At 42.6% G+C, this 57,671-nt stretch carries 44 protein-coding genes and 3 tRNA genes (1 of these 47 running past the window's edge); 29 read left to right on the top strand and 18 right to left on the bottom strand.

Going from position 1 to position 57,671, the window contains the following annotated elements; translation table 11 throughout:
• From L2748_RS04920 to L2748_RS04910, 3 genes are all read left to right on the top strand, one after another.
• Window positions 1-34 carry the 3' end of a YcgL domain-containing protein gene (locus tag L2748_RS04920; protein WP_220780838.1) on the top strand. It extends 248 nt beyond the left edge of the window, so 34 of the gene's 282 nt are visible here — the last part of the coding sequence; the start codon falls outside the window, past its left edge; its stop codon occupies window positions 32-34.
• A 40-nt stretch (window positions 35-74) separates the two neighbouring features.
• A complete protein-coding gene (locus L2748_RS04915; RefSeq protein WP_220780839.1) occupies window positions 75-1,067 on the top strand; it encodes a lytic murein transglycosylase in 993 nt (330 codons plus the stop codon).
• Between the two features lie 164 nt (window positions 1,068-1,231).
• Window positions 1,232-1,672 carry a YcgN family cysteine cluster protein gene (locus L2748_RS04910; protein ID WP_220780840.1) on the top strand — a complete coding sequence of 147 codons (441 nt, stop codon included), beginning with the start codon at window positions 1,232-1,234 and terminating at the stop codon, window positions 1,670-1,672.
• A gap of 87 nt (window positions 1,673-1,759) precedes the next feature.
• On the opposite strand, the gene dsbB is transcribed toward L2748_RS04910, so the two are convergent.
• Window positions 1,760-2,269 carry a disulfide bond formation protein DsbB gene (gene dsbB / locus L2748_RS04905; RefSeq protein ID WP_373317201.1) on the bottom strand — a complete coding sequence of 170 codons (510 nt, stop codon included), beginning with the start codon at window positions 2,267-2,269 and terminating at the stop codon, window positions 1,760-1,762.
• A gap of 92 nt (window positions 2,270-2,361) precedes the next feature.
• Window positions 2,362-3,948, bottom strand: a complete 1,587-nt coding sequence (nhaB, locus tag L2748_RS04900; protein ID WP_220780842.1) for a sodium/proton antiporter NhaB — start codon at window positions 3,946-3,948, stop codon at window positions 2,362-2,364.
• A 307-nt stretch (window positions 3,949-4,255) separates the two neighbouring features.
• Between nhaB and fadR the strand changes: the two genes are divergently transcribed.
• Window positions 4,256-4,975: a fatty acid metabolism transcriptional regulator FadR gene (gene fadR, locus L2748_RS04895; protein WP_220780843.1), complete on the top strand. Its 720-nt coding sequence runs from the start codon at window positions 4,256-4,258 to the stop codon at window positions 4,973-4,975.
• Between the two features lie 96 nt (window positions 4,976-5,071).
• Here the strand turns inward: fadR and tamB are convergent, their stop codons facing one another.
• Both tamB and L2748_RS04885 read right to left on the bottom strand, forming a co-directional pair.
• Window positions 5,072-9,004 carry an autotransporter assembly complex protein TamB gene (gene tamB / locus L2748_RS04890; RefSeq protein ID WP_220780844.1) on the bottom strand — a complete coding sequence of 1,311 codons (3,933 nt, stop codon included), beginning with the start codon at window positions 9,002-9,004 and terminating at the stop codon, window positions 5,072-5,074.
• Window positions 9,001-10,842 carry an autotransporter assembly complex protein TamA gene (locus tag L2748_RS04885; RefSeq protein WP_444544724.1) on the bottom strand — a complete coding sequence of 614 codons (1,842 nt, stop codon included), beginning with the start codon at window positions 10,840-10,842 and terminating at the stop codon, window positions 9,001-9,003. Before L2748_RS04885 ends, tamB begins: the two co-directional genes overlap by 4 nt.
• A 198-nt stretch (window positions 10,843-11,040) precedes the next feature.
• Between L2748_RS04885 and L2748_RS04880 the strand changes: the two genes are divergently transcribed.
• From L2748_RS04880 to L2748_RS04820, 13 genes are all read left to right on the top strand, one after another.
• Window positions 11,041-12,057 carry an isoaspartyl peptidase/L-asparaginase family protein gene (locus L2748_RS04880; protein ID WP_220780867.1) on the top strand — a complete coding sequence of 339 codons (1,017 nt, stop codon included), beginning with the start codon at window positions 11,041-11,043 and terminating at the stop codon, window positions 12,055-12,057.
• Between the two features lie 226 nt (window positions 12,058-12,283).
• Window positions 12,284-12,613, top strand: coding sequence for a hypothetical protein (locus tag L2748_RS04875; protein WP_220780845.1), 330 nt, complete (start codon window positions 12,284-12,286; stop codon window positions 12,611-12,613).
• A gap of 329 nt (window positions 12,614-12,942) precedes the next feature.
• Window positions 12,943-13,398, top strand: coding sequence for a xanthine phosphoribosyltransferase (gene gpt / locus L2748_RS04870; protein ID WP_220780846.1), 456 nt, complete (start codon window positions 12,943-12,945; stop codon window positions 13,396-13,398).
• Between the two features lie 405 nt (window positions 13,399-13,803).
• Window positions 13,804-14,268, top strand: a complete 465-nt coding sequence (locus L2748_RS04865; protein WP_246616139.1) for a GNAT family N-acetyltransferase — start codon at window positions 13,804-13,806, stop codon at window positions 14,266-14,268.
• Between the two features lie 174 nt (window positions 14,269-14,442).
• A complete protein-coding gene (locus L2748_RS04860; protein WP_220780848.1) occupies window positions 14,443-14,829 on the top strand; it encodes a DUF3592 domain-containing protein in 387 nt (128 codons plus the stop codon).
• Between the two features lie 116 nt (window positions 14,830-14,945).
• Complete coding sequence (locus L2748_RS04855) at window positions 14,946-15,362, top strand: CBS domain-containing protein (protein WP_220780849.1); 417 nt, start codon at window positions 14,946-14,948, stop codon at window positions 15,360-15,362.
• Window positions 15,363-15,566: 204 nt separating this feature from the next.
• Window positions 15,567-19,448 carry an ATP-dependent RNA helicase HrpA gene (hrpA, locus tag L2748_RS04850; RefSeq protein WP_220780850.1) on the top strand — a complete coding sequence of 1,294 codons (3,882 nt, stop codon included), beginning with the start codon at window positions 15,567-15,569 and terminating at the stop codon, window positions 19,446-19,448.
• Between the two features lie 342 nt (window positions 19,449-19,790).
• Window positions 19,791-20,378, top strand: coding sequence for a NapC/NirT family cytochrome c (locus L2748_RS04845; protein WP_220780851.1), 588 nt, complete (start codon window positions 19,791-19,793; stop codon window positions 20,376-20,378).
• Between the two features lie 451 nt (window positions 20,379-20,829).
• Entirely contained in the window at window positions 20,830-20,988 is a 159-nt protein-coding gene (locus tag L2748_RS04840; RefSeq protein WP_012155661.1) for a periplasmic nitrate reductase, NapE protein, read from the top strand.
• A gap of 40 nt (window positions 20,989-21,028) precedes the next feature.
• Window positions 21,029-21,286, top strand: coding sequence for a chaperone NapD (locus L2748_RS04835; RefSeq protein WP_220780852.1), 258 nt, complete (start codon window positions 21,029-21,031; stop codon window positions 21,284-21,286).
• 2 nt (window positions 21,287-21,288) lie between these two features.
• Complete coding sequence (napA, locus tag L2748_RS04830; protein WP_220780868.1) at window positions 21,289-23,778, top strand: nitrate reductase catalytic subunit NapA; 2,490 nt, start codon at window positions 21,289-21,291, stop codon at window positions 23,776-23,778.
• Between the two features lie 10 nt (window positions 23,779-23,788).
• On the top strand, window positions 23,789-24,277 hold the full coding sequence (locus L2748_RS04825) for a nitrate reductase cytochrome c-type subunit (RefSeq protein ID WP_220780853.1): 489 nt from the start codon (window positions 23,789-23,791) through the stop codon (window positions 24,275-24,277).
• Window positions 24,278-24,285: 8 nt separating this feature from the next.
• Window positions 24,286-24,885, top strand: coding sequence for a cytochrome c3 family protein (locus tag L2748_RS04820; protein WP_220780854.1), 600 nt, complete (start codon window positions 24,286-24,288; stop codon window positions 24,883-24,885).
• A gap of 101 nt (window positions 24,886-24,986) precedes the next feature.
• On the opposite strand, the gene L2748_RS04815 is transcribed toward L2748_RS04820, so the two are convergent.
• The 10 genes from L2748_RS04815 to rmuC all read right to left on the bottom strand — a co-directional run bounded on the left by L2748_RS04815 (window position 24,987) and on the right by rmuC (window position 43,989).
• Window positions 24,987-25,991 carry a D-alanine--D-alanine ligase gene (locus L2748_RS04815; RefSeq protein ID WP_220780855.1) on the bottom strand — a complete coding sequence of 335 codons (1,005 nt, stop codon included), beginning with the start codon at window positions 25,989-25,991 and terminating at the stop codon, window positions 24,987-24,989.
• Window positions 25,992-26,159: 168 nt separating this feature from the next.
• Window positions 26,160-28,145, bottom strand: coding sequence for an exodeoxyribonuclease V subunit alpha (recD, locus tag L2748_RS04810; protein ID WP_220780856.1), 1,986 nt, complete (start codon window positions 28,143-28,145; stop codon window positions 26,160-26,162).
• Entirely contained in the window at window positions 28,142-31,795 is a 3,654-nt protein-coding gene (recB, locus tag L2748_RS04805; RefSeq protein ID WP_373317202.1) for an exodeoxyribonuclease V subunit beta, read from the bottom strand. The genes recD and recB overlap by 4 nt, the downstream gene beginning before the upstream one ends.
• Window positions 31,796-31,809: 14 nt before the next feature.
• Window positions 31,810-35,442 carry an exodeoxyribonuclease V subunit gamma gene (gene recC / locus L2748_RS04800; RefSeq protein WP_220780857.1) on the bottom strand — a complete coding sequence of 1,211 codons (3,633 nt, stop codon included), beginning with the start codon at window positions 35,440-35,442 and terminating at the stop codon, window positions 31,810-31,812.
• A gap of 59 nt (window positions 35,443-35,501) precedes the next feature.
• Window positions 35,502-37,544 (bottom strand): transglutaminase TgpA family protein, encoded by a 2,043-nt coding sequence (locus tag L2748_RS04795; RefSeq protein WP_220780858.1) that lies wholly within the window; start codon window positions 37,542-37,544, stop codon window positions 35,502-35,504.
• The gene (locus L2748_RS04790) at window positions 37,537-38,541 is read right to left on the bottom strand and encodes a DUF58 domain-containing protein (protein WP_220780859.1); all 1,005 of its coding nucleotides are present in this window, start codon (window positions 38,539-38,541) and stop codon (window positions 37,537-37,539) included. Before L2748_RS04790 ends, L2748_RS04795 begins: the two co-directional genes overlap by 8 nt.
• Before the next feature lie 77 nt (window positions 38,542-38,618).
• Window positions 38,619-39,524, bottom strand: coding sequence for an AAA family ATPase (locus tag L2748_RS04785; RefSeq protein WP_220780860.1), 906 nt, complete (start codon window positions 39,522-39,524; stop codon window positions 38,619-38,621).
• A gap of 79 nt (window positions 39,525-39,603) precedes the next feature.
• Entirely contained in the window at window positions 39,604-40,326 is a 723-nt protein-coding gene (locus L2748_RS04780; RefSeq protein WP_220780861.1) for an EAL domain-containing protein, read from the bottom strand.
• Between the two features lie 183 nt (window positions 40,327-40,509).
• Window positions 40,510-42,441, bottom strand: a complete 1,932-nt coding sequence (locus L2748_RS04775; protein ID WP_220780862.1) for a transglycosylase SLT domain-containing protein — start codon at window positions 42,439-42,441, stop codon at window positions 40,510-40,512.
• Between the two features lie 54 nt (window positions 42,442-42,495).
• Window positions 42,496-43,989, bottom strand: coding sequence for a DNA recombination protein RmuC (gene rmuC, locus L2748_RS04770; RefSeq protein WP_220780863.1), 1,494 nt, complete (start codon window positions 43,987-43,989; stop codon window positions 42,496-42,498).
• Window positions 43,990-44,204: 215 nt separating this feature from the next.
• Here rmuC and msrP point away from each other — a divergent pair, with 215 nt between their 5' ends.
• Both msrP and msrQ read left to right on the top strand, forming a co-directional pair.
• On the top strand, window positions 44,205-45,227 hold the full coding sequence (gene msrP / locus L2748_RS04765) for a protein-methionine-sulfoxide reductase catalytic subunit MsrP (RefSeq protein ID WP_220780864.1): 1,023 nt from the start codon (window positions 44,205-44,207) through the stop codon (window positions 45,225-45,227).
• 165 nt (window positions 45,228-45,392) lie between these two features.
• On the top strand, window positions 45,393-46,061 hold the full coding sequence (msrQ, locus tag L2748_RS04760) for a protein-methionine-sulfoxide reductase heme-binding subunit MsrQ (protein WP_220780865.1): 669 nt from the start codon (window positions 45,393-45,395) through the stop codon (window positions 46,059-46,061).
• A 422-nt stretch (window positions 46,062-46,483) separates the two neighbouring features.
• Here the strand turns inward: msrQ and L2748_RS04755 are convergent, their stop codons facing one another.
• Window positions 46,484-46,801 carry a hypothetical protein gene (locus L2748_RS04755; protein ID WP_220780728.1) on the bottom strand — a complete coding sequence of 106 codons (318 nt, stop codon included), beginning with the start codon at window positions 46,799-46,801 and terminating at the stop codon, window positions 46,484-46,486.
• A 432-nt stretch (window positions 46,802-47,233) separates the two neighbouring features.
• Between L2748_RS04755 and L2748_RS04750 the strand changes: the two genes are divergently transcribed.
• From L2748_RS04750 to L2748_RS04740, 3 genes are read left to right on the top strand one after another with little or no spacing between them, the layout of a single operon-like run.
• Window positions 47,234-47,731: a putative 4-hydroxy-4-methyl-2-oxoglutarate aldolase gene (locus L2748_RS04750; protein WP_220780727.1), complete on the top strand. Its 498-nt coding sequence runs from the start codon at window positions 47,234-47,236 to the stop codon at window positions 47,729-47,731.
• Between the two features lie 46 nt (window positions 47,732-47,777).
• Window positions 47,778-49,610, top strand: a complete 1,833-nt coding sequence (locus L2748_RS04745) for an AsmA family protein (protein ID WP_220780726.1) — start codon at window positions 47,778-47,780, stop codon at window positions 49,608-49,610.
• The gene (locus L2748_RS04740) at window positions 49,611-50,195 is read left to right on the top strand and encodes a BsuPI-related putative proteinase inhibitor (protein ID WP_220780725.1); all 585 of its coding nucleotides are present in this window, start codon (window positions 49,611-49,613) and stop codon (window positions 50,193-50,195) included.
• A 73-nt stretch (window positions 50,196-50,268) separates the two neighbouring features.
• On the opposite strand, the gene L2748_RS04735 is transcribed toward L2748_RS04740, so the two are convergent.
• The gene (locus tag L2748_RS04735) at window positions 50,269-51,828 is read right to left on the bottom strand and encodes a lytic transglycosylase (RefSeq protein WP_220780724.1); all 1,560 of its coding nucleotides are present in this window, start codon (window positions 51,826-51,828) and stop codon (window positions 50,269-50,271) included.
• A gap of 90 nt (window positions 51,829-51,918) precedes the next feature.
• Entirely contained in the window at window positions 51,919-52,695 is a 777-nt protein-coding gene (gene gloB / locus L2748_RS04730) for a hydroxyacylglutathione hydrolase (protein WP_220780723.1), read from the bottom strand.
• A 138-nt stretch (window positions 52,696-52,833) separates the two neighbouring features.
• Here gloB and L2748_RS04725 point away from each other — a divergent pair, with 138 nt between their 5' ends.
• Both L2748_RS04725 and L2748_RS04720 read left to right on the top strand, forming a co-directional pair.
• Window positions 52,834-53,574 (top strand): class I SAM-dependent methyltransferase, encoded by a 741-nt coding sequence (locus tag L2748_RS04725; protein ID WP_246616132.1) that lies wholly within the window; start codon window positions 52,834-52,836, stop codon window positions 53,572-53,574.
• Between the two features lie 8 nt (window positions 53,575-53,582).
• Window positions 53,583-54,479 carry a LysR substrate-binding domain-containing protein gene (locus L2748_RS04720; RefSeq protein ID WP_220780721.1) on the top strand — a complete coding sequence of 299 codons (897 nt, stop codon included), beginning with the start codon at window positions 53,583-53,585 and terminating at the stop codon, window positions 54,477-54,479.
• A gap of 26 nt (window positions 54,480-54,505) precedes the next feature.
• Here the strand turns inward: L2748_RS04720 and rnhA are convergent, their stop codons facing one another.
• Window positions 54,506-54,991, bottom strand: coding sequence for a ribonuclease HI (gene rnhA, locus L2748_RS04715; RefSeq protein WP_220780720.1), 486 nt, complete (start codon window positions 54,989-54,991; stop codon window positions 54,506-54,508).
• A 73-nt stretch (window positions 54,992-55,064) separates the two neighbouring features.
• Between rnhA and dnaQ the strand changes: the two genes are divergently transcribed.
• The 5 genes from dnaQ (at window position 55,065) to L2748_RS04690 (ending at window position 57,670) form a co-directional block, all read left to right on the top strand.
• Entirely contained in the window at window positions 55,065-55,793 is a 729-nt protein-coding gene (gene dnaQ / locus L2748_RS04710; RefSeq protein WP_220780719.1) for a DNA polymerase III subunit epsilon, read from the top strand.
• 20 nt (window positions 55,794-55,813) lie between these two features.
• Window positions 55,814-57,139 (top strand): TIGR03503 family protein, encoded by a 1,326-nt coding sequence (locus L2748_RS04705; protein ID WP_220780718.1) that lies wholly within the window; start codon window positions 55,814-55,816, stop codon window positions 57,137-57,139.
• A gap of 123 nt (window positions 57,140-57,262) precedes the next feature.
• Window positions 57,263-57,339: transfer RNA gene (locus tag L2748_RS04700), tRNA-Asp, on the top strand.
• Window positions 57,340-57,419: 80 nt separating this feature from the next.
• A tRNA-Asp gene (locus L2748_RS04695) sits at window positions 57,420-57,496 on the top strand.
• 97 nt (window positions 57,497-57,593) lie between these two features.
• Window positions 57,594-57,670: transfer RNA gene (locus L2748_RS04690), tRNA-Asp, on the top strand.
• Window position 57,671 lies beyond the last annotated feature (1 nt).

Genomic DNA, 57,671 nt, shown 5'->3' with positions numbered 1-57,671 from the left:
ACATAAAAAAGACATCGGCTTTAATCCAGACTAACCTCAAGTTAAAGCGACAAAAGGTGTATTGAAGGGGATTTATGGTATTAGGAAAACACGCGCTACTACTTTTTTGCTGCTTGTATTGTCAGCAAGCATTTGGAATACAAGTCGAGCGAGAAGAAAGCTTCATTGAATACGTAGAGGCGTTGAAGCCAAAAGCGTTAGGTGAGGGTATTAGCGAGCAAACGGTTAGTGCTGTTTTCCCAAGAGTGAAGATGTTTAAAAAGGTACTTCCTACTGATAAACCTGATAGTGAGAGTGTAGTTACACTTGAATCGTACCTTCCCAATGCTGTTACAGAATCAACGGTAAAAGATGCTCGAACGTTATATAAGCAATATTTACCAGAGTTAAAAGAAATTGGTGCCCGTTATGGTGTTCAGCCTCGATTTATCGTTGCACTTTGGGGGGTAGAGTCCAATTTTGGTCAAAACAGTAACGACTATTCAGTCTTATCTGTTACGGCTTCTTTAGCTTATGAAGGACGTTTTGAGGCGCTATTTCAAAAAGAGTTTATTACGGCACTAAAGATTATAGAGAATGAGGAGCTGAGTTTTGAACAGCTCAAAGGTACCTGGGTAGGCGCGATGGGACAGATTAGTTTTATGCCCAGTGCTTATTATACTTATGCCCAAGATGGTGATGGAGATGGTAAAAAAGACATTTGGAAAAATCCTAAAGACGTCTTTGCCTCTGCTGCATTTTATCTACAGCAGTCCGGGTGGACTGAATCTGAAACGTGGGGAAGACAAGTTCGTTTACCGAGCACTTTTGATGAAAAGCTTTCAGGTATCAAAATAAAAAAATCTTTCGAAGAATGGCAAGCTCTGGGCGTCAGGCGTTTTGATGGTAGCGATTTGCCAAAGAGAACTGATATGCAGATATCGTTAATTATGCCTGATGGTGCTGACGGGCGTAAATACCTTGTTTATGGTAATTATCGCGGATTACTTAACTGGAAAAGTTCACATCACTTTGCGCTCTCTGTAGCTTACTTATCGGAGAGAATAAAATTCCCAGCAATTAATTAATTCTGATGTAAATGACATCAATAGTTCAAGAATGATTTTATGGGATAAGTCTAAATTTTAGAATTAAATGCAATATAAGGTTTTAATGACAATACGCAATGTGCCGTATAGCGTTAGAACAAGGTATAATACTTAGCTGTTCGGTTAATATAAATGAGTTAAATATGGCATTTTGGGATGACAAAACCTTAGCACAAATGAACACTGAAGAGTGGGAGTCACTATGCGATGGTTGTGGTAAGTGTTGCTTAAATAAGCTTATCGATGACGAAACCGAAGAGCTCTATTACACCAATGCCGCGTGTCAATTATTGGATAATAAAACTGGCCACTGTCAGAATTATGAGCAGCGTTTTAGCTTTGTACCAAGCTGCACTAAAGTAACGGTAGATAACGTTGAGTCCCTCACTTGGTTGCCTGATAGTTGCGCTTACCGCCGTCTGTTTATGGGGCGAGCACTGCCAACATGGCACCCGCTGCGTACAGGCTCAAAAGAGGCTATGATCCTTTCAGGTATGTCAGTTGCAGGAAAAGTGACCTGCGAGACCAAAATACGAGATATCGAAGATCATATTGTTTTGTGGCCAATGAAAGACGTGGAGTAGGCCAGCCAGCTAGGCTTGCGGTAAGAACATAAAAAAACGCCCGATATTATCGGGCGTTTTTTTATAGGATTAATTTAACGCTGCTGGCTAAACTGATTTTTTTAGAGCTGGAATAATGAACACGAGTAGGGCAAGTAGATAACCAGCGAAAGCGATAATCATATATTGCCCCATTGTGACTCCCATAAACTCCCATGGGATATCAGTGCACATGCCTGTAGGCATAAATACCGATGGTAGCCATTCGTGTAGCTGCAGCCAGCTTGGGAATTCAGGTAAATAAGAACAGGTTGCAAAAGGAGAAGGGTTAGTTTGCATATCGACGAGCTCAATTGCTAGCTTAAGCCCCCAAATTGCACTCAGTCCCCAAATCGCAACAGCTGCCCCACGTGCAATGCGCGAACGGTGACCAATAACGCCTATCAAACCAGCGAAAAGAAGTCCAAAAACAGCGACACGTTGATAGATGCACATGACACAAGGGCTTAAATGCATGACATATTGAAAAAACAGCGCGGCTAACTCAAGCGCGACGGCCGAGAACATCAATATCAGCCAAGCGGCTCGAGAGTGGGCAAATCCGATTAGTGCATTCAACGACAAAGTCTCCATTGCAAGTAAAAAAACGCCCTATTGAATAGGGCGTTTTATATGACTAACTATTTAAAAAATAGTTCAGATAAGGCTTATCAATGTGATGATACTACACCATCTGCAGCTGCTTGAGCAGAGTGATGGATTAACATTTGACTGTCATAGAAGTATTGAGTCATCTGTTCTAGTGCGCCTAACTGAATTGCAAGTACACCAACAATAGACAATACGATCGTGTAAGGCAGCGCCATCCACACCATTCTGCCGTAAGATAGGCGGATGAGCGGAGCGATTGCAGAAGTTAGCAAGAATAGGAATGCTGCTTGACCGTTAGGCGTAGCAACTGATGGTAGGTTAGTACCAGTGTTGATTGCTACTGCTAATAGGTCGAACTGATCACGAGTAATTTGGCCATTTAGAAGTGCAGCTTTCACTTCGTTAATGTAAACCGTACCCACGAATACGTTATCGCTCACCATTGAAAGTAGACCGTTAGCAATATAGAAAATAACTAACTGAGTGTTACCTTCATAGCTTAGTGCCCACTGGATCACTGGTGCAAACAATTGCTGGTCAATAATTACGGCAACGATAGCGAAGAATACTGCTAATAGCGCAGTAAACGGTAGCGCTTCTTCAAAAGCTTTACCTAGTGCGTGTTCGTTAGTGATACCGTTAAATGCAGTCGCTAGAATGATGACAGATAGACCGATTAAGCCTACAGACGCCAAATGCAGTGCAAGACCTGCGATTAACCACACACCAATAACCGCTTGAATTAGTAGCTTAACTTTATCATGCTTGGTGCGGTTAGCATCTTCATGAGCATCGTAGTCAGAAAGGATTTTATGAACCGCTTCTGGTAGTTGCTGGCCGTAACCGAATACTTTGAATTTCTCAACTAAGAAACACGTCGTAATACCAGCAAAGAATACTGGAACAGTTACTGGTGACATGCGAATAGCAAATTCAGCGAATTGCCAGTTTGCTTGCGCTGCAATAATTAGGTTTTGTGGTTCACCAACCATGGTACAAACACCACCTAATGCAGTACCAACACCGGCATGCATAAGTAGGTTACGTAAGAAACCACGGAAAGATTCTAATTCTTCTTCACATAGCTGATTTTGACCATCAGATGTATGGTCATGGCTTTCGCCAAAGCTCTTGCCTGATGCAACTTTGTGATAGATAGAGTAGAAACCTACTGCAACTGTGATGATAACGGCGATAACAGTTAACGCATCTAAGAATGCAGACAGGAATGCAGAAGCCATACAGAACAATAAAGAGACTGCTACTTTTGAGCGTACTTTAGTGATCATCTTAGTAAATACAAATAGAAGCAATTGCTTCATGAAGTAAATACCAGCAACCATGAAGACTAGTAGTAGAACTACTTCAAGGTTTGCTTCGATTTCATGCAGCACTTGGCTAGGCGATGTCATACCAATGGCGACAGCTTCAATCGCTAATAAACCACCTGGTTGTAGTGGGTAACATTTTAGGGCCATTGCTAAAGTGAAGATAAACTCAACAACTAACAGCCAGCCAGCCACAAACGGATTAAAGTAAAATACGATTGGGTTGATCACTAAAAACGATATGATCGCGAGTTTGAACCACTTCGGTGAATTACCCAAGAAGTTGTCAAGAAACGCCCGACTCATTGTCACAGGCATGGAATCCTCTCTATTTGATATCTATATAGTTGCTAATAACAAAATTTTAATGGAATTTGCTACCAGCTATAATTAAGCCGATGCTAAAGATAAAACCTTTTCGAAAACTTAAAAAGCCCATAATGACGAAACAGCTATCTATATCAAAAAAATGTCATTTAAAATGACCTGTTAGCGTAAAAAATGAGCGGTTCGGCTCGTTTCTATATTTAGTCACTGTCAATTCGCGCTGTTTTAGTTTTCATTTTTCATGGCTCTGGTATGATCAGTCGCTAGAACAACACTAATAATTAGATAGAGTAGGTTAATGATCATCAATGCCAAAGGTCCTGCAAGTTTCGCAGAGAAGTATATTGTACGATCCATCTGGGAAAATAAGTTTCCACCAGGCTCTATTCTGCCCGCTGAGCGTGAGCTGTCAGAATTAATCGGCGTAACTCGCACAACGTTACGTGAAGTTCTGCAGCGCTTAGCGCGAGATGGGTGGCTCACTATCCAGCATGGTAAGCCAACTCGAGTTAACAATTTTTGGGAAACTTCGGGTCTAAATATTCTTGAGACCATTGCTGAGCTTAACCCTGAAGGTTTTCCTGAATTAGTGGATCAATTGTTATCTGCGCGTAGCAGTGTCAGTGCTATCTATTTTAGAGGTGCAATTCGCAATAATCCAGATAAGGCCATTGCTGCTTTAGCTGAGCTTGATTTACTTGAAGATAATGCTGAAGCATACGCTGAATTCGATTATGAGTTACAGCACACGTTAGCGTTCAGCTCTGGAAATCCACTTTACGTATTGATATTAAATGGCTTTAAGGGCTTATACAGTAGAGTAGGGCGTTATTATTTCTCAAGTCCTGAAGCCCGAGCTTTGGCGATGGAGTTTTATAAGCAGCTTCAAACTTTAGCGATTGCTAAAAATTACGTAGATGTGCCAGCGTTAATGCGTACATACGGTATTAATAGTGGCATGATGTGGCAAAGTCTGCGTGATGACATGCCAGAGAATTTAGGTCACTCAGATACTTAAATTAGCTAACTTAATCTGTTATCACAGCCGCTTAAATAAAAAGCCATCGTTTAGATGGCTTTTTTGTGGCGATTCAAATGCAGTGTTATATAAGCGCTATAAATCAAAGCTGTAATAGATATCTAAAGACTGCTCAATCGTGCCTGACACCGTTTCTAGGTAAAGTTGAGATAATAAGTAATACCGTACGGTCATTTCATAGCCCGGGTTAAATACGCCAACGCCATATTTAACCATCAAGTCTTCACCAATAAAGCCGCTAATAGCAAAGCGGCCGTCATCATTGGCATCGAGTTGTACGTTAGAAAAGCCTATTTTTTCAATAATGCCGGTTGCGGTATTTCCGATGTTGCCAATAGCACCGCCGCCGATTTGGCTGCTTAAGGTTAATGCGGCTCCCATCATTAGACCGCTGTTTTGATCGACACTGGTATTACTCAATCCGGTTCCGCGGACGATATAGTTTAAAATCTCAGCCTGTTCTTTGGCTGGGTTAGAAAAGAGATCGACAACAGGCTTGAGTGGTGTACCTGTAATACGGACTCCGGCAACCACATCTTCGTCTTTAATTTCTCTTACGGCTTCAATGTTAAGGTTTGGCACATCAATGGGGCCAATAAACTGCATTTCACCGGCTTTTATTTCCAAGGTTTGCCCCATAAATTTATAGCTGCCATCAATGACTTTAATTTCGCCAAAGAGTAGAGGGGGCCTAAAGGGATCTTGTTTTAGCTCCAGTTTTCCTTGTAGTCGACCAGCTAGCCCCATGCCATCAACTTTGAGTTTGTCACCGATATTTAGGTTAACTTGGGCCGAAACGGCTAAAGGCGAGGCTTTTGCTTCTTTTGAAGATAAACTGTCCTCAAATACGACATCTTTAGAAACTGCGACGCCTCCTTCTGGTAGTTGAACGATAGTAATCTTGCCTGAGGGCACGTTTATATCACCACTGATATTAAATGACTCATCGGTGAATTTTACTTGTAAGTCAGTTCCTACATTTAAAATGGCGAGTGGGGGTTGAATAACCGCTAGATTATCGCCTTTTATATCGAAAGAACCATTCAGTTTTTTCTGTAGCCAATCGAGCTCACCATCAACGTAGGCTAAGCCTTTACCCATTTTTAGCTCACCGTCAATTTTTGCTTTTTTACCCGCAAAAATAAAATCAAGATCAATATCCTCAAGCAAGGTAGGATTGGCCGTTGCCATAATTGAGCCTTTGTTGAGGGCGATTTCGCCACTCACTTGTGGATCGTTTAGCGTTCCTGCGATTGTAAGCTCACTTGAGATAATGCCTTCTAGTACTTCAAGTTCAGGTAAGAGTACACCTAAGGCTTCTAAATTTATTTTGTGTAAAGATAGCTTGCCGTTCATTGCTCTATCTGGGGTGACATTAATTGCAAGGTTAGCGTCCATACTCGCAATTTTTTGCGATTCGAGCGATATAGAGGTCTGCAGTAGTTTTTCATTGAGTAAGCTTTGCAGGGTTAACGACTTATAGCCAACTGCGACTTTACTGTTATTGGTTGCTTGAAAGTCAATATTACCTTCGTCGAGTTGCAGGTTAAGCTCGCCAATTGGCTTTTTATCTTCAAACCATTTGATACTGGCAGCGAGGGTTGCAGGTCCATTCCAATCAATACTTTGTGGCAACCAAGGTTCAACAAGTCTACCGAGATCGCCATTAAATGTTAGTGCGGCTTGGCCACTTAGTCCTAATAAAATATCCTTTTTCGCACATAACTTTCCGCCACTATGTGATAAACAGAAGGGGGCTAGCGTTCCGGTTTGTGTTTTTAAGGAGTATTCGGCATTAACGGCTTGCTCAATGGATATGTCACCTAACTTGGAGGCTACAGATAGGCTGTCGACTTGAGCAATAATCACTTGCTTCTTATCATCGTAGCTACTTACCATTTCTGTACTTAATGCGAGATCGCCTACGGATGTGATGACCAAAGATTGATCATTTAGATCACCTGTGGTGGCTAGATCAATACTGCTAAGCTCAAGGTCTTGATAGCTAAAATTTTGTAAATTGACGTCAGCATTAAATGCTTGATTGTTAAAAGGCTTATAATGGCCGTTTAGTGATAGTTTCTCGAGTTCAAGGGCTTGAAATTGTAATTCTTCAGCCTTAAGTTTAACGCCAATATCCGGCTGTTCATTATCACCCGATACACTAATATCAGCATTAATCATACCCGCTGCATCTTGCTGCCATAAGCTAAGATCAGGTATATCTAACTTACCGGTAAGAGCCCATTGTTTTTCGACTTTTCCCTGAATAAATAAGCGACTTTGCAACGCGTTAACGTTTAATCCATTGGAGCTTAAATACAACTTATCATTAATTGAGAGTTCGCCGTCTATATTGAGCGGGTAATGCATGATATGCCCGCTTAATCGGGCGTTGTTGACATCGATAGACCATGCATTATCTGCGAGAGTATATTGACCACTGCTTGTTAATGGGCCGGTGATATCGCTAGCTGGTAACGCTTGTTCCGGTAACAGCTTAAGTAAACCAATATTGATATTTTGTGCGGCAATGGTCGCGTCCCATCGTAATTGTTCGCCAAAACCAAAGGTGCCCTGTAGTGTCAACTCACCGAGTTCACTATTGTGGACATGCAACTTTTCGAATTTTAGGCTTTGATTTTCATGGCTAAATCGACTGTCTATGCTTATTTGAGGCTGATAAGGCGAGGTAAATAAACTCTTTAGTTTTATCGCTTGCTGTTGCAGATCTCCTTTTGCTGACAGTTCAACACGTTTGGCGACATAATCGGGTTTTTGTAATGGCCACTGTAAGCTTTCTGCGTTAAGCGCAAGCCTAAAAGGGAGCTGCGGATTAGCAAGTTTGATGTTTGAATTAACATCAAATTTGAATTGGCCTGTCCCGACTATATGGCTATTAAGATCGTTAAACCCTTGCTTAACCGTAAGTTCTAAATTTTGTCCTTTAAGTCCCGGTAACTCGGTAACTTTGGCAAGCTTAATAGAGGACTGTATATCCATTGGATAGTCGTCGATTAATGACATTTGACCAATCAGTCTAACGTCGCCATAGCTATGACTCGCCTTAAAGTCATCGATATTGATAAGAAATTGCTGGTAACTACCACTGAGGTGCAGGCTGTCAAAATGATCTTTGCGTGGACCGAGAATTAAGTCGCCATTGTCGATGTCTAACGTATTAACAAATACCGGTATAGGCATAAAAACAGCTGGTAAGTTTGCCATAGCCCAGCTTTCAGTTGCTTGCTCTGTAGCAGCGTTTTTCGAGGGGGCTCCTGACTGTGTTGGCTCACCTTCTGTGACGCTATCTGGCGTAGTCTCTGTTTCAAAAGGGATTGAGACTAAAAGGCCTTCTGAATAAATTTTACTGGCACGGATCCCTGTAGCAAGCCACTCAGCACTTAGGTCAAGCTGGTTTGCATTAAAGTCCATATCGTTAACGCGCACAGTCACATTTTTAAGCGCACCGTTGCTAAGCGTGATACCAAATGGCAGCGTTATTTCTTGATTTTCATCAGCTTCTGGCTCTGTATTATCTTGAGCATTACCCGAAGAGATATCTGTTGTTTCTGCTTTACTATAAGCCCCTATTAAATGGGTATCGATTTCGACATTAACTTTAGAGCTGGCCAATTGCTCAACACATAACTGCTTTTGCATTAAACACATCGGGTTCCAAGCAAGTACTAGATCGGTTATTTGAACCTTTACCCCCGCCATTTGCCATGCGCCGTAGTTAAGCTCTAACTGACGGTTTATTTGTCCTGATTTGTAGTCAAGCTCTAGATCTGGCACTAACATATCTGCGAGTTTTACGGTGATATGGCTGCCAAACTCAGTACCTATTAACACCGCTAAGCTAATCAATAACAATAAAGGTGTGTAGAATATGATTCGGCTACAGAGTTTAAATCGGCGCGAAAGCCTTGTTCCCAAACCCAGCTTTACCTGAGTTGTGTTTTCATTTGCCGCTGTGATATCGGCTTCCTCTTTAGGAGTTATCATAATTCAGCTCCCATGGTGATGTGTATTCGCCAAGGACGACTTATCGTGTCAGTTTCTTTTAGGCCAACACCCACATCTAGTTTTACGGGGCCAATGGGGGAGATCCAGTGAATCCCCGCGCCTACCGAGGTAACAAGTTCGATTTGATTAACATCAAAAGCGTTACCGGCATCAATAAAAGTGGCCACACGCCAACTTGGTGTGACGTAGTATTGATATTCAAGGCTTCCCACCATTAAGTAGCGCCCGCCCACAACTTCGCGAACGGTTTCACCATTTTCATTTATCGAATCAATCGATGGCCCTAACTCATTGTAACTATAACCACGAATACTTTGGTCACCACCGGCAAAATAACGTAAAGATGGCGGAATGTTTTCGAGTGAGTTTTCATTGGTTAGATTCGCCGCCATATCAAGACGAGATACAATGCGGTGCTTATCGAAAAAGGTATTGATCCACTTGAACTTAGTTTGTAAGCGCGTGAGTCTGACCTCTGAACCTAAGCTAGGGTCGGCATACTCAAGGCTGTAAAATTGAAAAAAGCCAGATTTAGGATCGAGCGAGTTATCGCCACGGGTTGTTTTAGACAAGCTAGTGCCAAACAAAACGTAACGAGGGTCATAGTCAACCCCTGACTGTTGATAGGTTTCTTTCATGACTTCAGCTGAGTAATTGAATAACCATTTACTTTGTAAGCGTTGTTGCCGAATAACGGCAAATAGCATTTTAGAGGCTTCGAGTTGGCCTGTATTGTTAAAGTTGCGATCTTCACTATTGTAAACCTGTGTTACCCCGTATTTGTCTCTGAGCATGCCTGTGCGGATTTTAAGCTGGTCATCGAGGGGGTGAGTTAACGGAATGGTATAGGTAGTTAAGAACTTAGGTTTGTCCGGTGACCACTCGGCGGTGGTTTCCTGTGAATGGCCATATTTGTTAATTTGTGGCGTGCGCCAAGTGACGCGCAGTCTAGGCTCAAGGTTGTTATCAACGGTATTACCGATGTCTGCACCGAGACCTAACTCAATAGAGTGGTTAGGCTTAGGACTTAATTCTACGCGCACAGGCACAAGCAGACCATCAACATGGTCGACTAAAGGCAGGACCTTGATATTTGAAAAATAGCCGGTATCAAGTAATTGTCGATTTAATTGACCCAAATTCCCGGTACTATAGGGTGCATCGAGTTTAAAGGGGACTAACTCTTCTAAAATCTGTGGCTCTAGGGTTGAGCCTGTAAAGCTCACCTGACCTATGTGGTATCGCTTACCTGAATCATAATAGAGCGAAATCTTTGCGGTGTTAAAGTCGCGATCAACTAAAATTTCAGCTTGATCAAATTTTCCATCAAAATAACCTCGGGCTAGTGCAAGCGTCAATAACTGTGATTTGATATCGTCATAAACCCCATGGTTAAGGCGATCGCCTGGGCGAATTTTTAATTGGCTAAGCCACTTTTCAAACAGTGGGTCAGTTTGCATTTCGCCTTTTACTTGAATATCTATCCAGCTAATCAAGGTGGGCGTGCCAGGGTCAATAACTAAGTTTAACTGCCAAGGTTTTTTGTCGTGGCTAACCACATCTTGTTGCACTTTGCTATGGTAGTAACCCATAGAGTGCATAGCGGCTTCGATATTGTCTTGGGCGTTAAAGATAAATGCACGGCGCTGCACTGCTGAGTCAGGAAGAGAGCCAAGATGAGCTGTGACGTTTGTTGCAAGGGAGCTTTTAACGCCTTTAATATTGAGATCTAACCAATCGTTTGCTCGAACTGAAAATGTTGCCAATGTTAAACAGGCAATCAGCAAAGTAGATGTCATCAATTTAAACAAACTTATTAACAAAAATCAGACTCTTATTATTGGTTTAAAGGAGGCTATCTATTGTCACTAGAATCACTTGTTCAAGCAAGTTGCAGATTGTAATTATGGCTTAAAATGGTTACAAAGAGGGCAAATAAATATAAAAGGATGCAGTTTGTGAATTATAAAACGCTCAGTGCGGCATTATTGGTTGTTTTCTCTACAGGCTTATCAATGAATGCCATTGCAAATGATAAACCGTTTTCAATTGCGATTCATGGTGGAGCGGGCACAATTTCTAAGGCCAATTTAACACCTGAGCAGCAAAAAGCGTATCGAGCTAAATTACAAGAAGCGGTCGATGCTGGCTATGACGTACTCGCAAAAGGTGGCGACAGCATAGTCGCGGTGAAAGCATCGATTAATATTCTTGAAAATAGCCCACTGTTTAACGCAGGTGTTGGTGCTGTTTACACGTTTGACGGTGCCCATGAATTAGATGCGTCGATTATGGACGGTAAAACCATGAATGCTGGCGCTGTAGCCGGTGTTAAGCATATCAAGAACCCTATCGATTTAGCGATTACGGTTATGGAAAAGTCACCCCATGTGATGTTGTCAGGTCAAGGGGCTGAAGAGTTTGCGTTAACTCAAGGTTATCAGTTGGTACCGGCTAATCATTTTGATACCGACAATCGTTATCAACAATTAAATAGCGCCAAAGAAAAAATCCGTAAGGCTGAGTCAAATGCGGATTATCAAGCCAGTACTGGTGCAGGTATTAGCCATAACTACAAGCAAAGTGCTCTAGAATACAGTGAGTTTGATTATAAGTTCGGCACGGTAGGTGCGGTTGCACTCGATCAAAACGGTAATTTAGCTGCAGGTACATCGACTGGTGGTATGACGGCAAAACGTTTTGGCCGCATCGGAGATTCCCCGGTTATTGGCGCAGGCACTTATGCTGAGAATGGTGTTTGCGCGGTTTCAGCCACAGGCCACGGTGAGTACTTTATACGTTATCATGTGGCGGGTGATATTTGCGCAAAAGTGAAGTATCAAAACAAATCCATTATTCAAGCGGCAGATGAAGTGATTAATCAACGATTGATAACGGCTGGTGGCACAGGCGGTGTGATTGCAATTGATCAACGCGGCAATATTGCGACACCGTTTAATACTGAAGGTATGTACCGTGCGACTCGGAAAAATAACCAGCCTGCGCAAGTGATGATTTGGTCTGACTTATAGCCCTAGTATCCACTTTATTTAGCTGCAGAAAACGCAATAATCTGGCGATGCAGTGAGTTTAGAAGCTCTTATATTTTGATATAAGAGCTTTTTTATTAAAGATTCAACTTAAATTATTATTCACTAATCAAAGATCCCCTAAAGGTTTATAATATCGCTCAGTGAGACTCGCTTGCATCAGCAGCAGGCTTCATATTCTTATCTTTAAACTAAAGTCGTTGCGCCAATGAAAGAGCAAATAAGCACACCTAAAAAGCCAGATAGAGCAACTGCCATGATGCAAATTATTGAGCAGGTGAAACAAACGTTGCCGTTATATGAGTCCGAGACCTTTGTTTGTGGACCTGATGGCAACTGTTTAGGCTGCCCTAAAAAATTGCTTGAGTTAGTGGATAGAGAGCTTAGTTACTGGGAAAGTGCAATTGCCAACGGCAATGTACCGCAGTTTGATGACATACGCAGGTTTGGTAAGTTATGTAGCAGTGTTAAGCGTGGTCTTGAGCGAAATGGTGTATTAGAAAAATACCAACAGATAAAAGCCGTAAACCTAAGTTAGTCATGATTAGAGGCTTATATTGTCGATGAGCGAGTGTTAATCATCCCTGTGTTTAAACGATATTCGAGCAATAATGCGCTTATTTGAGCTGACTAAGTGTGTCTTTGAGAGCTGAACTAATATCTGCACCACAACATATTAGCTATAAAGTATTGCCTATAGCGTAACGCTTTTCTACTGAGGCGAGGCATTAGCTGTATTGAATTCAGCCTAAGTCAAAATCTGTGAAACAGCTCACTAATATTTATTTGTATGGCTATGAATAAAAAGCCAAAATGCCGCGCAATCTCTTCCCCTCAAAAAAGCGTACTCGCATAAAAAGGTTGCACATGAGCAAAAAATTTCTGATCACTTGGGATCAAATGCAAGGTTATAGCCGTGAATTAGCTGAACGTTTACTACCTGCTGATCAATGGCAAGGTATTATTGCAGTAAGCCGTGGTGGTTTGGTGCCTGCAGCTATTCTAGCCCGCGAGTTAGGTATTCGCCATGTCGATACCATCTGTATTTCAAGTTATGATCACGACCATCAACGTGAAACTAAAATCATCAAACAAGCGCCAGGTGACGGCGAAGGCTTTATCGTTATCGATGATTTAGTTGATAGCGGTTCAACGGCTAAAATTGTCCGTGAAATTTACCCTAAAGCTAAATTCGTTACAGTGTGTGCTAAGCCTGCCGGTAAGCCACTTGTTGACGATTATATTGTTGATATCCCGCAGGACACTTGGATTGAACAGCCATGGGATACAGGTGTTAGCTTCAGAGAGCCACTTTGTAAGTAATCGCCTTAATTACAATTTTAAGGTGAAAATGAAAACCGAATAGACCGCTATTCGGTTTTTTTGTGCCTTGAGTTTATCAACTCGAACTCGTTGCTAATTAGTGACTCTAATCCTAGTAAACAAAGAGGCAGGTTAACCGAAGAGTAACGATGCTCCTCACTTGTTGTAAACCATATGTTCCTGCCATACATAAAACATGTCTCCATTCTTGTAAGTCAGTTGCGGTTAAAGCCACTCTAAAGCTCATTTTTTAGGTCTCTTTGCCAGTATGACATTATCAATCTGAATTAATGGTTATTAATGTCTATGTTTAGCTGTATTTGCTAAACAATTGAAAATGGTCATTCCAAGAAAATCAAACAAGCGATATTATGCGACATAGTCCAATAACGTGAAGAGTTTATGATGAATATAGTTAAAGTTGACGACAGTAATGCTCAGGTCTACGGCAATCTTTACCAAGGGTATGCTGCGGAGTTTTCAAAAATTGTTGATGAGAAACCAGATGCCTGTGGCCTATTTGAGATCTACCCGAAATTGGCTGGCAGTGTAACTGGTTATTTACTTTATATTGATGGGATCCCAGCCGCTCTAACAGCAATTGACGAGAAGTCTGCCAAAGCGTATGAAATCTGTGATTTTTACGTACTGCCTTGCTTTCGTAAAAATAAAGTGGGTAAACGCTTTATTTCGAGTTTGTTTGAAGAGCTTGCTGGCTCTTGGGAAATCAAACAAGTGGCAGGAGCAGAGTATGCAATTAGTTTTTGGCGTGATGTTGTCAGTGACTATACATCAGGTAATTATATCGAAGACGTATATGAAGACAGTAAGTGGGGAACGGTAACGAGGCAATGTTTTTCTCACTATTAAGCTAGCATCTAAATGTATTGCTTGGTGCGTTTTGAGGTTCGAAATTGATATTACGATATCAGGTGTTTACCATAGGCTGTAGACGAAGGAGATAATAGATTGGCTAAGTTTTACAGCAAAGATGTAGGGCCAATTTTTTCTGTTTTTACATTTTTCAACATCAAGGAGAGATAAATGGACGTTATTCCATTAATTGCTGCAATTATTTTTAGCTTATTAGGCCTATACATATGCTTTGATTATTATAGGTTTAATAACAATGCGATAAAAACCCAAGGTAAAATTATAGGTTATGAAGAGTATCTATCAAAGGATAGCAATAACAACAAGAGAAAGATGTATAGACCTATATTTGAATACTCAGTCGATGGCAATGTATTTGAGATAAGGTCAAAAACATCATTTAGGCATAAAATTATTCCACAAGGGCATCCAGCAGTTGTGCTGTATAACAAGAATGATGAGGCTAATGCTCGGTTGGCAAAAGGCAATGGAGCTGGTTTAGGGGTGTTATTTATTGGCTTATCGATTCCTGCATATTATTTCGGTTTATTTGGGTAAGCGAAGCGATATTTCCTCTAGGTTTCCTTTTCCGATTGCTGTTATCGGTTTAATCCCCGCCTATGTTGTTCATTCTTAGCTAAACTAACAATAGAACAACTAAATAGGGGAACGAAATGGATTCAATAAACGTACAAGAGCATATGGATCGTCAACCTGTATTGTTATCGCCAACAATGTCGTTAGCCACTGCGGTAGAAAAATTATTGGATAACAAAAAACTGGGGGCGCCAGTAGTGGAAAGTGATGGCAAGCTGGTGGGGTTCTTGTCTCAGCAAGATTGTTTGGCTGTTATGCTTAAAAGTAGCTATCACTGCGACTTAACCGCGATTGTCAAAGATTGTATGCGCACCGATGTGTTGTCGGTATCACCAAACTCCAGTGTATTGTTGCTAGCAGAGCAAATGCTTGGCCCAAAACCTAAGGTGTATCCCGTTGTGGAGGAGGGCAAAGTAGTTGGTACGATTAATAGAACTAATGTGCTGGCGGCAATTAATACCTATATGCAGCAATGTTATTTAACGCCGGCGTAATTCACTGCTTGTTTGGGCGTTCTAGATAGCAAACCAGAGGGCACTTTACGCCCTTTTGTCTCTAGTGGAGGCTTTTGCTTAATTAACCTACGTTTTTTGCGCTGTGTAAGTTATAACGGTTAAAGTATTTTTAAGTCAGCTATACCAACCGTCAGCGTTCCTTGCTAGGATCACTTTCTTTCGTCTTGGCTATGGAATTTGCACTTGAGTTCGCAACAGCATCCTTTATCTAACGCATTCTTAAAACACTGTTATGAAGCTGACGCTGCCTATATTAGGCGTCGTCTGTTTAGGCTTCGAAAAGAGCCTGACTCAGACAAGAAAACTGCCACGCTTGACAAACTTGAAACTGTCGCGCTTGAGTCACGTAAAAAAGTGGAACAGCGTTTAGCGAACCGCCCAAGTATTACTTATCCAGACAGCCTACCTGTATCGCAAAAACGCGATGAGATTGCAGCCGCCATTGCTAACAATCAAGTGGTGATTGTTGCCGGTGAAACCGGCTCAGGTAAAACCACACAGTTACCCAAGATCTGTTTAGAGCTAGGCTTAGGTACACGTGGACTGATTGGTCATACTCAGCCACGCCGCCTAGCTGCAAGAAGCGTTGCAACGCGTATTGCTGAAGAGATGAACACACCATTAGGTGAAGCCGTGGGCTTTAAAGTTCGTTTTGCTGATGCCATTAACGATACCTCATACATCAAATTGATGACCGATGGTATTTTATTGGCTGAACTGACTAATGATAAATATCTCAATCAATACGACACTATCATTATCGATGAAGCGCATGAGCGTAGTCTTAACATCGATTTCATTTTGGGTTATCTGAAAAACGTATTGAGCAAGCGTCCGGATCTTAAAGTGATTATTACTTCGGCAACCATTGATGTTGACCGTTTTTCAAAACACTTTAATAACGCGCCTGTGATAGAAGTGTCAGGCCGTACTTATCCGGTTGAAACTCGCTATCGCCCATTAGTGCAAGATCAAGACGATGACTTAGATTTAATTGAAGGTATTTTTGCCGCAACCGATGAGCTAATGCAAGAAGGCTTAGGCGACATTTTGATCTTTATGAATGGTGAGCGCGAAATTCGTGATGTGGCTGAGCAGCTAAATCGTCGTAATTATCGTGACACAGAGATCTTACCTTTATACGCGCGTTTATCTTATGGCGAGCAATCAAAAGTATTTAAGAGCCATGTCGGTCGCCGCATTGTATTAGCGACAAACGTTGCCGAAACGTCATTGACGGTACCAGGTATTCGCTACGTTATTGACCCCGGTACTGCACGTATAAGCCGCTACAGTTACCGCACTAAAGTACAGCGTTTACCGATTGAGCCGATTTCTCAGGCAAGTGCTAACCAGCGTCAAGGCCGTTGTGGCCGTGTCGCGCCGGGTATTTGTATTCGTCTATATAGCGAAGATGATTTTGTTTCGCGTCCAGGCTTTACCGATCCAGAGATTTTACGCACTAACTTAGCCTCAGTTATTCTAAAAATGCTATCGATTGGCTTAGGCGATATTGAAGGCTTCCCGTTTATTCAGCCGCCTGATTCGCGTTACATTCGTGACGGTTTTATGCTGCTAGAAGAGTTACAAGCGGTAGTGAAAAAGAAGGGCAGACTCGACTTAACTCAGCTTGGTCGTCAGTTAGCGCATATTCCGGTGGATCCTCGTTTAGCGCGTATGGTGATAGAAGCTCAGCAAAACGGTTGCTTAAATGAAGCTTTAGTGATCACTGCGGGTCTATCTATTCAAGATCCTCGTGAACGTCCAATGGACAAGAAGCAAGCAGCCGATCAGGCACATAATCGATATAGCGATAAAGATTCAGACTTTGTTTCTTGGTTACACCTGTGGGATCACATTAAACAAAGCCAGAAAGAGCTGTCGAGTAGCCAGTTTAGAAAGCAATGTAAGGCGGAGTTCCTAGCGTATCTAAGGGTGCGCGAATGGCAAGACTTGTACACCCAGCTAAGGCAAGCGACCCATGAGCTTAAGTGGAAGCTTAACTCGCCAAGCGATGAGCTTGATTATGAAGGCTTGCATCGCTCGTTATTGACCGGTCTATTAAGCCATATCGGTTTTAAAGATAAAGATAACGAGTATCTTGGCGCTCGTAACCGTAAGTTCTTTGTGTTCCCTGGTTCTCCTTTAGCTAAAAAAGGCCCTAAATGGATCATGGCGGCTGAGATGACGGAAACATCGCGTTTATTTGCCCGTTGCTGCGCCAAAATCCAACCTGAATGGGTTGAGCCGCTAGCGGCGCATCTAGTGAAAAAGAATTATGTAGAGCCACACTTTGAATCAAAACAAGGCTCGGTGGTAGCACTTGAAAACCAAGTACTGTATGGCTTACAAATTGTTAATCGCCGCAAAGTACAATATGGTCCAGTTGAGCCCGTCGAAGCGCGTGAAATCTTTATTCGCTCAGCTCTGGCTGATGGTGAGTTACGCACTAACGAAGCCTTCTTTATTAACAACCAGAAGCTATTGCTCGACATTGAATCACTTGAACATAAGTCGCGCCGCCGAGATATTCTGGTCGATGAACAAGCCTTATATGCGTTTTATGAGCCGAAGATCCCAGATGGTATATATAACGCACCAAAGTTTTTAAAATGGTGGAAAGCGGCTAAAAAATCCACGCCTGATCTATTAGATTTTGAGCGTGAAAGCTTGATGCAGCGCAGTAGCGAGCATATTTCAGCACTAGATTTCCCCGAGAAATGGCACAAAGGCAACTTGGTGCTTAAAGTCAGTTATCATTTTGAGCCATCGCTGCCTGATGACGGCGTATCTGTGCATATTCCGGTTGCTTTGATTAACCAGATTGATGAAAGTGATTTTGACTGGATAGTGGCGGGCTTGCGTGAAGAAAAGTGTATTGCACTCATCAAGTCTTTACCAAAAGCGCTGCGCCGTAACTTTGTGCCTGCGCCAGATTATGCAAAAGCCTGTTTACAGGCGATGACACCGTTTGAGTTACCTTTAATCGATGCCATGTGCAAACAGCTGCTGCGTATGAGCGGAACGCGGATTTCACCAGAAGATTTTGATACTTCTCAGTTAACTAAGCATCTTTTAGTTAACTTTAAGATCGAAGGTGACAAGGGGAAATTACTTGCTGAAGGGCGAGAATTAGAGCCATTAAAGGCGAGTATGCAAGGCCAAGTCGTGCAGGCTATTCGCAGCGTTGCTGACTCAGGTATTGAGAAAAAAGGGCTAGAGCAATGGACCTTTGGCGATTTACCTAAACAGTTTGAGCAAAAGAAGGGCAACTTCGAAGTTAAAGCGTTTCCTGCGCTGGTGGATGATAAAACCAGCGTGTCGATCAAATTATTTGATGATGAATTTGAAGCGCAAAAGCAGCATCGTATTGGTCTACAGCGTTTGCTATTACTGAATATTCCATCGCCGGTAAAACATTTGCAAAAATCACTGCCGAACAAGGCAAAGCTTGCGATGTATTTTAATCCTTTTGGCCAGGTGAATATCTTAATTGATGACATTCTATCTGCGGCTGTACAACAGCTACTGGATGAGAAGGGCATTGATGTCCGGTCTGAGACCGCCTTTACTGAAGCGAAAGACTGGGTAAGGCAGGAGCTTAATCCGACAGCGGAAAAAATTGCCTTAAAAGTGGAAGAGATCTTAACCATTTATAACCGGATTAAAAAACGCCTAAAAGGTAAAATTAGCTTAGATATTGCGTTTGCGATGAGTGATATTCAAAGCCAGTTAGACCAATTGGTGTTTAAAGGCTTTGTTGAGCAGTCTGGTTGGCAACGTCTTGGTGATTTGAATCGTTATTTAAAAGGCATTGAAAACCGTTTAGAGAAGCTACCCGTTGACCCTAATCGCGACCGCATTCACATGCTGAGCGTTAATAAGGTTCAAGAGCTACTTAAAGCGCAAATGGCGAAATTGCCTAAGTCACAACCTGTGCCAGATGCTTTGATTGAAGCTAGATGGATGATTGAAGAGTATCGAGTGTCCTGTTTTGCCCAGGTGCTAGGTACGGCTTATCCAATCTCAGAAAAGCGTATTCTGAATCAAATCGCGCAAGTGTAATTCGCTTTATTGTTTATAGATGAAGCGCACCTTTTTAGGTGCGCTTTTTTGTATCTAAAAAATCATATCTCGTGTTCATTGTCTCTTTGCTTTCAGTCTCTTTCCTGCACGTTCTCAAACAGTGATCTTTAAAGAAATTAAAAGTGATCTAATCCTTATCGTTCGAGGTAGTAATTAATAGGTTTAGATTAAATGTTGAGCAGGTAGGCTAGCTTGAACATATACTGATTAAGTGAACTGTGGGGTTGTAACGTTTAAAGCTTATTGATTGTAAAAGTATTTTTAACACACAGTTCCCAGCCTCAGCTGCAAAGCAATGTTTGATGACAAAAAGGAATTACTATGGCGAAGCTAAAATTTTTCCTCAATAAAATATGGCAAGTGCTTAAAAAACCAAGCGTTCATTATAGCTTAGGCTTTTTAGTATTAGGCGGCTTTGTCGCTGGAGTGATTTTTTGGGGGGCGTTTAATACCGCATTAGAGCTTTCGAGTACCGAAGAATTTTGCAGCAGTTGCCATCAAAATGTTTATCAAGAGATGGAGCCTACCATCCACTTTTCTAATCGTAGTGGCGTTCGTGCCACTTGCCATGATTGCCACGTCCCACATAAATGGACCGATAAAATCGCCCGAAAAATGCAAGCGTCAAAAGAGGTTTGGGCCTATCTAGTCGGTACCATTGATACACCGGAAAAGTTTGAAGCCCATCGCAAAGAGATGGCGCAGCGAGAATGGACACGATTAAAAGCCAACAACTCACTCGAATGCCGTAACTGTCACGAATTCGATTATATGGATTTCACTCGCCAATCAGATCGCGCAGCCAAAATGCATTCCACCTTTTTAGAAAGCGGTGAAAAAACCTGTATCGATTGCCATAAGGGGATCGCACATCAACTTCCAGATATGCAAGGCGTTGAGGGCTGGTGAGCAAAAATCGAAAGCGATTATCGTCTTCTTGCTCATTCGCCTAACTTAATAATCACTTTGCAGGTTAATAATTGAGTAGTCTTAAAATAAGCTTAATACCTCTTAGTGAATATTTTGTTATCAAAACCACCCAATAGTTTGATATTTAACCACCTTTAAACCATTGTTTAGTGTGTTATGAATAGTTTAACAAGGTTTTAATGCGCCTTTCTAATCGGTAAGTTCGTTTAGGATGTGTGGTTAAACCATTGATTAACCAAAGATGATGATCTGGATCAACCTCTGTAGTGGTTTACCAAATTGGGGGTATACAGGTGATTGTTACGTTATTGCTATCATTTTAACTCAAGTTGAGCGAACTAACGTAGAGTAATAAATCGAAATGCTTAGTTAGACATTTTGCTCAATCCATTCGTAAACCGATTAAATGAGCCCACTTGTTGGAGGATTTATGAGTTCCACACCGAATGATGAGAAAAAGCTGGAGTTTAGAATTTTCATATTTCTAACGGTATTTCTCGCCCCTCTACTGTCAGTTTTACTTGTATCAGGCTTAGGTTTCGCAATTTGGTTTAGCCAAATTCTAACCGGTCCGCCAGGTGCAGGTTAAAACGATAAAAACAAAAATATAAATAAACAGAGTGATACAGATGAGCAATGAACTTCACGTAACAAGCTTGGTACTCCAAGTGCAGCCAGAACAAATGCCTGAGGTAAGGCAAGCCATTATCAAAATGGAAAATGCTGAACTCTCGGTTAATAACGAAGTGAAATTGGTCGTGGTGCTAGAAGGCGATAGCCAGAAATCACTGATGACAGATATTGAAACGATAAACGCCATCCCCGGTGTGTTGTCGGCTGCAATGGTTTATCACCAAAGTGAAGTACTTGAAGAGGGTGAACAATGAAAATGAATAGACGCGAATTTATGAAAGCTAACGCCGCTCTTACCGCAGCGAGCGTAGCCGGTTTAGCTTTACCTGCAACAGCAAGTAACCTAATCACGAGTTCTGAAGAAACAAAACTAGAATGGAATAAAGCGCCATGCCGTTTTTGTGGTACGGGTTGCTCGGTGATTGTTGCCACGCGTGATGGCAAAGTGGTTGCGACGCACGGTGACGCTAAAAGTGAAGTGAACCGCGGCTTAAACTGTATTAAAGGTTATTTCCTGTCGAAAATCATGTATGCCAAAGACAGGCTGCAAACACCTATGTTGCGTATGACTAACGGCAAGTATGATAAAAATGGTGAGTTTACGCCGATCTCTTGGGACACGGCTTTTGACACCATGGCTGAAAAGTGGAAAAAGACCATTAAAGAAAAAGGGCCTACTGCAGTGGGGATGTTTGGCTCGGGTCAGTGGACAGTTTGGGAAGGTTACGCCGCTTCTAAACTGATGAAAGCAGGCTTTGGCTCAAACAATATTGACCCCAATGCGCGCCACTGTATGGCATCTGCTGTGGGCGGCTTTATGCGTACCTTTGGTATCGATGAGCCTATGGGATGTTACGATGATATGGAAGCTGCCGACGCCTTTGTACTTTGGGGCTCTAATATGGCAGAGATGCATCCGATCTTGTGGAGCCGGGTTACCGACCGTCGCTTAAGTGCACCACATGTCAAAGTATCGGTATTATCAACCTTTGAGCATAGATCATTTGATTTAGCTGATTTAGGCATAGTGTTCACCCCACAAACCGATTTGGCCATGCTGAATTTCATTGCCAACTACATTATTCAAAATGACAAAGTGAATTGGGACTTTGTTAACAAGCACGTTAACTTCCGTAAGGGTGAAACCGATATTGGTTATGGCCTGCGCCCATCACATCCATTACAAAAAGCCGCTAAGAATGTCAAAACCGCAGGTGATTCTACGTCAATCGATTTTGACGCCTTTAAAGCCTTTGTTGCTGATTACGATGTTAAGTCAGTGAGTGAACTTTCTGGCGTACCTGAACATAAATTGATTGAGTTAGCCGAGCTTTATGCCGATCCCGATAGAAAAGTAACGTCATTCTGGACCATGGGCTTTAACCAGCACACTCGTGGCGTTTGGTGTAATAACCTGATTTATAATATCCATCTGCTAACGGGTAAGATTTCTACGCCTGGTAACAGTCCATTCTCACTTACTGGGCAACCATCAGCATGTGGTACCGCGCGTGAAGTGGGCACTTTCTCTCATCGCTTACCGGCCGATTTAGTGGTGAATAATCCGAAGCATAGAGCAATTGCTGAGAAAATTTGGCGCATTCCAAGTGGCATTATTCCTCCAAAACCTGGTTATCATGCTGTTGAGCAAAACCGCCGTTTGAAGGATGGCGATTTGAACATGTACTGGGTGCAAGTCAATAACAATATGCAAGCCGCCCCGAATATGAATGAAGAAGGTTTACCGGGTTATCGTAATCCTGAAAACTTCATTGTGGTTTCAGACGCCTATCCAACAGTAACAACCCAAGCAGCAGATATGATTTTACCGTCAGCAATGTGGGTTGAAAAAGAAGGCGCCTATGGTAATGCTGAGCGACGTACTCAGTTCTGGCACCAGATGGTGAAAGCGCCGGGTGAATCTCGTTCAGATCTGTGGCAGTTAATGGAGTTCTCTAAGCGCTTTACAACCGATGAGGTTTGGCCTGCTGATGTACTGGCTGCAAATCCTGAATTTAAAGGTAAGACGTTATTTGAAGTGCTCTACCAAAATGGCAATGTTGAAAAGTTCCCATTGTCTGACACCGATAGCAAGTACATGAATGATGAGGCTAAAGATTTTGGTTTCTATGTGCAAAAAGGCTTGTTTGAAGAATATGCCACATTTGGTCGTGGCCACGGTCATGACTTAGCACCATTTGATACCTACCATGAAGTGCATGGTCTGCGCTGGCCTGTGGTCAATGGTAAAGAAACCAAATGGCGCTTTAGAGAAGGCAGCGATCCGTATGTGAAGGCGGGTAAAGGTTTCGAATTTTACGGAAAACCTGACGGTAAAGCAGTTATTTTTGCGCTGCCTTATGAGCATGCCGCTGAATCGCCTGATGAAGAGTTTGATATTTGGTTATCGACAGGACGGGTACTAGAGCATTGGCATTCAGGCTCAATGACGCAGCGTGTACCAGAGCTTTATAAAGCGTTTCCTGATGCGGTGTGTTTTATGCACCCAGATGATGCTAAAAAACGTGGCCTGCGCCGTGGTGATGAAGTACGTGTTATTTCCCGTCGAGGTGAAATTAAAACCCGTGTTGAAACCAGAGGTCGTAATAAGCCACCAGTCGGTCTTGTTTTTGTGCCTTGGTTTGACGCCAGTCAGTTGATTAACAAAGTGACCCTAGATGCGACGGATCCTTTGTCAAAACAAACTGACTTTAAAAAGTGCGCCGTTAAAATCGTTAAGGCATAGGAGCAATATCATGAAAACATTACTACGTGTATCCGCTGCTGCCTTGATGGCCATCTCGCTAAGTAGCGCATTTAGTGTATCGGCAGAGGGGATCCCCGCCGATAAAATCGCAACGCTGCGTGAAGCGCCACTTAATATTGAGCCGACTCCGCCGGTCATGCAAAAGGTGATCAACTCCGATGTAAAAGAGGTGCGTAATTACCCAATGCAGCCACCCGTTATTCCGCACAAGATTGATGGCTATCAGCTTAACCTTAACGTTAATAAGTGTATGTCTTGCCATGCTCGTACTCGAACGGGTGACTCGCAAGCGCCGATGGTGAGTGTGACTCACTATATGGACCGTGAGAATAACTTTTTGGCAACGCTGTCACCAAGACGCTATTTCTGTACCCAGTGCCATGTACCGCAGTTAGACGCTAAAGTATTAGTGCCTAATGAGTTTGTCGATATGGATACACTAATAAAAGCTGACGTTAAGAAAGAAGCTAAGCACTAGGAGCGGTTATGATTGCGAAATTACTCGCTACCCTTAAGAAAGTCTGGGCAGTACTCAGAAAACCAAGTGTGCACTATAGCTTAGGTTTTCTAACACTCGGTGGCTTTATTGCTGGGGTTATTTTTTGGGGTGGCTTTAATACGGCGTTATCAGTATCCAATACCGAAGCGTTTTGTATTAGCTGTCATGAGATGGAAAATAACGTGTATCAAGAGCTTCAATCTACCATCCACTTTACTAACCGAAGTGGTGTGAGAGCGACGTGTCCTGATTGTCATGTACCACACAATTGGACCGATAAAATAGCCCGTAAGATGCAAGCTTCGAAAGAAGTTTGGGGCAAGCTTTTTGGTACCATTAATACTCGAGAAAAGTTTGAAGCAAAACGCTTAGAACTTGCCGAGCATGAGTGGGCACGTTTAAAAGCTAATGATTCATTGGAATGTCGAAACTGTCATAACTTTGATTACATGGACTTTACGCGCCAGTCTCAACGAGCAGCAAATATGCACTCGACCTCATTAGCCAGTGGTGAGAAGACTTGTATTGATTGCCATAAAGGCATCGCGCATCAGCTGCCAGACATGAAAGGGGTAGAAGGTTGGTAGACTAACCTTGTTTTGATAGCTTAAAATTAAAAAGCCAGCGCATATTGCGCTGGCTTTTCGTTTTTAGGCTAAAGGCAAAAGCTTTTACATTAGCGTGTACGTTAGCTTTTTAACTGCGCCAAAATATTACCTGAAAGATACTGGGCAAAATCATCACCATGATTCTGTAGCATCTTAGGGAACATCGAAATATGAGTTTGCCCTGGGAAGGTATTGATCTCATTAAGCAAAATCTCATTTTCATCAGTTAAAAAGAAGTCGATTCTAGATAAATGACGCAGCTTCATACCTTTGAATGCTTTAATCGCATATTCTTGAATTTGCTTAGCGGTCGCCGCATCAACATCGGCTTCAATCACAGTCTGTGCTTGGCTATTTTCAGCATACTTTTCATCAAAGCTATAGAAAGTATTGCTAGCACAAACAATCTCACCCGGTTTAGTGGCAACAATTTCGCCGTTAACTTCATAGGTCGCAACTTCAAGTTCACGGGCGTTAATGGTTTTTTCTACCACAACGTAAGGTGAGTACTTAAAGGCTTCTTCAAGTGAAGTCGCTAATTGCTCAAGTGTATCAACGCGGTAACAGCCGACTGATGAGCCCTGTGATGCCGCTTTAATAAAGATTGAGCCCCATTTTTCAAGTGCTTGCTCAGTTTGTTGAACGGCATCTTGGTTAAATTCGTTTAAGAAAATATATGGCGTATTGGGGATCCCAAGGGCGCTAAACCACATTTTAGCGGTCACTTTATTAAAGCAGTTACTGCTGGCTTCTGAGTCACAGCCAAAGTACGGCAGATTGATAAGCTCAAAGTAAGATTGAATATCGCCAGTTTCACCTGGGTAGCCGTGCATACAGGGGATCACGTAATCCACATCCCAAGCGGTTTTGCTGTGGTCTGCAAAGCGAATTTGTCTGCTATTGGTTAGCTCACACAGTTCGCCTGTTTGAGTGTGATATTGGCCTTGAGCATTAAGCTCAACGCGCAGCACATTGAAATGAGATAACGTGGCTAATTGGGCTTCAAAAAAATTGGCTGATAAGAGTGAGATGCTGTGTTCATCACCACCACCACCGCACAATAGTAATATATTCTTTTGGGTCATTTTCTCTCCAGCAGTTGCCCATAATAAAAGTCAGCTGAATCACTATGGCGTAATCGCCTTTTAATGCAAGTAATCCATGTTGCTTATGGCTTAAATGCTGCTTTTATATTCGAGTCGATTAAGCATTTTACGCTTAGTTTACATTAAAGTCTGAAATCAAATCTTTCACTATGCATCACGCCAGAGTCGTTGGGCTAAGCCTGATGCCCGTTGGGGTAGCCTGGTGCAGGCTTGCTCAAATACTCTTTGGCTGCCTAAACAGCTAAAGTGATGTTTAGCACGGGTAATGGCGGTATAAACCAGTTCTTTGGATAACAATTGTTGTTGCGCCACACTTGGTCTTATTGGCAGTACAAGCGACACATGGCTAAACTCACTACCTTGGCTTTTATGCACTGTCATGGCGTAACAAGTCTCATGGCTGGGCAGTCTTGCAGGCAGCACTTTTAGTAAGCTGCCGTCTGCTTGAATAAAGTGTGCCATCAATCGTCCGTTTTGACTTTGAGGATCTGGGAGGATAAGCCCAATATCGCCATTGAATAAGCCGAGGTTATAGTCGTTACTTTGGATGATAATTGGCCGCCCAGCATAAAACTCTTGCTCGGGTTTAATTAATCCGCCAGCTGCTAGGGCTGAGGTAACACTTTGGTTGATCCCTTCAACCCCATACTCGCCAGCGCGCATGGCACATAAAATCCGGTATTGGTTAAAGCTATCAATAATGGCCTCGGCATCAAGGCCCGTTTGTGTATTTGCTTGCTTGATAGCGGTTAAATAAAGACCATATTTGTCAACGGATTCGGCTAATAGGCTTTCAAGACCTGTATTGCTTGACGTATTGCTTTGTTGGTTGAGCAGGCTGTGTTCTATCCAGCGCAGTTCTTGATAACCATGTTGCCACACTTCGGCGACACGCGGTAAATTCGACTGATTAACGGCCAGTGCCAATTGGCCTATCCCTGCATCGCCTTGAAAACGATGACTGTGCATTAGCATACATAAACTATCGCCAATTTTCGGGCTGGGGTGAGTAAAAGCGGTGAGGGTACTATCGGTTAATTGACTCAGCTTTTCAGCTTGAGCCTGTGAATAGCGCATCTGCCAGCGGCTTTTACCTGTTGTTTTTGATACCTGTTTTAAGCCTGCGCAGATATCGGCAAGTACAGCGCCCGCTTCTACAGAAGCTAGCTGATCTTGATCGCCAAGTAATATTAAGCTGGCATGTTCAGGTAGCGCCGATAACACCTTGTGCATCATCGGCAAGTCGACCATAGAGGCTTCATCAATCACTAATAAGTCTAGACGCAAAGGATTATCTTTATGGTGCCTAAACTGATGTGAGTTAGGAATAACGCCTAACAAGCGATGCAGGGTAGCAGCATCTTCTGGCACTTTGGCGATGTTTTTGTCTAAATCAGCAATATTGGCTTGAGCCAGTTCATTGGCTAGGCGTTGCTTGGAGGCTTTTATTGACTCACTTAATCTTGCCGCGGCTTTACCGGTTGGCGCAACTAATCGTATGGTGAGATCTTGGCCTGCACAGAGTAGATACAGCAGCTTTGTTACCGTTGTGGTTTTACCTGTGCCCGGACCGCCGGTGATCACCGCGAGCTTTTTAGTCATTGCGGTAGCTGTGGCTATTTTTTGCCAATCGTATTGTAATTCGGTAGGCGGGAAAAGCTTACCCAATAGCTCATTCACTGCCTTTATATCAGTTAACTGAGGGGCAGCATGTTGCTCTGCAAACGATAAACGTTTGAGTGAGTCTGCGACTTCTGTTTCATAGTGATAATAGCGCTGTAGGTATAGATTACCTTTATCAAGGATCAGCGGCGTTAGTGCGCCATTTTTCGGCGTACTTATGGCATCAAAGTTGAGTAATGCTTGCTCTAGTGATAAAAGGTCGAGCTCTATTTGGCATTGGCTCGATTGTTCTTTAAATGGGTTAGATAAATCAATCTGCCTGAGCGGTAAGCAGGTGTGCTGACTCGACAAGTACTGGCTTACGAGTGCGCATATAAGCGTAAATAAAGGCGATGACTCTCCATGTAGCTTACTCATTTCTAAGGCAAAGTGTCTATCTAGTGAGGTCATTAACCGAGCTTGTTGCCACTCTCTAAGTAACTCGTTTATTGATTTAGTTGCGGCGATCATTTTGCCTCCACTGATGCTGTATTGCTAAATAAAGCATCGAGCTTCTCAATAAGTAATTTGGGTGGTTTGTCGTAGTACACACCTGATTGCGGGCTTGATTGCGACATGCCGCGTAAAAAGAGGTAGAAACTGCCACCAATGTGTTGCTCGTAATCATAGTTAGGCATACGTAATGACAAATACCTATGCAGGGCTAAGGTATAGATAATGTATTGCAGATCATAGCGGTGAGAGCGGATCGCCTGCTGCATATTATTAAAATGATATAAATTCAGATCATCGCCTAAATGGTTAGACTTATAATCGGCGATAAAGAATTGATTATTGTGCTCAAATGTCAAATCCACAAAGCCCTTTAACATCCCTTTTAACTCATCAAAAGCCAGTCCCGCGCTGTAGTCAAATTCACTTAGCAATTGATTCAGTTTTTCAGCATTGAGTGCATCAATTGGCAGGTAAAACTCCATTTCAACCAGTTTTTGTTGATTGCTAAGTTGCGCTAAAGTCAACGATCCATCCGTTGCCAACGGGGCATGCAGCAGATCCATGTACCAGTCTTTTAGCACTTGGGTCCAGCTTTCATCTATGCCATATTTGAGCATAGCGATAGGGAGTTGCTCATCTAACTCTTTGTCTGCATTAGTAAAGTCAATAAGCTCTAATACAAGGTGCATAAAGCTACCGGCGTTAGCACCGCGCTCAAAGGTAAACCGCGATGGGGTGTCATCGACTTCATCGCTTATCACATCCACCTCGGGAAAGACTTCATCGTCAGCGCCGGGTAACACTTTCTCATGGGCAAGATGCTTAACTAGCCCTGAATAACTGCCGACTCGCCAAGGCGTCAGGTGAGGGCGATTAAGATACTTAGGCGCAAAGTGTGTTGGCGCGCTATCGCAAGTTTCAAGTAGGCGTATTTCAGCATCTGCAAGATTGCCGCTACCTGCCGGGGCCAATTCATGTAGACTCATCGCAACGGGGCAAGTTTGTTGTAAGCGTTTAGCCTGAGTGAGCAGTCTATCGTAATCACAGGCTTTGTCCTCAATACCTAGCAGGTAGCCGATTGCGGTTTCGTGTAGCTGGCTGGTCATGCCTGATTTTTTGGTAAAACGGCTATGGTTAGCAATATACAAATAGCACTTAAGCACCGGGCGAGTGAGCGCAACATACAGTAAACGCAGATCTTCGGCTAAGGTTTCACGCTTTTGTCGCTCCCAACCTTCATCTGTTTGCTCAATATCCCAAATCAACTGGTTGTTGTCGTGATAAAGCATCGGCGATGGCTTTTTACGATTATCTCGGCTTAAGCTGACAAAAGGCACAAAGCAGATTGGATATTCCAGACCTTTACTTTTATGGATGGTGACAATTTGTACCAGGTTTTGCTCGCTTTCAAGGCGTAGCTGCGCATCTTCACTCGGCTGATTTTCAATAAGTGCTTGCTCAAACCAGTTGATGAGGGCACTCATGCCGTCAAGCTCGGTGGCTTTTTGCTGCAGCAATTCACCTAAATGCCTAAAGTCGGTTAAACGGCGCTCGCCATCACTGTCGCTAAGCAAGCGCTCAATGATTTGAGTTTGGCTGGCAAGGGTAAGCAAGGCGGGCATAATGCCGCGCTTTATCCATACTTGATGTAATTCGGCAAACTGCTCGAGCAAGGTTTGACGCTTATCTTCATCTTGATTAAATAGATGAATCGCTTCAGCGCTGTATCCAAGTAACGAAGTAGCAAGGGCGCTGCGCAGTGCTCGCTCATCTTTTGGATCGCTAATCGCATACAGTACGAGTGCGAGTTCGCGTGCCTCTAAGGTGCCAAATACGCTATCGCGGCTTAAAAATACTGCACCTATTTGGCGTTGATTTAACGCTGACTTGATAACATTGGCTTCATGTCGGTCTCTTACCAGTACGGCAATGTCCTTGGCCTTTAAAGGTGAGCTGCCAATTAAACATTGGTTTTGCTGAGCATCGGTAAGCAGTGTGGTGATCTCATCGGCGACATCGTTTGCTATCAGTTGCCGTGCGGTGGTTTTATTAAGGCCTTTCTCAGCCTCTTCGCTTAACAGTCTTAAACGCAGCGCACTATTATCTGCTGTTTGCTCGGTCAATATTTTGCTGTCGGCAAAGCTTGATGCTTTTACCGATTCAAATGGAATTGACAGGCTAATAAAGGGGTCATCTTTTTGGCTAAAGATACCGTTGACCGCTTCAACCATCTGTTTATTGGAGCGATAGTTGGTATCTAGGTTGTAATGCTTAGCTGTTTGTTCACGGGCATGAATGTAGGTATGAATATCGGCGCCGCGAAACGCATAAATAGCCTGCTTAGGATCGCCAATCATCAATAGGCTTAGCTTATCTTTGCGCGTCTCTACAGCTACGTCAGAATCGTCGTTTTTATCACTTTGATAAATCGTATTAAAAATCTCAAATTGCAGTGGATCTGTGTCTTGAAACTCATCGATTAAGGCAACCGGAAAGCGCTGACTAATACTATTGGCAAGGCCCAACTCTTGCGATGCTTTTAATGCACCCGCAAGGGTAAGTAACAGATCATCTGGTGTGAGTAAATTACGCTCGAGCTTTTGCGCGGCAAAGCGCTTGGAGATCCCATCTCTGGCACAATATAAAAAGCTTGGAATCAGGCTGGTGATTAACTCGGCAAGGCGCTCGATATGGTCAAGCTCTGGTGCTTGTTGCGCCGTTGGGATTTGACCGCCTTTGTTTAGCTTTAAATTATTAAGCGATAGCGCATCGAGCACTTTTGCGGGCGGCAAGCCTTGGCCAAAGGCCGCCCAATTGTCGAGTTCGTCGAGCATTTTAGCAAGTTTTGGGTAACCGTCAGCCTGCTTGCCAAAACGTGCACCGTTTAGCGGCAGTGAGTGCAGTAACTCTTCCGTTTGACCACGCGCATTGGGCCAATTTTTCTTAAAGCGATTTAGGCTTTCATTAAGCTCAACTTCAAGTTTGTCAAAGGCTCTCGGCGCAGGTGTTGCAATCGCGCTACTGGCACCAAGAATGGGCCTAAGTTGACGAGATAGCGCGTCAGGATCGCTAAACTTTGACTGAATCACATCGGCTAAACTGCCACTAAGCGGGTAGCATTTCTCTCGCCAAAAATCGCGCACCGCATGATGTACAAACTCACTGTCATCTAAGGTGAATTCTGACTCAAACAGTAACGATGACTCAAAGGCCATATCAGCCAAAATTCGCTGACAAAAGCCATGGATGGTATAGATTGCCGCTTCATCTAACGACTTTAAGGCAAGATCTAAGCGTTTTCTTACTAGTGGCAATTCAGCCTCTGCGGTTGCCTGATATAGTGCGTTGATTAAATCGTCTTTGACTTCTAAACCAATAAAGCACCGATAAGCGAGCTGGATTTTTTTACGAATACGATCTCTTAGCTCGCCCGTAGCTGCATTGGTAAAGGTTACAACCAAAATTTGCTCACAGGTCAGTGGTGACTCAATCCCGTGACCGAGCAATAAACGCACGTACAAACCCGCAATGGTAAAGGTTTTACCTGTACCGGCACTGGCTTCAATTAATCGACTACCGCCAAAAGGCAAGGTGAGAGTGTCGAGTGGCTCAGTAACGATAGTTGCTGTGCTTGTGTTATCGGCCATATTAATATCTGTTTTCATAGATTGTTGTTGGCTCATGACTTTACCTCGCCTAAATGTGCCGTATCGACGCCAGCTTCTACAAACTTGGCTAACTCACTTAGCCTATCTTTGTGATAAAGGCTTAGCAGCGGTGCCAACAGTTGATTAGCGATGTTGCCAAAATTATCTTCGGTGAAATCATCAGGAAAATTAAACAAACGTTGAAAATGCGGTTCTAGCCCTTCACCTAATTGGCTTTGTTCATCAAGCCATTGGGATTGCGCTTCAATCAGCTTTTGCCAATGCGAGCCTTCAGCCTCAACATAAGCGAGGGCTGTGCGCGGCATAAACATGAGCGGATGAATTTGTCCTTGCTGGAAATAACTTAACCACAGGTTTAATTGTGCTTTGGCCTGATCTGGCGTAATCGGTGCAAATGCGTGGAAATTACCGATATCTAGCAGGTAACTGCTCATTGGCAACGACGATTGCTTATTGCTTGCATCTTCTTGCTGCATGGCGCACAAACACAAGTGGCGTAGATACACGCGGATCAAATCGCGGCCATTGGCGGTGCCTGGGCGGTAATTGACTAAGCCTTTAGCACTTAAATCATCAATACGCCCCACAAGGTTGAGGCTTAACTCTTCAAAGTGTAAGTCGATATCTATTGAATGCGACTTATCGCCTTTCAAGTATAAGCTTCTGCCAACTAACGGTTTAATGTCATGCAAGTACTGATTGAGCAGCAAGTCATCAAAGGGTTTTAATGGTAGGTTGCCTTGCGCCTTTAAGCGTTCGAGCAACTCTTGATTGGGTTTTTCGACGCCGCTATCAATAGCGCTGTCGAGTAACACGGCTTGGAGTTTATAACGTTCAAGCGCGTTTAGGCTAAATGGCTCATCATTGTCGTCTGCTTGGATAGATAAGCTAAGATCCACTTTAAGAGTACGGTTAAAGAAATACTGCGCTGGGTTTCTAAAAAAGCGAATTAACGCTGATACTTCCAATTCAGGTACTGTTTGATCAGCATTGCTATCATCAGTAAAAGGTAATATTTGGCTATTAGCACCGATAAATCGTTTGCCATGCTTGCTTGAGTCAACAGAATCCTTATCCATTACCGTTGAGGCTGGACACCACTGGGCCGCATAGCTTTGCTGGATAGGTGATGCCTCTTGGCTTGCTGCAACTTGATAGAGTCTGCCATCAAAGGGCTGCAATGGCTGCTTGATAATAAGCCGCTCACGGATCTGCTTTTCAATACTATCGATTAAGTTCGGCTCAACCTGCTCATCATGCAAATGCTGCTCAAGGGATTGCGGCAGGTAAACCAGCTGGCAATATTCGACTAATTCAGAAACCAGCATCGACGGGATCCGCTCAGAATCATCACGCTCACTGTTACCAATAAAGCTGATGTAAAGTTGCTCTCTTGCCGATAGAATTGCTTCTAAAAATAGGTATCTATCATCTAAACGGCGTGAGCGGTCACCTTTTCTTGGCCCCATTTGCGCCACTAAATCAAAACCAACAGGGTGCTGCACTCTTGGGTAAACGCCATCGTTCATTCCCAGTAGGCATACCAGTTTAAAAGGAATTGAACGCATTGGCATTAAGGTACAAAAGTTAACGCTACCGGCAAGGTAACGCTGACCCACCCGAGATTCGGATAAACGGCTATTGAACCAGTTTTGCAGCACTTCAATGGTAAGTGGACTAGTGTGGCCGGCTTCTGTTAACTCATCATTGAGCTTTGCAATCGCGTCGCGGATCTCTTGTTGCTGCACCCGCTCATCATCGTCAACCTCATAAAAATCTTCAAGAATACTTTCAAGTTGTGCCATGCGCTGCTCAAGGTTAGATACTTCAGCTAATTCTTGCTGCACTTGATCGAGAGCTTCAATAAAATCGAGTAACTTACCCAGAGCTTGCGCCGTTTGACCTTCAACACCGTTGACTGACAAGCTGTGTTGGTAGATTGGGGCGTCATCGCTAAAGCTATAGCCTAAGATGAGCCTTTTAATGCCAAAAGACCAAGAGTTTTGCTCAAATGCGGGCAGTTGATACTCTGTGCGGCTGGCTTCATTGCGGCCCCAGCGCACACCAGCTTGCTCTAACCAGCGTTTGATGACGGCTAAGCTTTCATCATCAAGCTCAAAGCGGCGCAGCACTGCTGGCACCTCTAGAATACTGAGGATATCTGTGAGTCCAAAGCGGCTTTGATTGATTTTCAATAGATGTAAAAAGCTGGCAATCAGTGGTGATTCCTGAGCTGCGCCGCGATCGGCAATGGCATAAGGAATATAATGGCTGCCTTGTTTGGCGCCAAATACCGCGTCGATATAAGGCGCGTACGCCGCCACATCGGGCATCATGATCACTATGTCTTTGGGGCTAAGCGCAGCTTGTGCATTGGTTTCTGGGCGCGATAGCATTTCGAGTAAATGGTCGTGCAAAGTTTCAACTTCACGCAGCGGGCTGTGGCAACTTCTCATGGTGATTGAGTTGTCATCAGGTGTTATCACCCGTCGGCCATCAAGGCTTAAATAAAGCGCGGCATCTGGTCCAAGGCTTTGGCCGCGAGTGCTGAGCTCTAAAATATCGTATTGCACGCCGCTTAACATGCTTTTGGTGTTAGGCTCTTGATAACAATCAAAGTTAAAAGCCGTATGCTCTTCTGGCAGTTCGAGCAATAAGTCGAGCAGTTCACGGCCCATTTTGCCGTTATTGGCTAGCAATGGGTTGCCCACTTCAAGTTTATCTTCCCATTCTAGTTCAAGTTTGTTTTTGTCTGCATATTGCAGCGCCATGCGTGCACGCAGGCGAGGATCGACAATATCCCCCCAGTAATGCTGACACGGACTTAAATTCAACATGATGACGTCAATACGCTTAGCTAAGTAGTGCAGTACATCTAAGGTTTGTGGCGCCATTGATGAAATACCAAATACAAATAGCCGTCTTGGTAAAGCATCTAGATTAGTGTTTGGCTCATCAAGAGCATCAAACAGCGCTTGATGTAAATTGGCGCGGTGATACTGACTTTTGTGTAGGGTATTGGCATTAAAGTCGATTAGTGCGCGCCACAGGATCGGTTGCCATGCTTGTGCAGGGCTGAGCTTATCGCCTTTTGGCGGCAGGGTTGGCTCGTTAGCTTCCCATGCTGTTATCCAGTCTGGACGGTAAACTAAGTATTGGTCAAAAATATCGGCGATTTGGCCACAAAGCTGATATAGCTTTAATGGATTCTGCGCGGTTTCTTGGTCGCCGATAGCGTTTGTTTGGTTATCGAGTGCTGCGCTGCTTGATATCTCTGTTTCAGCATTGCCGTTATTAAGGTAATTTGCCAGCGGTAAGAAGTCTTCCCGATCGATTAAGGTCGGCAACAGCTCCATAAGCTTCCATGTCATGGCGGCTTTGGTAAACGCGTTCTCTTTGGGAACGTCATCTAGCAAGGTGTGGCAAAGTTGCCAGATAAAACTAGAGGGTAGCGGGAACTCAAGTCCTGCGGCAATGTTATTCTGCCTAGCAATTTCTAATCGTAACCAAGTGGACATGCCCGGGCTTTGCACCAAAATGTGTTCAGGCATTAATAGCGGGGTATTAGGTAAGGGCGTTTTCAGCTCATGAGCTAACAAGGCTGATAATGCTTCCATTTGGTTAGATTGCACGAGATATAGCATGGCGGTCCTTTAACAACAATGCAGTCGAATGGGCAGCTAGGCTGCCAGATTAATCCATTCTATGTGTTTGCTTTATCAAGTGCCAATCTCTGTTTTAGGATATTGATTTTTAACCATCTTGATTGCTTGATAAGTAATCGAGAATAGCGTTTTTTAGCCTGCAAACTCGAATTTTGATATTTAACCGCAATGAAATATTGAGTCAGTTTGTCAAAGTCTTTGGCTATGATGGGAAACGCTTTTGATACGCGAATATTGTAGTCTTGTGGACCTTCGTGGTGAGCTCTTGGTAAGCCCCTTAGACGTAACATCTTACAGACGGAGTAATAAGCATTGAGATGTTTATCACTTGAGCGATGAAACTGAATTAACCCTGCACTGTAGGCAATACTTAGGCCAATAATAAGTAGGCTTATAATGATAAAAATAGTCAGCTTAGTCTGGCTGACTTCACCTAAAATATTTTTTAGTACTCTTTGCTGTTTGTTGCTGTCAAAGTCTAATACCCAAACACTCCAAAAGTAATCAATGCTAGCAAGTTGCAACCGCATCTGATTAAACAAGGCATTGTCACGATAAGCGAGAGCGCTAAAAGGGTTATCCATCAAGTAGGTTGAATCAGGATCGAAAAAAGCGTCAAAACCTTGCTCTACTCGCTGGTGAGCTATCATGGCGGTTGGATCAAAGCGCACCCAACCACGCTGAGGAAGCCATACTTCTACCCAAGCATGAGCCATATATTGATAAATACTGTAATAACCCGCAGTTGGGTTGAATTCTGCGCCTTGATAACCGGTAACAAGCCGAGCTGGCAGCCCGCTAGCTCGTGCCATAAAGGCAAATGCGCTGGCGTAATGTACACAAAAACCTGCTCTATTATGGAGCAGAAAATCATCAATTTGCTGCTCTCCAACTCGAGGCGGTTTCAATGTATAAAAATAGGGTTGCTCGGTGAAGTAGTTCATCATGGCATTGAGTCTGGCATCGGCAGCTGAATAATTATCTGCAAACTGCTTGGCAAGTGCGAGAGTCTTGGGGTTACTGTTGCTGGGAAGTTGCAGGTTTATTTTGCGCTCTTTTGTACTCAGCGTTGCATCCATTACTTGACTGTCGTCACTCGTTACACGGTATAAGCGCCGTTGAGTAATAGGCCTATTAGCGTAAAGCGTATAGTCAGCTAGACGTTGTATTCCTCTATCTGTGCTGGTGGCTGTATCTAATCCATAAAGCCAGTGTTTTCCGCTTGTTTCAGCAATGACGGTATAAGTTAAAGGCGTATTGTTACTGGCACTAAAGGTGATGTCTTTAGGTGTTGCAGCGTTTTGTTGTGTATCAATAATACGCGCATTTTGGGTCCAATCTTTACCGTTATAGTCTTCCATAACCACTGCGCGCCAATACATTTCGTTATTGCTTGGTGCCTTAGCATCAAATGTTGCCCGAAACGCTAAAGCACTTGAGCGAGTGAGCTCACCAATGTCACCAAAACTGACTTTGTCTGATAGACCTGTTTGCGCTTTATTTTGCGGCGGCACTTTCCAAAGTGGTGGTAATCGGGGTAAAGCGAGAAATAAAATAATCGCTAAGGGTAAGCTCTGCAGTACGACTTTACTGCCAAGCTTAGCGGTATATTTAAAGCTCCCCTTATCATGATATAAGCTGATTAACACACAGGTATTGATGATGGTGACGATAAGTAAATGCATCGTTGAGGCTAAAGATTGCAGCTGAAGAAAGGTAAAAGCGATAAGGAAGTAGCCAACGAGTACCACTGCTCGCACGTCACGGCGGTTGCGCATCTCTATATATTTCAGTGCGTAGCCTAGAATGAGTAAATTGACCAAAGCGGTCAGTAGCCCAATTTTCCCCGCCACCATGGTTAATGTGGTCGCCGATGCAACAGCTAGGCTGGTGACTAACCACTTAGGTGGCTTGGCCACTTTGCCTAAGTAAATCCCAATGCGCCAGAAGATACAAATAGTACAGATCGCTAATGACCAGAGTGTGATTTGCTCATAAAGAGGTGACAATATGGCGATATTGGTAATGAGTAGCCACATTAATGTGTGGCGTGAAATGCTTTGGCGTTCTTGGTCAGTCATGACTTGATTTCGCCTTGTTGAATTGAGGTAAAAGCGCTAACTGTGTTTGCATGGATATGCGATGTTGCTCCCCATGGGAGGGAGCGATGGTGTTACCTGCAAGAATGGCCCCAAACATTTGTTTTTTCTCACTTAACTGTTCGGTATGCCAAGCAAGATGGCTTATCGCTAATTCCGGATCGAATGTGTTTTTATCTAAAGAGAGCCACATAGGCGCTCCCTGCGGTTGCTCAAACTCTTTTGAAAGCATGCCTCGACCTTGGGCCCATTGCTTCCACGCGACTTGCTTTAAGGGCTCGCCAACTTGGTAGTCACGTAAACCTTTATACTCATCCACTCCTGAGACATATTTACCGCTATCATGTTGCTCATCGTGCTGGCTTGTTGCGAGCTTTATCGGTTTTGGATCTGCGATGGGTTGCGCAAACACTAATTGTTCGATGGCGAGATCGACGTGAGACCAGGCTTTGCATAGACCGAGCGGATAGTGACTTTCGACTTTGAGCCTACCGGGGCGATTTATTCCTCTGTGGGAGTGGCTAAAAGTGATAAGGCCTTGAACTGGTTGCTCGGCGACAGTCTTAATCACTTCTAACGGCTGGTTTGGGAAATTAAGTTGGAGTTCATAGGCTTTACTTTTAGAGCAAAGCCTAATTGGGAAATAGATGGGCTGGTTTGCAAAGCAATGGTTGGCTTTAGTGCTGGTTAACGTTAAACCCGCTAGATTTTTATAACTGTAAATAATACAGGTATTGAAAATACTCAGTAGTAAAAAGCTAAGGCCCATTATCAGGTTATTTTGGTAATTGGTGCCCAATAAAAACAGAATAATAATCAGCACTAGCCACGTCATACCAAAACGCGTTGGTAATATGAAAATGCTTCTATGATTTAGGGTAACCTGCTCATTAGCGGGCAGGCGACGAGAAAGCCATTGTTGCCAACGTAAATGTAGTTTTTGCTTTAAAGTACGTTTGCTTTTAGGAGAATTCAGCATAGCTATTTTTCACATGGATAACACATTGTATCAGCTCCAACAGGCAGCTTAATCAGGCAATTATTTACTCTGATCATTTACAAGATTGGGTTCACTTTATTGAGTATTTCTGCTGACAAGGCTTCACCTTGTTGCTGTGAATACTGTCTTAGCCTGTGTTCTGCAACATGAGGAAAGATTGCTTGGACATCTTCTGGAACAAGATATCGCCTACCATTAATTAATGCCCAAGCTTTAGCTGCGTGCAATATTGCTTTGCTAGCCCTTGGGGATAATCCAGCACCATTACTTTGAGTTCTAGAAGCGTTGACTAAAGCCAAAATATAATGAAGGAGTGCATCAGATGCACTGACATTGTCGACTTCAGATTGTAGCTCTTGTAATGTCGATGCCGATAGACATTCATTTAACACTGCGGGTTTTTCGCCATTTTTTAATCCTTTTAGCATATTAAGTTCTGCTGTGGGATCGGGATAACCAATGGAGATCCGCATCATAAACCTGTCTAGTTGGGACTCTGGCAATGGGAACGTGCCTGATTGCTCTGTAGGGTTTTGAGTGGCAATCACAAAAAACGGTTGTGGAAGAGGCGAGGTAACACCATCGAGTGTAATTTGCTGTTCAGCCATGGCTTCTAATAAAGCACTTTGGGTTTTGGGGCTGGCACGATTAATTTCGTCTGCCAGCACCATTTGATTAAAGATTGGCCCTGGATGAAAAGTAAACTGTGATTGCTGTTGATTAAATATCGATACGCCAAGAATATCTGCCGGAAGCATGTCACTAGTAAACTGAACCCTTTGATAACTTAAGCCGAGTGACTGTGCTAACCCTTGTGAAAGGCTTGTTTTACCCATGCCGGGAAGATCTTCTATGAGTAAGTGGCCTCGGGCTAAAATACAAGTCAGTGCTAGTTTTATTTGCTGTTGCTTTCCAAGTAGTACCGTTTCTAGTTGTTGTAATACGATATTTATGTTTTGCATACACGCCCTGTGACCATATTCTAATTATTATCCTTTCATTTCCCACTATGGTGTAAATCTGAGTTGCTTTCCAGTGCTTTTAGGGGATTTGTATCGGTTGCAGAATGTTCGCAATAGTTGTGCTGGTTTTGACCTGCAAAAATTGTGATTTAAACAGAAAGCCTTGAACAAAATCAACGCCTATTTGAGTGGCGAATGCGAGTTGTTTCTCGGTTTCAATACCCTCCAAAATGGTGACTTTATGAGTTTGTTTAGCGAAGTTAATTAGAGAAGCCAATAAGTGTTGGTATTCAGGTTGGTCGGCCATTGTTAACCAATGCTTATCGAATTTTATGCAGCTTACAGCGCTGATTAATTCTATCGATACTAAGGAATGTGGCGCACCGACATCATCAAGAGCTACGTCAATATGTTCGTTGAGTAATTGCTGGATCAGTTTCCCTGATAGTTTTGCATCGTTTATGCAAGTGTTTTCAATTATCTCCACACAAAGTTTGGATCTGCTTTTTAGTAGTGTAAGCATTTCTTTATTGTGAGTTTCTACAGCATGAGGATCGATATTGACATACAAAGCATAATCAACTGGCGCATGCTGTATTTGTAGCCTCTTAGCTTCAAGCTCAACTTTCGCTAACCAATCTTGCTTTTTGTGTAGCTGCTCGAAAACGATATTGGGTGCTATAGTGCTACCTTCAGGAGTATAAAAGCGTGATAGGGCTTCGTAGCCAAATACAGTGAGCGATTGAGGGCATACTAAAGGCTGAAATTCGGCGCCCAGTTTCAATTGAAAATGATTCGACATAAATTCATTTTAATAATGAGAATTATTTACATTAACATGTTTTCGAGTGCGTACGAGTATCTTGAGGTGCGTTTGGCTTATTTATAAGCGCTTATTGATGAATAATTAGCATTATTCATCAATAAGCTTAACTAATAGCAATATAGGTACTCAAAGCTACTTAGGTGTCTGCTTATAGTAAGCTTAGTATTTAAATTGCATATCTCGCTCTGAGAGTAATTCAGCTTTTTTGTCTTGTTTTACCTGATAGATGACCTTATAGCTCAGTACTGCTTGGACATACTCTCGTGTTTCACGGTAGGGGATAGACTCAATAAAGCTAATAACATCTAGCTGACCATCACTTTTCTTTAACCAGCTCTTAATTCGGTGAGGTCCGGCATTGTAAGATGCAGTTGCTAGCACTTTATTATTTTTGAACTGTTTTAGCAGCCCGCTGTAATATGCGCTACCGAGCTGAATATTGAGTTTTTCATCGTACAAACTTTTAATACCGCGGTAAGGCAGTTTCGCCTTCTTAGCAGTTTGCTTTGCGGTTGCAGGCATAAGCTGCATATAACCGCGAGCACCAACTCCAGAGGTTGCATTCGGGAAATAGGCGCTTTCACGACGAGATATTGCCCGAATTTCATCAATATCAACTGCATAGGTTTTACTCGCTTGGCTAAAAGCGCTTTGAGCTGCGTAGGGGAATCGCATTTGCATGTCATTCCACAATTTGGCTTGGATACTGGCTTGTACGCCAAGGCTATGCCAGTTCTGTTCAACAGCATAAACGCCATACTCTTTTTGCATCGCTTGGTTATGGCGCTTTAACAGCATCACCCATTCAGCTCTTGCGTCTGATTGCTTGTCAATAGCCAGTAATTCACGCACTCTTGCAAGCCCTTTATCATCAAAGAGGGTTTCCCTAAGGTCTTTAATACTTTGACTGGTTTGGTTTTGTAGCTGAAAAGGCTGTTTTTGTTTCGCCGCAGCAAGGTAACCGTAAAAGTTTCGCTCAAGACGTAATTCATTAAATAACGTTTGAGACTGCTGTTGGCTTTGCTTACTGTTTTCTCGCGTCAAAACCTCAGCACGCCAATATTTCCAACGTGCGGTATTTTGTTTTTGCTCGCTAAGCTGAGGTAAAAATTTAGCAAAATTCGCTTGGTCATTATCACGAAGGGCCCAGCGTAAACGCATTTCGACTAAATCATCACTATCAAGTAGCGGTAGAATGGTATCGGCATAACTTTGCAGCTCGATGACTTGATAAATCAGTGTTCGCCTAACTAAATAGCGACTTAGTTTGCGGCCTTGATAATCGCTAAAGCGATCTGCTTTTTGGTAGGCAGCAAAGAGCTTTACAGCTTGTTTAAGATCTTTTTTGGCCAGCTTTCTCAAGCCGAGATCAACAATGGTGGCATTAATTTTTGCTGAGCCGCTGTATTTTGATTTGTGTCTTAAGCGACGGGGATCTTTATAGACAGCTAAAAGCCGTTTGGCATCATTTTTGTTGGTGGTGAGTTGTCTTGATAAGTATGACAGCAAACCATATTGACCTTGCTCAAAGCTGAGCAACATGCGAGACCAAATTAGCTCTTGGGTACGATGTCCGGCTTTTTGCCATTCTCTAAACAGCGGATCACACTCTTTTGGGCGAGAACGGCCATAGAGCCACAGAGATTTAGCACCATCGAAAGCGACTTGTTGATCACCTTTTTGTAGCTGTGCACGATAAAAGTAGCATTGAAGCGCCACATTATTGGGTTTATTGGGGCTAATTTCGAGAAAGTCGCTCCAGCGTTTTTGGCTACCACTGCGCTTTAGATAACGGTAGCGCCCCGTATTATATAGGGGACTACCTTGGAATTGATAGAGTTGTTGCTGTGCTTGTTTGCCTGAAAGCTTAAGGATCTTGTCAATATTATTGTGAAAATCTAAATAAATCGCTAAAGGATAATCACCTAGCTTTTCGCGCATGCTGTGATATTGACTAAGGTGCTGCTTATTGAGCTTGCTTCTTGCGTCTAGGTACAATTGCTGCTCTTTAGTCAATGACGACGCAGCCACAGCCCCCGACGCGACGAGGGCAAAAAGACCAACAAAAATGCGACTTAACTGCTTGTGCATTTATTAAAATCCTCTTAACTATCCTTATTATGAGTACATTTTTGACGGATTTGCTTAGGCTTTTGCAAAATCATCATCAGATAAGCTTAGTGCTTTATCTAAAAGTTGGGGGTCTAGTTTTTTACTGGTTTCGACGCCTAACTGTTGCATTTGATGAGCTTGGCGGATCACATTGCCTTTGCCTATAGACAACTTATTCATTGCATTAGAAAAGTTCTTATCTGCTGACTCAAGCGCTCTGCCAAGTTTTTCCATGTCATCTAAGTAACCACAAAGCTTGTCGTAAATTCTTCCCGCTTGTTTAGCAATCATCTGAGCGTTTTGGTTTTGGTACTCATAACGCCAAATATTATTGATCGTTCGTAGTGCCACCAATAGGTTGGTTGGGCTCACTAGCATGATGTTACTTTCTAGTGCGTAGTTGACTAAGCTAGGATCATGTTCGAGCGCTAATAAAAACGCAGGCTCTAGCGGAATAAACATTAATACATAATCTAAGCTTTTTACCCCATGAAGCTTCTGGTAATCCTTCTGACTTAAGCCTTTAATATGGCTACGTACAGAAATAATGTGCTCTTTTATCGCTTGGGCGCGGATCGCTTCGTCATCACTATTGAAATATCTTTCGTAGGCAACAAGTGACATTTTTGCGTCAATTACGACATCTTTGTTTTCGGGTAAATGTACGATTACGTCAGGTTTAAAGCGTTTGCCGTTGTCATTTTTAAGATCGGTTTGGGTGTCGTATTCATGACCTTCTCGAAGACCACTTTCTTGTAATACTCGCTCAAGAATGACTTCGCCCCAGTTACCTTGTTGTTTATTATCGCCTTTTAATGCTTTAGTTAGGTTAACAGCATCTTGGCTCATCTTTAAGTTAAGCTCAGTTAATGAGTCTAATTGATGTTTTAATGCGCTACGCTGAGTTTGTTCATGGGAATAAGATGCCTGTACTTGCGCTCTAAAACCTTCGATTTGCTGCTTAAATGGTGCTAACACACTGTCTAATTGCTGGTTATTTTGGCTTTGTAGCTTTTCACTTCTGGCTTCAAAAATCTTAGTTGCAAGGTTTTCAAATTGACCGTTAAGACGCTGCTCTGAGTCTTCAAGTAGTTGGATTTTATCGTTGAGTGCTTGCTCTTTAGCGTCATAGCTTGCAGCGAGTGTTTGTTGCATCGCGTTGGATTTAGAGAGCGCAAGCTGGGTTTCCATTTGCTTACGTTGGTTATCAGTCAGTGCTTGTTCAAGCTCTTTACATCGCTCGGCTTGGGCTTGCGCCTTACCCAACTGTTCCAGCCGAAATTCGAGTTTGTCTTGATATTGGTCTATGGTCAGTTCTTTTTGATGGATGTTTTCTTTTAATTCTAGAATTTCACTATTTAGCTCGAGTTTGGTTTGTTCCATTTCATCCAATAATTGACTTCGAACGTATTCCCACTTAACACGAGTCTTACGTTGATTAAATAATGCGCCAATTAACATTGCAAGAAAGGCAATAGCAGAGATAATGACGATTTGTCCGGTTGAGAATGCAAGATCTAAAGGCATGTGAGAAGGCTCTTAACATGATGAATGAACCGTTAGAGTGGCATGGCGATTTAAACACTGCAAGTATAAGCCACAGATTAGTAAAGCAAGTGGTGCAGACATAGTCAGCTGTTATTGAAATGTAACATTAAAACTAATGTGAAACCTTTTTCGACTTTAGTCGGTCTGATTAGTTAATAGCAACATATTGACCTTAAATAGGATGGAAGCGGGCAATGAATATAAAAAAAACTGCTGCATGGGATAAGTTCAAAGAGAGTGACATTACGCCCGAAGACGTTTATCAAGACCGTCGACGTATACTCAAGCAAATGGGGTTTGTTGGTGCCAGTGCATTGCTCTCTTCCCATGCGAATGCGGGTGTATTTGACCTTTTTTCAAGTGATGATAAAAAAGCGGCTTTTTTAACCCAGCCTTTACCATTTGCTAAGCAAGCACAATATGATCATTTACTTTATGGGGCGCTAACGCCTGAATCAAAAATAATTTCTCACAATAACTTTTATGAGTTTGGTACAAGTAAGACAGATCCTGTTGAGAATGCACAAGGCATGAAAGTCCAGCCATGGACCTTGGTCATTGATGGTGAAGTTGATAAACCTATGACCTTAGATTACGACGACTTGCTTAAACTCTTCCCCCTAGAAGAGCGTGCCTATAACTTTAGATGTGTAGAGGCGTGGTCGATGGTGATCCCCTGGGTTGGTTTTTCATTAGCAAGCTTACTTAAAAAAGTGGGTGTAAATAGTAAAGCGAAATATGTCGCGTTTGAAACCCTCTATGATCCAGAGCAGATGCCAGGCCAAAGAAGTCGCTATGCCGGTGGAGGGATTAATTACCCCTATGTTGAAGGACTCACATTAGCCGAAGCCATGAATGACCTGACTTTTATGTCTGTAGGCTTATATGGCAAGACCTTGCCGCCACAAAATGGTGCACCTATTCGTTTGGTCGTACCTTGGAAGTATGGCTTTAAGAGTATTAAATCTATTGTGCGCATTCGTTTAACTGACAAACAGCCACCGACTTCTTGGAATCAACTTGCTGCCAATGAGTATGGTTTTTACGCCAACGTTAATCCAGAAGTTGATCATCCTAGGTGGTCACAGGCTTCTGAACGCCGTATTGCACAAGGGGGGCTTTTCTCAGCAAAAAGGATCCCGACGTTACCTTTTAATGGATACGCTGAGTTTGTGGCAGATCTTTACAAAGGCATGGACTTAAGAAAATTCTATTAGCCTTGTAAGTGGGGTGGATAAAAATAGCGTTAATATAAGTCATGTTAACGCTTACTTTAAAAGCTTCATAACTCTATTAAGCTTGCGAGTACAAGATAGCTTTATCAAATAATAAAGCTTATCAGTTGTTTAGAATATATAAATGCTTTGAAGTTGGAGACGTCTATGGGGTTAACTCGCCGCTCTTTATTTTGGCTTAAAGTGCTATTTCACTTAATTGGTATACTGCCTATAGTGTATTTAGTGCTTAAAGTCGTGACTGATAATGCGGGTGGCGACCCGGTACAGTATATTATTCATTTTACCGGAATAGGGGCGTTAAATGCACTTGCCGCGACGTTGCTTCTCTCACCTGTCGCTAAGCGCTTTAGGCTGTCAATATTAATGCAAACAAGACGGTTAGTTGGACTCTATGTTTTTGCATACGCAAGTCTACATGTGTTGGCATTTTTCAGTTTAGACCTGTTGTTTGCATGGTCGCTTTTCTTTGAAGAAGTACTGAAGCGGCCGTATATTTTAGTTGGTGCATTTGCTTATATATTGTTATTTTTACTAGCGCTAACCTCGTTTAAGCGGGTAATGCGTAAGATGGGTAAGAGCTGGCAGAAGTTGCATAATTGGATTTATTTAATCGCAATACTCGTTCCAATACATTTTTACTGGTCAGTTAAATCAGAGGTGATAGAGCCAAGTTTATATATTTTGTTTTTTGCTTTGTTGCTTGGGTATAGGGTAAGAAAAAATATTAAATTGATAGTTTCAGTAAAGAAAATGTCTTCAACTTTGCTCAGTTTCATTAACCGAAATAATAAATCACGGCAGCGTTCTAGTTGAAATTGTTTTTTCAAGAATTGGTTATGCACAAATAAAAGTAAATTTATGGCTAGCTATAAGTGGAAAAAGTTATCTAACAGAAAGTGAAGTCAGGAAAAGCTAATGAAAATAGTAAGTTAAAATTTACAATATTCGTTAATATCATAGATGTTTATTTTTTTTACCTGTTAGATCTACATTATTCATTTGGGAGGCGTTAGCCCTTCCATAGGCTAAGTTTTTTAAGCGTTGACTTGTTCATATTAAGCAATAACTGGCTTAGGCTAGCCGATATAGCTACCCGTACATGGCCTATTTAGCAGACTTGTTTCGTTGAGTATCAACGACCTAATTAGCCTTGTTATGCATATTAACTGCAGCTAAATGATTAACTAAGCTAAGCTCTTTGTCGCTTATTGTTACTATAGAAGCTCCCGATGACTTTAGGTATTTTCCTGCTGTTTCATTATTTGAACAACTTCATCGTAGGAGATATTAAACTGACGGGATAGGTTAATAATTTTTGTTTTATAAGTTTGAATACTTTCTTGTTGAGACAGCAGACGCTTTTCATTTTCAACAAGTTCATTAACCGCTTCTTGTAAAATTAATAAACGTCGTAGGTTAAAGTCTAACGAGTCAATATAATTCAACATTTGTTGTTTATTACGCGCTTGCTCAAGATCACTTGAGTGCTTTTTATCATAACCATATTGGTCTAGTGCCGCGATAGCACTTTCTAATTCCATATTTTTGTTCATTGTTACCTGCGACTAAACGGAAAGGGGCTGTAATGGTGCTTTTGAAGATTATAGTTTGTAATTTAACTCCAGCAAAGCAGAGATTGCATAAATATTAAGTAATTTCAGTGTTAACGCTTGGGTTTCTTGGTCTTAGGTGTCAATCTAGGTAAAGGTATTTGCTGGAAGCATGACGCTATGTCAGCGGCGTTCTCCTATTAACATTATAGAGGAGAGTTAATATGACCCGTTTGTGTTTTTACTCTACTGACTCTAGTTAATCTGTTCGTTTACTTTATGCCAATATTCAGTGCCTAGAATTTATTTATCATAGGCTCTATAAGGAGCTTTACCGCTAGACTTTTGTAAATTGAGAAATTTAAGAGTTGAAGTCTACACTCTTTACTTATGTAGGTTAACGCAAGCTCAAAGTAACCAGTGCAAGGAGGCAAAATGCTAGATTTATTACCCGACTTATTTGATAACTATGCCGATAAACTTACTTTGTTACCACCAATGTTCAAATCTTATGGCGGGGCAAATTTTTTTAGTGGGCAGGTTGTTACCGTAAAGTGCTTTCGAGATAACTCGAAGGTAAAGGAGCTATTAGCGCAAGATGGCACTGGTAAAGTGTTAGTCGTTGATGGGCAAGGAGCAACGGATTGTGCACTAATGGGTGACATGATTGCTGAGAGTGCTGCACGGAACGGCTGGCATGGAGTTGTTATTTTTGGCTGCGTTCGTGACGTTGCTACTTTAAAGACAATAGCTCTAGGTATTCAAGCTATCGGAGCGAACCCGATTAAGACGGAAAAGAAAGGTGTCGGCGAGATAAATATTGCCGTTGAAATATATGGCGTGACGATTTCTCCGCATTCGTATATTTATGCTGATGCTAATGGTGTGGCAGTTTCTAATGAAGCACTCGACACATCTGTGCTAAATTTATAATAATGGCTTTATATTAGCGTCTTAGTGATAACAGATGGAATCTGCGATGAAATTTTTAAAATGGTTTTTAATATCAATATTAGGCTTAGTGCTCGCGTTGGTGGTTTATGTCACCGTTATTTTCGACCCCAATGATTTTAAACCACAAATTGTTGATTTAGTTAAAGAGCAAACGGGCAGAGAACTTGCTATTGGTAGTGATCTATCATGGACATTCTTTCCAACATTAGGGATTAAGTTAGGCAATATCACGTTATCAAACCCTGAAGGGTTTAAAAACGCTTCTATGGTTGCGGTAAATCAAGTTGTAGCTGAAGTCTCCTTAATGCCATTGTTGAAAAAAGAAGTAGAAATTTCACAGCTTAATCTAGATGGATTAACGCTGATGTTAGAAACCCAAAAAGATGGCCGCACAAGTTTTGATGGTTTAGCGGGTGATAACGCAAAAGCAGAGCCATCAAGCCAGAGCGGAGCTGAAGGCAGCAAGCCTAGTGGCGCCAGTTTGGCACGTTTAGATATTGGCGGTATTGCGATTACAAATACTAAAATTACCAATATTGATAATACGACACAAACAGAGCAAGTTTTTGCCTTAAAAGAGCTAACACTTGGACGCTTCCAACTCGGTGAATTTGCGCCACTTAAATATCAGTTTACTGCAACATTGCCGGATATGAGTGTACTAAGCCAAGGTGAGGGCCAGCTTAAAGTTGCTCAAGACTTAAAAACTATCACCATTAATGAGTTTGTTGTGGACAACTTAGTGACAGGTGATGGGCTACCAAATGGTCGTTTACAAGCGGATTTAACTACATCTTTAGTCGTAGCGCTGGAAAAGCAAACTCTAAGTCTAGTCTTATCAAGTTTTAGTGCAGCCAATATCGAAGCGTCAGGCTCATTAAATGTGGCTTACGGCAAAAAAGTCCCTAACGTGATTGCCAAACTTGAAGTCGGTGATGTTGATTTAGATACCATGTTGCCAAAGCAAGAGGGTGAGCAGACCGAACAATCTCAGCAGCCTCAAGCCGACAAAACAGTCGCTGTTGAGCCGGATTTACGTCCTATGAAGTCTGTTAATCTAGATGTTGATGTGCGTATTAAGTCGGTAAAGGTGGCTAATCTTAAGACGCAAAATTGGGTGATGCAGCTTGTGATGAACGAGGGCATCGCCAATATGAAGCAGTTATCTGCAGATTTATACGGCGGAAAAATCAGTGCTTCAGCTCAGGTGGATGGCCGAAATAAAGTCGCTTCTTATCAGTTTGATAAACGCCTTTCTGGAGTCGATATTCGCGCCCTACTAATTGATATGGCTGAAGTTGATATGTTAGATGGGACAGCAAACTTTAACGTAGCAGGTAAAGGTAAGAGCTTAATACCTGATAACTTAAAGAAAAATTTACTTGCTAATGGAAAGTTTGAGATTGCTGACGGAGCTATCCATGGAGTAAATATTCCACAAATGATCAGGCAAGCCAAAGCTAAGATGGGCGGTGATATGACATCGGGCGTTGGTGCTACTGTGCAGAAAACAGATTTTACCAGTATGACTGGTTCATTTAATATTGCCAAAGGCGTAGTGAGTAACCCTGATTTAGATATGGCTTCTCCGCTAATTCGACTCAAAGGAGCGGGTACTGCCAACATTATTAACGAAGCGCTGGATTATAGACTAACTGCATCTGTAGTCGGCTCGTTAGAGGGGCAGGGTGGTGATAAACGTGATGCACTACATGGCGTAGAGATCCCATTCGCGATAAGCGGCACTATGTCTGAGCCAAAGTTTGCGTTAGATACCAAAGCTTTGTTGGACTCTAAGTTAAAGGAAGAAACTAATAAGTTAAAAGATAGCTTATTTAAGAAGCTGGGAGGCTCGTAAATGCAATTAAAGCCACTATTGCCTTTAATCGGTTTGAGCTTATTGGGCTGCTCGGGTCAGCAAGCTCAAGCGAGTAAAACGCAGGAACTACCAAAACCTGCAGAGCAAGCACATTTGACTACAAAGCCACATATACAATCAATTGAGGCAAGTGAAGAGCAAAGAGCCAAGCTTCTTGCTAGCGGCAAACTTGATAACAACTTGTCTGAAGAAAAGGATAAGCCTGTGAAGACACCTTTATTCGATGCGAAGCTTATCGTAACAGATAAGATAAATGTGACTTTACAATACACGAACCTTCAGTCTTATGCCGTTCCACTGATGTTTAGGTCTGGAATGACGGCAGATCTGTGGTTAATGGATCCTCAAGGGCAAAAGCTATGGGCTTGGTCAAATGAGATGATGTTTACTCAAGCTATTAGAGAAGTGGTTATGCCTGCGGGTAAAACACAAAATGTGAAGTTTAGGCTGCCTGTGAACATGGAAGACAAACTGGGTAAAGGATATCGACTAACAGCAATTTTTGCTGGACAAGCAACGGAGTCACAACGCCCAGCGATGGCTAAAGTTGTTTACGATTATTAGCGGAACTGATTAATAATATATATAGCAAAAAGGCGACCTTGTGGTCGCCTTTTATTTAAGCTGTTGAAAACGGTTATGCCCTGACTTTTGTCATGTCGACATACAGTTTCAACATTTGTCCTGGTTGAATATATTTGCTCTTTTCAAGAGAATTCCAACGAACAAGATCGTTTACACTAACATTGAACTTTCCTGCAATACGCGCTAGTGAGTCGCCATTACGAACCTTATAGCTAACGGTTCGCATTACTTCAGTTAACCCTTTCTGATTCGTTTTAGTGCCAGACCAAATGACCAGTTTCTGGCCTATTTGTAACGGGTCTTTTGGCGCCATGCTGTTCCAGCTTGCGATTTGAGCTGTTTTGACTTTATGTTGCCTAGCAATTTTCCACAGTGAGTCACCAGACTTTACTTTGTAGGTGATTTTGCTTGAACCGCGCGCTTTACTTTGTTGGCGGCTTAAACGCTGATCAGCTGATAATAGATATTCATCTAGGTTCTTAGCTGATACGGGAATAAGCAAAAACTTACCTGCAACAATGGTATTTCCCTTAATATCGTTGACAGACTTTAACGCTGAAATAGTCGTGTTATAGCGTTTTGCAATTGCACCTAGGTTGTCACCTGATTTAATTTGATAACGTTCCCAATTAAGGCGCTCTGTCGTATTTGTTTTATTAAGGGCAACTTTAAATGCTTCTGCCTTATTAACAGGTAAAACCAGCTTATGAGGGCCGTCCGGAGCGGTTGCCCAGCGGTTATAACCAGGATTGAGTTTATGTAGCTCTGACGTCGTCATATTGGCAATATCTGCCGCTAACGCTAAATCAATTTGGCTACCTATATTAATCACTTCAATTTGTGGCTTATTGCTAATCGGCGTGAGCTTAATACCGTACTTGTCAGCATTTTTAATCACATCGGCTAGTGCCAGTAATTGAGGTACATAACGCTCGGTTTCTCTTGGCAAATTAAGGCTAAAGAAATCAGTAGAGATGCCTTTTTTCTTATTGCGCTTAGCTGCATTGATGACTCGACCTTCACCTGTGTTATAAGCAGCAATCGCGTATAACCAGTTTTGTCCCGTTTTGCCATGCAGATATTCAAGCATATCTAAAGCAGCAGTTGTTGCTGCCGGAACATCACGTCGTCCGTCATACCACCAGTTCATTTGGAGGCCGAAGTGGCGCGCCATTGGTGAAGTAAACTGCCATAGTCCAGAAGCTGCTCCATGGGAGTATGCAAATGGGTCGAACGCACTTTCTACTATAGGCAGTAATGCGAGCTCGATTGGTAAGTTACGTTTTTCTATTTCTTCAACAATGAGAAACATAAACGGTGTTGCACGTTCAGAGACTCGCTCTAAATGTTGCGGATGTTTGATATACCAGTCGCGATATTGGCGTACAAGTTTTTCATCGGGTACTTCCATCTGCATATCAAGACGGATGCGTTGCCAAATATCAGTGATCTCTACGGTCTCTACGACTTCAGGAACTGTTGGCGCTATAGTGACTTTTTCAACTGCTATTGGTGTAGCAGGGATCCCTTCAGAAGTCTGTTGGCTGTCTAAAGTTTGACAACCTGTCAGCAGGGCAATGCCCCCTGCGACAAATAAAAATGGTACGCGCATCTAAAACGTATGTCCTCTAATTAGGCTCAAAAAAGCCAGAATATATCTGGCTTAGTGGCGCTGGAATAGCGGGCTATTGTAGATTATTTTTTAGAAAATGTCTTTCCAATGGCGCAGAAGTGCGAAGCTTTGCTCAGAACTCTCGATAGGTTGTTGAAATTTGGCCGCTAAATTTTGTCTAATTTCTGTACTATTAACCCGAATGAATGGGTTTATTGCTTTTTCTAGAGCAATTGACGAGGGTAAGGTCGGCTTATTTTGTGCTCTAAGAGCGGTAGCATCTAGCATGTACTGAGCAAGTACTGGATTGTTAGGTTCAACCGTATTTGCGAATTTAAGATTGGCCAATGTGTACTCATGGGCGCAGCAAACCCGAGTATTGTCGGCAAGTAAGCTTAATTGGCTCAAAGATTGATGCATTTGCTCAGCTGTGCCTTCAAACAATCTTCCACAACCGCCACTAAACAGGGTATCTCCGCAAAAAAGTACATCTTCGATCAAATAAGTAATGTGACCTAAGGTATGTCCTGGCACCTGTTGTACCTTAGCTGCAAGTGCAGTACCTTGAAGTTTGATTTCAGTTTCGTCGGTTATAGGCTGATTAATGCCTGCAATATGTTCAGCCTGGGGACCATAAACCGCGATTTGAGCGCCATAGTGATTAAGCAATTGCGCTATACCACCGGTATGGTCTTGATGATGGTGGGTGATGAGTATGCCTAAAAGCGGTTGTTTTATGTCATTGAGATAGTCGATAACAACTTGAGCGTCACCGGGATCAACCACATAAACACCGGAATTTTGCTCAGTTTGCAGCGCCCAGATATAATTATCGTTAAACGCCGGTAATGGAGTGATATGTAACATAACGAGACTCTCTATTTTTTAAACGATATCCGCTCTAATGAATTAATTTGAGCACTTAAACAAGTTTACTGACCAAAGCTGTTGCTTGTATACCGCTTTCGTTATTAAAGTAAGATATCAATGATACCGGAGATTGATTTGTCACAGCCTGAAATACCATTAAAGCCTTATCATTGGTCAGAGCTTCCAAATGGACCTGTTATCCGAGAAAGTTTAGAGAATGCTCTAACTTATTGGTGGCCGAGGATCTTTGGTTACTACATGCTAAATTTGGGGCCGTTAAGCCATAAGCTTGATAAACCGCATCTAGGCGTTAATCGCCAATATTCGTTATTTTCTGAAGTCGAAGCGCATATTCAAGGTGAGCTAAATCAGCTACCGATACAAAATGTCAGCATTGATGCAGTTGTCATGAATTTTATTTTAGAATTTGAAGCCGATCCTTACCGCGTGTTGCGAGAGGTTGATAGAGTATTGGTTTCTGGTGGGCACCTAATCATTGCGGGTTTTAATCCATTGAGTCCGATGTTTGTTGGGCAAGTATTGCCCAAGTATCAAAATGAAATACCTTGGAATGGACGTTTTTTTACGCCATCTAGGGTTAAAGATTGGCTAGGGCTATTAGGTTACCAAGTGGTAGCTGATGAACGTTTGATTCATCATCATCTACTAACAGAAATAAAAAGCGACAATATTTGGTCCCATGCACTTAAATCTTGGCTGCCCAGTACTGGTAGCTTATACGTGTTAGTGGCTAAAAAATTAGAAAGTCCATTAACCCCGATCCAAGCTAAGCGTAAAGTAAAGCAACCTAATTGGTCTACGGCGCCAAGTGCTGGTCGAGCAGGGCACGTGACTAAGTCATCAGATGAATTTTAAGAGAACAGATGCGTATAACATTAAAACAATTAGCGGTTTTTGAAGCAGTAGCCCGCAGTGGGCAAGTCGCTAAAGCTGCTGAAATGGTTAACTTATCTTCTCCTGCTGCATCAATGGCTTTATCAGAATTAGAAAAACAGCTAGATGCGCGTTTATTCGAACGTATTGGTAACCGTTTGCGTTTGAACTCCCAGGGAAGTTTACTTTTACCTTTAGCGACTGAAGCATTGCAAAAGGTCGATCAAATTGAACATGCTTTCTCACCGGCAGGCGCAGAGTTAGGTGGCGATTTAAATATCAGTGCAAGTTCTACAATCGGTAACTATTTGTTAGCCAGATCAGCAGTGGCTTTTTGTCAACAACACACCAATACTTTGGTTAATGTTGATATTGATAACAGCCAAAAAGTGATTAATGCTGTGTTAGAGTTTAGAAGCGAGATGGGTTTTATTGAAGGCCAATGTCTCGATAGTCGTTTAACCGTTGAGGCTTGGCATAAAGATCGCTTGTTAGTGTTTTGCCATCCGGCACATCCACTTGCCGGCAAAGTTGTACAGCCGAGTGAATTAAATAATATGCCTTGGGTCATGCGGGAAGAAGGTTCAGGTACCCGAGATTGCTTTGTTAATGCGGCTAATACACTTGATATGCAACCGCAAGAAAAGTTTAGGTTTTCAACACCCGATGCGATAAAGCAGGCGGTAAAGCAAGGTGCTGGTTTAGGTGTATTATCAGAGCTGACACTGGAAAAAGAACTTATTCGAAAAGAATTGGCGGTTATTCATGTTGAGGGATTAGCGTTAGAACGTAAGTTTTATCGTATTCACCATAAAAGTCGTCATTTCACTCCGATAGGTTTGGCATTTACAGAATTTTGCCAAACCTTTTTGAATACCGAGGGCTAATCTTATTTACTTAGCGAATAGGAAGACTAGGCTTGTTGGAGCTGGCTTAAATAACCTTTATCTTCTTGAGATGGTTTAGCTTCAGCTGCCCGGCGAGCTAAATCGTCACAGCGTTCATTTTCACTGTGGCCTGCATGGCCTTTTACCCAGCGCCAATCTATTTGGTGACGCTGAGATACAGTGTCTAAGCGCTTCCATAAATCAACATTTTTGACAGGCTGATTCGCTGAAGTTATCCAGCCTTTGCGTTTCCAGCCATGGATCCACTGTGTTATGCCTTGACGCATATATTGGCTATCACTGGTCAATATCACTTGGCAAGGAACCTTTAGTGTTTCAAGGGCGACGATAGGCGCTAATAGCTCCATGCGGTTATTTGTTGTGAGCACAAAACCGTCAGCAAGTTCTTTTGTTTGCTTTTTGTACTTTAAAACGATGCCATAACCGCCAGGGCCAGGATTTCCGAGGCAAGAACCGTCGGTATAGATAGAGATCTGTTTCAGTCCAGTCATCAAGTTGCTACCATAGCTATAATTGCTGGGCGAGTATACCCAAAAAATTTAACTGAGAAATGTAAAAATTCATATGAATATTGTTTCAAGCGCGAAGCGACAAATTATTCTCGATACCGAAACCACAGGTATGAACCAATCGAGCGGCCCGATTTATTTAGGCCATAGGATCATTGAAATTGGTTGTGTCGAAGTGGTAAACCGCCGCTTAACCGGTCGCCATTACCATGAGTATATTAATCCACAGCAACCGATTGATGAAGAAGCTATCGCGGTTCACGGTATTACCAATGAATTCGTCGCTGACAAACCTAAGTTTCATCAAGTCGCGCAGAGCTTTATTGAGTTTATTGATGGCGCAGAAATTGTGGCTCATAACGCTAACTTCGATATTAGTTTTATGGATCATGAATTTTCGATGTTGCAGCCGCTTGGGCCAAAAACGGCTGATATTTGTCAGATCCTCGACTCGTTAGCCATCGCCAAGCATTTACATCCAGGTCAGAAAAACAATCTGGATGCATTATGTAAGCGTTACGGTATTGATAACTCTGCACGTGATCTTCACGGCGCATTACTCGATGCCGAGATTTTGGCAGACGTTTACCTGTTAATGACCGGTGGGCAAACTAAATTTAACCTTTCAAGTGAAAAAGCCGGTCAAGAGGGCGGGGGGATCCAGCGTTTAAGTCTTGATAGAACAAAACTTAAAGTGATCGCCGCTTCGGCCGATGAATTGGTTAGACATGAAGAGCGATTAGATTTAGTCGCCAAGTCAGGACAATGCCTCTGGCGCGGATAATCACATTTTTAGAGCCCTCTATGACTAGAAAAGTTTACATTTTTACGGCTTTTTTCATCTGCTACTTTGTGTTTAGTCATGCAGCAGTAGCTGATGTATTGCTTTCTAAACATGCTTCAGAGTTAAAGAATCGTTTTAGAATCGATCATATGGTTGATTCAATGACGTTACTTATCCATAGAGAATATGGCTCTGCGCCAGTGATAATAGTTAGACCTGACGGCAGTAAATGGTACGTTAATCGTCATCCTCCAGAAAAGGTAACATGGATGGAGGGACTAACCGGTGACATGGTTACGATTAAAAAGCCGATGCCGGGTCCTTGGCAATTAATTGGTCAAGTCGTCGAAGGCTCGGTGATTGATAAAGTGACCAGCCTTTCTATTGACGTTGACCCATTTCCGCAGCCTTTATTTCAAGGAGAGCGTTTAAAGCTTACTGCCAGATTATTAGGTGACGAACAAAAGGTGCGACTGCCAGGCCTCGATTTCATGATAAATTGGACCGCTCGTTTTATTAGCGAAAGCAATTCAGCGGATGAAAACTTTGCTGCAGGTACGTTTATCGTTGGTGCTTATCGAGATAATGGCGAGGCATTAGATGAGCGTCCAGACGATGGTGTTTTTACTACTGATCTTGACTTAGAGCAGCCTTGGGGAGATTACACCCTACAAGTGAGTGCAAAAAATGCGGTTATCGACCGCCAATATAAACAGAAATTCAGATTATCTCCACAGCCAATAAAAGTAGACCTACTAACACCTGAAGACCCAAACTCAGGACTGTGGACATTACAGATATTAATAGATACTGAGCAGGTAAAAATAAATCAAACTCATTTAGAAGCGAATATTTTAGGGCCGACGGGAAAACGGGTTCCAATTACCATTAGCCAATTTGATGGGGCTGATACAAGGTTTTCTTTACCTAAAGTTATCGATTTTGGTAGTTATGACTTAAAACTCAGTGCAGTGACAACAACACTCAATGGTCGAGAAATAGTGTTAAGTCTGCCGGATCTGTTTTTCAACCTTGTACAACCGCCAGAGCCGCCACCTACAGCAGAAGAGCTGGCGGCAAGAGCGGAAGCGATTGCAAAAGAGCAAGAGCAACAAGCTAAAGACAAAGCGATTTTATTAATGTTATCGATTAACGGCGGGCTGATTTTGTTCGGCATCGTCGTTTTATTAGTCTTGCGTAAACGTAGCAACTTGAAAAAAGCATTAGCCGCTACCGAAGCTCGTCTGGAAAAAGAGGTTCGTCGTGAGAAAATGTTGCTGGAGTTAGATCAAATTGATTTAACAATGCCGGAAGATAATGAAGAAGCTTCAGCTCAAAAAACGTAGATTTAGTCTTTGAAATGTTTAACTTTGCACCAAATTGTTTGTTTTTTGGCTTGGTGTGCAGAGAGTTAAAAAAAATTATTGACGGACTACCTCACTCTACGTATTATTCACCGCACTTGATGTGGAGCGGTAGTTCAGTTGGTTAGAATACCGGCCTGTCACGCCGGGGGTCGCGGGTTCGAGTCCCGTCCGCTCCGCCAATCAAGTGCTAAATTTTAGTTATTTGTTAGTGACATAACGGGTAACACTAAATACCTTTTAAGGTATTTAAAAAAGTTTTGGAGCGGTAGTTCAGTTGGTTAGAATACCGGCCTGTCACGCCGGGGGTCGCGGGTTCGAGTCCCGTCCGCTCCGCCAATTTAGTAAAAGCTAACTTGTTTAGTTAGTAGTAAGTCATGTTAGTGACATAGCAATGACTTTAGAAATCGACATAATGGTTTCTTAAAAAAGTTTTGGAGCGGTAGTTCAGTTGGTTAGAATACCGGCCTGTCACGCCGGGGGTCGCGGGTTCGAGTCCCGTCCGCTCCGCCAA

Source organism: Shewanella sairae (assembly GCF_023283535.1).
GTDB lineage: Bacteria > Pseudomonadota > Gammaproteobacteria > Enterobacterales > Shewanellaceae > Shewanella > Shewanella sairae.
This window is presented reverse-complemented; position numbering and strand designations above follow the sequence as displayed.

Excerpts from the sequence above, each read along its gene's own strand:
- L2748_RS04915 (WP_220780839.1), top strand. The coding sequence starts at position 75 with ATGGTATTAGGAAAACACGCGCTACTACTTTTTTGCTGCTTGTATTGT.
- L2748_RS04910 (WP_220780840.1), top strand. The coding sequence starts at position 1,232 with ATGGCATTTTGGGATGACAAAACCTTAGCACAAATGAACACTGAAGAG.
- nhaB (WP_220780842.1), bottom strand. The coding sequence starts at position 3,948 with ATGCCTGTGACAATGAGTCGGGCGTTTCTTGACAACTTCTTGGGTAAT.
- fadR (WP_220780843.1), top strand. The coding sequence starts at position 4,256 with ATGATCATCAATGCCAAAGGTCCTGCAAGTTTCGCAGAGAAGTATATT.
- tamB (WP_220780844.1), bottom strand. The coding sequence starts at position 9,004 with ATGATAACTCCTAAAGAGGAAGCCGATATCACAGCGGCAAATGAAAAC.
- L2748_RS04880 (WP_220780867.1), top strand. The coding sequence starts at position 11,041 with ATGAATGCCATTGCAAATGATAAACCGTTTTCAATTGCGATTCATGGT.
- L2748_RS04875 (WP_220780845.1), top strand. The coding sequence starts at position 12,284 with ATGAAAGAGCAAATAAGCACACCTAAAAAGCCAGATAGAGCAACTGCC.
- gpt (WP_220780846.1), top strand. The coding sequence starts at position 12,943 with ATGAGCAAAAAATTTCTGATCACTTGGGATCAAATGCAAGGTTATAGC.
- L2748_RS04865 (WP_246616139.1), top strand. The coding sequence starts at position 13,804 with ATGAATATAGTTAAAGTTGACGACAGTAATGCTCAGGTCTACGGCAAT.
- L2748_RS04860 (WP_220780848.1), top strand. The coding sequence starts at position 14,443 with ATGGACGTTATTCCATTAATTGCTGCAATTATTTTTAGCTTATTAGGC.
- L2748_RS04855 (WP_220780849.1), top strand. The coding sequence starts at position 14,946 with ATGGATTCAATAAACGTACAAGAGCATATGGATCGTCAACCTGTATTG.
- L2748_RS04845 (WP_220780851.1), top strand. The coding sequence starts at position 19,791 with ATGGCGAAGCTAAAATTTTTCCTCAATAAAATATGGCAAGTGCTTAAA.
- L2748_RS04840 (WP_012155661.1), top strand. The coding sequence starts at position 20,830 with ATGAGTTCCACACCGAATGATGAGAAAAAGCTGGAGTTTAGAATTTTC.
- L2748_RS04835 (WP_220780852.1), top strand. The coding sequence starts at position 21,029 with ATGAGCAATGAACTTCACGTAACAAGCTTGGTACTCCAAGTGCAGCCA.
- napA (WP_220780868.1), top strand. The coding sequence starts at position 21,289 with ATGAATAGACGCGAATTTATGAAAGCTAACGCCGCTCTTACCGCAGCG.
- L2748_RS04825 (WP_220780853.1), top strand. The coding sequence starts at position 23,789 with ATGAAAACATTACTACGTGTATCCGCTGCTGCCTTGATGGCCATCTCG.
- L2748_RS04820 (WP_220780854.1), top strand. The coding sequence starts at position 24,286 with ATGATTGCGAAATTACTCGCTACCCTTAAGAAAGTCTGGGCAGTACTC.
- L2748_RS04815 (WP_220780855.1), bottom strand. The coding sequence starts at position 25,991 with ATGACCCAAAAGAATATATTACTATTGTGCGGTGGTGGTGGTGATGAA.
- recD (WP_220780856.1), bottom strand. The coding sequence starts at position 28,145 with ATGATCGCCGCAACTAAATCAATAAACGAGTTACTTAGAGAGTGGCAA.
- recB (WP_373317202.1), bottom strand. The coding sequence starts at position 31,795 with ATGAAAACAGATATTAATATGGCCGATAACACAAGCACAGCAACTATC.
- recC (WP_220780857.1), bottom strand. The coding sequence starts at position 35,442 with ATGCTATATCTCGTGCAATCTAACCAAATGGAAGCATTATCAGCCTTG.
- L2748_RS04795 (WP_220780858.1), bottom strand. The coding sequence starts at position 37,544 with ATGACTGACCAAGAACGCCAAAGCATTTCACGCCACACATTAATGTGG.
- L2748_RS04790 (WP_220780859.1), bottom strand. The coding sequence starts at position 38,541 with ATGCTGAATTCTCCTAAAAGCAAACGTACTTTAAAGCAAAAACTACAT.
- L2748_RS04785 (WP_220780860.1), bottom strand. The coding sequence starts at position 39,524 with ATGCAAAACATAAATATCGTATTACAACAACTAGAAACGGTACTACTT.
- L2748_RS04780 (WP_220780861.1), bottom strand. The coding sequence starts at position 40,326 with ATGTCGAATCATTTTCAATTGAAACTGGGCGCCGAATTTCAGCCTTTA.
- L2748_RS04775 (WP_220780862.1), bottom strand. The coding sequence starts at position 42,441 with ATGCACAAGCAGTTAAGTCGCATTTTTGTTGGTCTTTTTGCCCTCGTC.
- rmuC (WP_220780863.1), bottom strand. The coding sequence starts at position 43,989 with ATGCCTTTAGATCTTGCATTCTCAACCGGACAAATCGTCATTATCTCT.
- msrP (WP_220780864.1), top strand. The coding sequence starts at position 44,205 with ATGAATATAAAAAAAACTGCTGCATGGGATAAGTTCAAAGAGAGTGAC.
- msrQ (WP_220780865.1), top strand. The coding sequence starts at position 45,393 with ATGGGGTTAACTCGCCGCTCTTTATTTTGGCTTAAAGTGCTATTTCAC.
- L2748_RS04755 (WP_220780728.1), bottom strand. The coding sequence starts at position 46,801 with ATGAACAAAAATATGGAATTAGAAAGTGCTATCGCGGCACTAGACCAA.
- L2748_RS04750 (WP_220780727.1), top strand. The coding sequence starts at position 47,234 with ATGCTAGATTTATTACCCGACTTATTTGATAACTATGCCGATAAACTT.
- L2748_RS04745 (WP_220780726.1), top strand. The coding sequence starts at position 47,778 with ATGAAATTTTTAAAATGGTTTTTAATATCAATATTAGGCTTAGTGCTC.
- L2748_RS04740 (WP_220780725.1), top strand. The coding sequence starts at position 49,611 with ATGCAATTAAAGCCACTATTGCCTTTAATCGGTTTGAGCTTATTGGGC.
- L2748_RS04735 (WP_220780724.1), bottom strand. The coding sequence starts at position 51,828 with ATGCGCGTACCATTTTTATTTGTCGCAGGGGGCATTGCCCTGCTGACA.
- gloB (WP_220780723.1), bottom strand. The coding sequence starts at position 52,695 with ATGTTACATATCACTCCATTACCGGCGTTTAACGATAATTATATCTGG.
- L2748_RS04720 (WP_220780721.1), top strand. The coding sequence starts at position 53,583 with ATGCGTATAACATTAAAACAATTAGCGGTTTTTGAAGCAGTAGCCCGC.
- rnhA (WP_220780720.1), bottom strand. The coding sequence starts at position 54,991 with ATGACTGGACTGAAACAGATCTCTATCTATACCGACGGTTCTTGCCTC.
- dnaQ (WP_220780719.1), top strand. The coding sequence starts at position 55,065 with ATGAATATTGTTTCAAGCGCGAAGCGACAAATTATTCTCGATACCGAA.
- L2748_RS04705 (WP_220780718.1), top strand. The coding sequence starts at position 55,814 with ATGACTAGAAAAGTTTACATTTTTACGGCTTTTTTCATCTGCTACTTT.